This window comes from Chryseobacterium balustinum (assembly GCF_900168205.1).
Classification (GTDB): domain Bacteria; phylum Bacteroidota; class Bacteroidia; order Flavobacteriales; family Weeksellaceae; genus Chryseobacterium; species Chryseobacterium balustinum.
Window position 1 is genome coordinate 57,672 of record NZ_FUZE01000013.1, and the last position, 56,549, is coordinate 114,220.

Sequence of the window (56,549 nt, forward strand, 5' to 3'; positions counted from 1 at the left end):
TGTACAACCTGCAATCGTAACAATTACTGCATAATTTCCTGGAACAGTAGGTGTAAAAGATTGCGTAGTTACTCCAACCGGAGCATTTCCGCTATTACAATTAACCCACTGATAAGTTGCGCCTGTTTGTGCAGCAGTTAATGTAGACCCGGAAACAGTAACCGTACTGTTGATATTTACCGCTCCAAGCGTTGAAGAACCAACGATATAATTTGAAGCAGTTCCGTTTAGAGCAAAACTATTTAAAGTACCGGTATAAGAACCTACAGAACTGGCAATAGAAGTTACAGTACTATTATTTGAATTAACCGTTCCTTCATTTATTTTGAAATAAGCCTTTAGATTTGCAGGCGGCGTACAAAATTCATAATTTTTATTTGCCTGAATTTCTGCCAGTGTAAGAGCTTTATCCCAAACACGAACTTCATCTATACTTCCATTAAAAAAACCACCAAGACTTGGAACAATTCTTCTTCCAATAATCATATTGGTAAGCGCTACAGTATTTGTTGCCGTACTTATATTTCCCTCCGTATCTAAATTACCGTCTACATACAATTTATATTTATTGGTAGATAAGCTATTATCGTAGGTTACGGCAATGTGATGCCAGTTTCCATCATTAAGAGTAACTGTACCATTTACTCCACCTCCTTTGTTTTCAATTCTTAACTTATACAATCCATTCACACTATTAATCCTTACTGTAAATCTTCCTCCGTTTACATTATCAGATCCCCAAGTTGTCACCAGATTTTCTCCCGAAGTAGTTGTTGGCAATTTTATCCAAGCTTCTACAGTACGTGGTGCGTTTCCTAAAACGCCGGGATAAGTGGTTTGAATATAATCATCAGTTCCGTCAAAATTAAGAGCATTTTGCTGGGCATTCAATCCCGAAGCCGATCCTAATAAAACAGTAAATAATGTCGCAAATTTTAATTTGCTCGTAAGTAGATTTTTATACATATTGAAATAATTTTGTTTTGCTAAAGTACATTTCGTGGCAAAAGCAGAAAAGCAATCTCGTTGCAAAAACTATCAATCTCGTTGCAAATCTCTATTTCAATGGTATGTATTGGGTGTTTTACCAAAATACTCTTTAAAACATTTGGTAAAATAAGAAGGACTATTAAATCCGGTCATGTAAGCGACTTCAGAAATACTGTAATTTTGCTTTAATAATTCTGCAGCTTTCTTAAGTCTGTAAATTTTAATGATTTCCCCTGTCGGAATATTAAACATCATTTTCACTTTACGATGAAGGCTCGTTCTGCTCATCGATAATTCGGAAGCTAATTCGTCTACGCTAAAATTACTGTCATCTAAATTTTCGGCTAGGATTTCATAAATTTTATTGAGAAATTCTTTGTGCAGTTTATCTGTAGAGTCAGGTTGTTTGTTTTCGGGTACAATATTTGTTTCTGGTTGCAAAAGCTGTTTCTGAAAATATTCGTATTGCTTATTTTGTAAATTGAGCAGATTTTCTATTCTCAACCTCAACTCTTCTATACTGAAAGGTTTTACAACATAATCGTTGGCTCCAAGAGAAAGACCTTCAAGCTTACTTTCTGCATCGGCTTTTGCAGTGAGCATAATAATAGGAATGTGATTGATGTTGACATCAGATTTTAAAGCTTTACAAAACTCAAAACCATCCATTTCGCTCATTGCAACATCACTTACAATAAGATTCGGCATTTTCTCCAAAGTAATTTCTAATGCTTCATTTCCGTTTTCAGCGGTTAAAACATGATATGATTCGGCTAAATTCCCTGCAATAAACTGCGCTAACTCTTTGTGATCTTCCACAATAAGAATCGTCGCTCTTTCTCCTGACTTTTCTTGACGCACTGCCTTTTCAGTCCATTGATCTTTTTGAGACTCAAAAGGAAGCCAGACCGAAAATGCAGTTCCCGAAGGATTTTGGGTAGAGCTTTTCATATCGATAGTTCCATGATGCAAATCTACCAGTTCTTTAACCAGTGAAAGACCCAAACCATTTCCCTGAAGCTGATTCTGATTGGAGCCTTTAAAATATCTTTCAAAAATTTCCGACTGCTCATTTTCTGGAATTCCTGCCCCGGAATCAATAACCTGAATCGATAAACTATTGATCTCTTTATCTACTTTCACCGTAACTGTATCGCCACTTTCACAAAATTTAATGGAATTCGAAATTAAATTATATAAAATCCGGTCTAAAGTATTGATTGAAAATAAAAACTCGGCTTTATCCGGAGATTCTAAACTGAGAGCAATTTTCTTTTCTGAAGCAGTTTCTAAAAAGGCATTCAGAATATTTGAAATAACAGGAACTACATCTCCCCACACAAAATGAGGCTTCAAAACTCCTGCTTCAAGCTTTGCCACATCGATCAACTGATCTGTAAGTTGTATGAGACTGTTTGTATTTTTCTTTATCGTCCCAAATAATATTTCTTTCTCGTGCTGAGATTCTACAGACTTTAGCTGTTCTGCAGGACCTACAATAAGAGACAACGGCGTTCGGAATTCATGAGCAATATTGGCGAAAAATTTTGTTTTTATTTTATCGAGCCTGCGTAATTCCTGAGCTTCTTTTTGCTTTAGCTTGATCGAGTTTTTAATGATTTCCTGATTAATTTTAAATCTTACAAACCAAAAAACACCACCAATTAACACCATCAGATATAACGTTATTGCCCACCACGTTTTCCACCAAGGTGGCGTCACTTTTATGGTTAAAGATTTGATGAGGTTGCTCCAGTTTCCGGTTGTATTGGTTGCATTGACCTGAAAAACATAATTTCCGGGCGGAAGTTTTGTAAAAATGGCTTCAGTATTATTCGCTGCAAAAATCCATTCATCCTGATAACCTTTTAAACGATAACGATATTGAATTTGCTGCGGCTCATTGTATTGAAGTGCGGCAAAGCTTATAGAAACCGTATTTTCAAAATAATCTACAGAAAGCTCTTTAATTTGGTTTACAGGATTAAGATTTCTTTCAGCAAGATCTACTTGTTCATTATTAAGAGCAATCCTCGTAATAGCAGTTGGAGGTGAGAAATTATCATTTTTAATATCTTCCGGATTGAAAACCACCCCGCTTTTCACACCACCAAATGCCATTTTTCCGTCGGGAAGCATTAATTGATGAAACCTGTTGAACTCAATATTTTCCAAACCGTGAGAACGTGTAAAAATTCTTAGTTTATAAGTTGTTGGATTAAATTTTAAAAGCCCTTTATTGGTTCCCATCCAAAGATTCCCCAATTTATCAGGAAGAATTGAATAGATTACATTATCGGGGAAACCTTCTTTTCCGGAAAAGATTTTAACCTTATTATTTTTTTTATTGCATTGAATCAGGCCATCATTACTTCCAATCCATAAAACATCATCATTTTTCGGGTCAGGAACGAGAGAAATTAAATGATTAACAGGAAAAGCTTTTGTATTGTTTTTAATATTATCGATTTTTCTTGTGTCAAGATTTACTTTAATAATCCCGTGAGATTCTGTTGTAGCCCAAAGTATTTTGGTTTTACGGTCAAAATTAATGTCAGTTGGCTTTATATTAGAATTAAAATTAATGAATGAAAACAACAATTTCCATTTTGCCTGCTGAAACAGATAAATATTGTTCAGCTCATCAATCACAATCGGTGATTCATTATAAAGGCTGATTCCTTTTATCGGAGCAAAAGATCCGTCTTTTATTTTTGGTAATTCAGGCAAACGGAAGATTTTCTTCTGCAGATGATCATAATAAGAAACAACACGATTTAGGGCGATCCAGTTTTTATTTTGAGCTGTTACAGATCTTAGAAAATAGGAAGCCGGTAAAATACCGTTCAACTCTTGCCAATTAAAAAAATTGTTGAGGGTAATGCCATAATAATTCTTCAACAGGTCTGCGGCAAAATCTTTTTCAAAATGAAAAGATTTAAAATTGAGCTTTGGATCTACCGTATAAATTCCTTCGGCATCTCCGCCAATCCACATTAAACCAGAATTATCAATAAGAAAAGCTTGCGGTGTCCTGTTTTTTTCAAAATTGAGAACAGTAGTTTTTCTAAAGCCTAAAACCGTATCGTAGTTATAAATAACATTGTCTGCAACAAAATATTCTTTACCCTGAAAATCTGTACTGAGCAATTTAATATTATAAATAGAAGAAAATGGCAGCTTTTCGTTTCTGAAAGTTTTTTTCACGGGATCAAAAAAATAGAACTGCTCTCTATCTGCCCACATTAATTCCCCATTTTTTCTCTGGTGAAACAATGCTGCTTCAATATTATTTTGCTGCAGCTTATTTGCAAACATAGTATAAGGAATAGCATTGTTTGTAAAGCTGTTTGTTTTTTTATCAAAAATCTTGAGGCTTTTCTGGGTTAATACCCAAATATTTTTGTTTTTGTCTTCAAGAATATTATAAATAATCTCATTAGAATTAAAATTCAGATTTCTGCGGCTCAAAGTTTTTCTCTGAATATCAAAACTAAAGAGTTCATTTTTCATGGTTTTAAACCACAAATATCCGTCTTGTGTTACCAACCAGGATTTCCGATGAATATCAATATTATTTTTTTCTAAGAATGCTTTATTAATAATATGACTTATTTTTCCGGAATTTATATCCAAATAATCGATTCCTGCAGATTCGTATTTTATCCAAAGTCCATTTTCTTTGCCTTTTCTTAAATAATCTACTGTATTTGAAGCTAAAGAATTTCTGTCGTTGAAATGATGTTGAAAAGTTGTAAAGTTTCTTCCGTCGTATCGCGAAAGCCCGTTTCGGGTTCCAATCCATACAAAACCTTCATCATCCTGTTCTAAGGCAGAAACGAATGATTGCGGAAGACCCTCATCTACAGATAAGTGTCTTATATTTTGAGAAAAAAATATCTGTAAACCAAAAAGAGAAAAAAATAAAAAGAAATTATGTTTAAGCATATAAACTATTCACTATTTAAATTCGCAATATACTTATTAAAACAATGATTTTTTCATAAAAAAAATCAAATGTTAATTCACATCTGCTAATCAAGGTTTTTTCCGCCGAATTTTGGTATTCATTTTGAAGTAGATTTTTACCCTTAATATAATCATTATGACTAAAAACATTTTGGCAGCTTCGTTTGTTGCAGTATTGACCTTAACAGCTTGTAAAAAAGAAAACACCACATCAGAATCTTCTTTAGGTTCAGATTCTATGGTAAGCTCTCCGAAAGATTCTACCAATCAACCAGCCAGCGATTCATTGGTAAATAATCAAACAGAATCGAATCCTGAAATTATCAAAACCACTCTTTCCGATAAAGATGGAAAAAAATTAGATGTAACATTTAACAATACAAAAAACACGGCTACTCTACTATTTAATGGAGAAACGATAGAACTTGAAGGTCAAAAAACGGCATCCGGAATTTGGTATAAAAATGACCATTACGAATTACGAGGCAAAGGAAATGAAAACGAACTTCACAAAGACGGAAAGCTAATTTTTAAAAGTGAAAAATAAACAAGTTATGAGTGTCGGTACAAAAACCGGCATTTGTTTTTATAACTTTGCTTTTATATTTATTTTATGAGATTAATTACCTACAACGTCAACGGCATCAGAGCTGCTTTTACGAAAGATTTTTTAGGATGGCTGAAAACTGCCGATCCGGATATTATCTGCATTCAGGAAAGTAAAGCAGGAAACGATCAGATTGATACAGAAAGTCTTGAAAAAGCAGGATATCACAGTTATTGGCATTCTGCACAGAGAAAAGGATACAGCGGAGTCGGAATTGCATCTAAAACAAAACCCAATCATGTAGAATATGGTTGCGGAATTGAAAGCTATGATAACGAAGGAAGAATCATCCGTGCAGATTTTGATGGATTTTCAGTAATTTCTGTCTATGTTCCTTCTGCTTCAAATATCGAAAGACTGGAATTTAAGATGCAGTTTTGCCATGACTTTTTAGAGTATATTAAAAATTTAAAGAAAGAAATTCCGAATTTGATTATTTCCGGAGATTTTAATATCTGTCATCAGGCGATTGACATTCATAATCCTATAGGTTTGAAAAACACTTCCGGCTTTTTGCCAATGGAAAGAGAATGGATGACCAACTTCATCGAAGAATGTGAATTGATAGACAGTTTCAGGCTCTTTAATAACGAACCAGACAATTATACCTGGTGGAGCTACCGACAAAATGCAAGAGCCAATAATAAAGGTTGGAGGTTAGATTATAACTTTGCTTCTTATTCTTTAAAAGATAAACTCAGTAGAGCCGTTATTTTAAAGGAAGCCGTGCATTCTGATCATTGTCCTACCTTAATCGAGTTTAACCTCTAAAAACATAAAAGCCAGCTAAAATTTAGCTGGCTTTCTAATTTAAATCATAAATTAATCGACAATTTCATATTGTACCGGAATAACACCATGATCGGTATTTCCGATTTCATCGAACGCAGCTTTAGACATATCTAATGCTCTAGCTGAATGGAAAGGACCTCTATCATTAATCGATACAATTACTTCTTTACCATTGTTCAAATTGGTAACCCTAACTACAGTACCAAAAGGAAGCGTTCTGTGCGCTGCGGTAAGTTTTGAATTATCAAAAATTGCTCCGCTTGCAGTTTTTCTACCGTTAAATTTATCGTGGTAGTACGATGCATAACTTGTTTTCTTCGCATCTACAGCATTATTCGTAAATGAATAAATACCTAGTGTTGAAATCATCATTATGATTACGAGAATGAATCTTTTCATCATGTTGAACTTTTATTTGTTTGACGGGGCAAAACTATAGCTAAACATGATCACTGCCTATTTTAATGGTTAACAAGTATTAAATAAAACTTAACTAAAACTTAAAAAAGACTGTCATTTACTATGAATAACGCAATCGAAGCATGGTGTTAAATAATGTTAAAAAAAACAAGTAAACAATAATTTAATTAACTAATCGCAACATAAGATTATTTTTTAAAGAATACAACACCCTATTAAACAGTATTTTAATTAAATAAATCAGCTTAAAAAATCACCCGCTTGATGAACATTTTATTAATTCCCTGAAATTGAATTCTTTAATTTTTATTCAATATTAATTGAAATTCAGTCAATTGATTTAGGGCACACGCATCAATTAAAAAAGAAAAAAATAAAGACTTTAAGATAAAAAAGAACTTGTTTTGAACCATCTGAAATATTGAACTCATCTGGAGCTCAAATTACAGATATCAACATTACTCGCTATATAATTGTTTAATAAAATGAAAATTCTAAGCGTAAATGTTGTTAATGGGCAAGTAGGTGTACGAAAACATAAAAGCCAGCTAAAATTTAGCTGGCTTTCTAATTTAAATCATAAATTAATCGACAATTTCATATTCCACCGGAATGGTACCGTTATTGGTATTTCCGATTTCATCGAACGCGGCTTTAGACATATCTAATGCTCTTGACGAATGGAAAGGTCCTCTATCATTAATCGATACGATTACTTCTTTGCCATTGTTCAGATTGGTAACCCTAATTTCGGTTCCAAAAGGAAGCGTTCTGTGTGCTGCGGTAAGTTTTGAATTATCAAAAACCTCTCCGCTTGCAGTTTTTCTACCGTTAAATTTATCGTGGTAGTACGATGCATAACTTGTTTTCTTCGCATCTACAGCATTATTCGTAAATGAATAAATACCTAGTGTTGAAATCATCATTATGATTACGAGAATGAATCTTTTCATCATTTTGAACTTTTACTTGTTTGACGAGGCAAAACTATACTTAAACTTATTACCTGCCTATTTTAAAAGTTAACAAACGTTAAATAAAACTTAATTAAATCCCAATTAAAACTGTAAGTCCCTATTAATAGGGCTCTTAAACAACTACGTTAAAAAGTGTTAAAAAAACAACCTAAATGTTAACATAATTAACTAATCGTCACATAATTGAGTACACCTACAAAACACAAACAATTAAAAATCAACAACTTAAATAAAATTCAAAACTTTTGAAAATCGTTGTAACTAATTAAAAAAACAGTCTACTTATTAGTAAATCATAAAACGCTATGGAAAAATTAAAAAACAACAAAATCCTGTTTATTCTAGTTTTAACGGTGATTTTAATTGGAATATTTTCTGCAGGAAAAGAATTCGGGCAGTATCTTTTTCAAAAATTTAACTAAAAAGTAAATTGACATTTTAACTAAAATAAAAAAACCAATGACGAATCATTGGTTTTTACTTTTATATTTTAGCTTAAACTAGCTCTCCGTATAAATCAAATTCTTCTGCTGAAGTAATTTTTACATTCGCAAAATCTCCAATTGAAATATAAGTATCTTCTGCAGAAACCAAAACGGTATTGTCTACATCCGGAGAATCGTATTCTGTACGACCTACGAAATAGTTTCCTTCTTTTCTGTCGAAAACACATTTATAAACTTCACCGATTCTCTTTTGGTTTTTATCCCACGAAATCTGCGACTGCAATTCCATGATCTCTTCTACTCTAGCCTCTTTTACTTCTTGTGGAATATCATCTTCTAAAACGTAAGCTCCGGTATTTTCTTCATGTGAATAAGTGAAGCATCCTAATCTGTCGAATTTCTGCTCTCTTACCCATTCTTTAAGCTCTTGGAATCTTTCTTCCGTTTCACCAGGATAACCGACTATTAAAGTAGTTCTGATTGCCATATCCGGCACTTTTTCTCTGAACTTATCTAATAAAGCATTTGTTTTTTCGTGAGTTGTACCTCGCTTCATCGATTTCAACAAATCTGAATTGATATGCTGAAGCGGAATATCTATATAGTTACAAACTTTTGGTTCTTCACGGATGATATCTAAAACATCTTCCGGGAAACCGCTTGGAAACGCATAATGAAGGCGAATCCACTCGATTCCTTCTACTTTTACCAATTCTTTTAATAATTCTCCTAAAGCTCTTTTTTTATAAATATCTAAACCGTAATACGTCAAATCCTGAGCAATCAAAATCAGTTCTTTTACTCCTACTTTCGCTAACTTCTGAGCTTCTTTCACTAATTTCTCAATCGGTGTAGAAACGTGGCCTCCTCTCATCAAAGGAATCGCACAGAACGAACAAGGTCTGTCGCAACCTTCAGAAATTTTAAGGTAAGCGTAATGTTTTGGTGTAGTTATTAATCTTTCACCAACCAATTCATGTTTATAGTCTGCTCCCAAATGTTTCAATAAAATAGGAAGATCTCTCGTTCCAAAATATTGGTCAACATCAGGAATTTCTTTTATCAGATCTGGTTTATATCTTTCGGAAAGACATCCGGTAACGAAAACCTTCTCAACTTCCCCTCTATTTTTCGCCTCAACGAAATCTAAAATAGTGTTAATGGATTCTTCTTTTGCATTATCGATAAAACCACAAGTGTTTATTACAACGATATCTCCTTTATCTTCGTGCACAACTTCTTTTCCGTTGGCTTTCAGCTGGCTCATCAACACTTCAGAATCGTACACGTTTTTGGAGCATCCTAACGTGACGATATTTATCTTTTTCTTACCTACAGATTTTGTGCGCATTTTATATTGAATAATAAGTAATTAGTAATCAGTTATTTTTGTGGGTGCAAATTTAAGAATAAAAAAAAGAACCGATGATTCGGCTCTCTATTTATATTGATTATAAACAATGCTTATTTAAATTAACATTAATAAGCTTGTTCATCCCCTTTTACTATGTTGTATAGAGTTAAAAATATGATTTTCATGTCTAAAAAGAAAGACCAGTTTTGGATATACCAAACATCTTTTTCTATTCTTCGTTCCATATCTCTATGAGAAAATATCTCACCTCTCGCCCCCATTACTTGTGCCCAACCTGTAATACCGGGCTTTACAATATGCCGTGTCATGTATTTTTTAGTAATTTTTGAATACACTTCTGTTTGAGAAAGCATATGAGGTCTAGGTCCTACAATCGACATATCGCCAAGGAAAACATTTATAAATTGAGGCAATTCATCAATGCTTGTTTTTCGTATAAAAGCTCCAAACTTGGTTACTCTTGCATCATTCTTTTTTGCAGTCTGAATATCGGCACTTCCATTACTCTTCATACTTCTAAACTTAATGCAATTGAATGGCTCATTATTAAGACCAGATCTTTTTTGCATAAAAAAAACAGATTCGTTACTTTCTATTTTTACAATTAGTGCAATAATTGGTATTAACCAAGATAATAAGAATACCATTACAAAAAAGGAGAATCCAATATCAAATATTCTTTTTAATAGTTGTTTTTTAGGGTTTGAAAGTGGCTCTCTTATAAGTTTAAGAAATGGAATTTCATGGATTATATCGAAATAATTAGGTCCTAAATTGGCATATTTGAAATCGGGAACCATATAGATTCTAATCATTTTATGTTCGGCAATTTCAACAATTTGTTTATAAAGCTCGACATCAATATCATTGTCACAGAAAATGATGCTATTTATTTTGGTAGTTTCTAAATCATGAAAGAGTTTTTCAATTCTCCCAAGATATTTATTTTTTGTTTCCGTACTTACAAGAGTATAAGTTCCTCTAATTCTCAGTGCTCTTCTCAAATCATTATTGGATAGCAATGTAACAGATAATTTATTCTCACCAACTAATACCGTATTAAAAGAATAAAGCTTTCTCCCTAATTTAACTCTATTCTTTTTTCTATATAAAAAAAGTAGAAATCTAGTAAAGGGCATAAAAAAACCAAGTAATAAAAAATATAAGATAATATTTTTGTAATTTATTTTTACAGAAAATACAAGAAGTAAGAAAACGACAGAAGTGAGAATTAATAACGAAAAAGATTTAGCCAAAGCATTAAAATGCAGCGATGACTCTTTAATTTTCAAGCTTTTGTAAGGTTGGGTAATTATGGTTATAACAAACCAAGATATATTGAGAAGAAGAAGCTGAGCCCTATATTCCTGAGCAAAATCTTTTTGATTAAATTCAAAGAAATACAGTTTCCCAAAAATAAACAGGCAATTGATAATGATATAATCTATTATCAAAAATATTCTAGGCAGATGTTTAAAAAAATAAACTAACATACAATCTTTACAACCATTTGTGATAGTACTTATATTTAAAAATTAATAAAATTAAGTACTTATATTTTCAGCTTTTAATAAGTTTCTAATATATTAAAAATTTTTCAAAGCAAATGTTGGTAAGACTTGATCTTTATCAGATAAAATAATATCTTCTAAAGGGAGTTTCCAATCGATATTAAGATCAGAATCATTCCAAAGAACTCCCCCTTCTGATGCTTTATCATAAAAATTATCACATTTATAAGAAAAAATTGCATTATCACTTAATACCGAAAAGCCATGCCCAAAACCTCTTGGAACATAAAGTTGCAATTTGTTTTCGTCCGTTAGCTCAATAGAAAACCACTTCCCAAAAGTAGGTGAATCTTCACGCAAATCTACCGCAACATCTAAAACTTTCCCTTCTAAACAAGACACCAATTTTGCCTGTGCTTTATCGCCTTTCTGCAAATGTAACCCTCTGAGAACGCCATAACTGGATTTTGAAATATTATCCTGAACAAAATGACCGTTCATTCCTGTTAATTCATTAAATTTTTGTTCGTTGAATTTTTCGTAAAAATAGCCTCTGTCGTCTTCAAAAACAGTGGGTTCTATAATGTAGCAGTCTTTAAGAGTGGTAGATTTAATTTTCATAAGTGCTATTTTCTATTTATTTTTTTTAAAGCTAAAAACATACTCTAAATATTAAATAATATTATTTTCTATATATGATTGAAATTTCGTTTTAAAAACATCTTTTCTGAATTTTTCGGCATTTTGTCTAATCTTTAAAGGATTAAATTGATTTTCTATAGTTTCAAAATGCATTATTGCATTTTTTAAAGAATTAACTGTTTGCTCATTAAAGAAAATCCCAGTTTCACCATTTATCACGGTCTCTAGAGCTCCTCCTTTTCCTAATGCTATCACTGGTGTACCAGCTGCCTGAGCTTCTAATGGTACAATTCCAAAATCTTCTTCAGCTGCAAAAACAAACGCTTTTGCTCTTTGTATATAATCTTTTAAAACTTCAAAAGGTTGATATCCAAGCATAATAACATTCTTACTTGCATTTTTTTTTATCCTTTCATATTCTGGACCAGTTCCTATTACAATTAATTTTTTATCGGGAAGTTGAGAAAAAGTTTCTACAATTAAATCAATCTTTTTATATGGTACCAATCTTGAACAAGTAACATAAAAATTTTCTTTATCTGTCTGTACGTCAAAATTCTCAACATCTATTGGTGGGTATATAGTAACCGAATCTCTATTGTATATCTTTAGAATTCTCTTATTAATAAATTGGGAATTACTGATAAAATAATCAACTCTATTGAGAGAAGCTATATCCCATAATCTTAATTTATGTAAAAAATATTTTGCAATAAAACCCTTAAAACTTTTATCTAGTTTTGCCTCTTTTAAATATTGATAATGTAAATCCCACGCATATCTAACAGGTGAATGACAGTAACAAAAATGTTTTTGTTGAGAATGAGTTAACACACCTTTAGCAACACAATAAGATGAACTAATAATCAAATCATAAGAAGACAAATTAAATGTTTCTATTGCAAGACTGAATAAAGGCAAGTAATATCTATACTTTTTTTTTGCAAAAGGTAATTTTTGAATGAATGACGTTGTGACTTTATTTTTGGAAATATTCATTTTCTTCAAAATCTCATCATCACAAACAAGAGTAAAGATATCTGCTTCAGGGTATAGCGCATTTAGTTGCATAAAAACTTTCTCTGCCCCTCCCATTTCCGTAAGCCAATCTTGTACAAGTGCTATTTTCATTGAAAATTAAATAATTTGTATTTATTATGAATCTTTTTAATTTTTAACTACGATAATCTATCGAGTTATCCATAAATTTCTCGTTCGTATCTAATGTTACACTCGTTGAAAAACCAGAACCTACTTCTATCAATTTTTTTGGCTTTAAATACCTAATCATACAATATAAAAATATTGCATCTGAGTAAGTATAGACTTTATTTTCATAATAATATCTAAAACCAGTTGTTTTTTTATCAGGAAATGGCAATTCTTTGTAAAATCTTTCAAATAAATCCAATAATTGCAATTGCTCATTAGAGTTCAAATCAACCCCAGGGATTGTTTTTGGTAAAGGAGCGTTAAAATTGAATTTGTTTATTTCATCTTTTGAAGGAATTGGCGAATAAAAGCTACCAGATGCAAAAGGATTTTCACTGTTGTGTTGGTATTTTTCAACCAAATAATGAGGCATCGCATTTTTTACTAATTCTCGAAAAATTCCCATATTTTTCAGTGTTTAATTTCTTTTTTTAGAACGAATGCGAATATAGAGATATTTCTTGAATATATATAAAATTTAAACTCATAAAATGGTATATTTATAAATAATTCAGGCCTATCATTTCAATAATTACAGAGTTATTTTTGAATTGACAGATAGTATATTGTTTTAGGGTTCATTGATGGCATTACAATTTCTGTTGTATTTCTGCTTAATATAATTTTTTGATTTTTATTAAAAATCAAATTTTCCATAGGTGCTTCACCAGTACTTGGAATCTCATAAATTTTCAAATCCAGATGTTTGTTTTTTCCGAAAATAACTTTTAAATTTTTAAGATCAACTTTTGTGTTTATTACTTTATTACCGCTATTATTGGTTATTATAACATATCCACCGTTTTCATCATAAGAGGCAAATATGGCAAATTGATCGTAATTATTCGTTTCTTTTACCCTATTTTTTAAACTTTGATTATAAATTTTATAAGCCCAATATATGGATCTGGGATTCCCGTTTTTATCTAGCAATCCATTCATAGAATTATTACAATTAAAAACACCATCGCTTTCTGCCCAACAACTTTTGCAAGTGCCATCTATACCATTATTTTCAAAATATTTAAAATTTTGTAAAACTTCTGATGCCGAAAACATAACATATTGGTTAAGTATTTCTGTCAAAATAATTTTTTTAACACCTACTTTTGGATATTTTGGAAGAATTGTTGTTCTTAATTTTTTTACATCTTTAGTGAAATCTTTTAGGTATTCCTTATCACGAAACTCATGCCAGCTCAACACATCTACCCTTACGCTATTTGAGTTACAAAAATTAAGAAAATCTTCCATTTCTTTTTCGTTATAATTATCAAGAGATGGCCCCGTAATCATTGCTTTATCTCCGCCGGGAAGAGATCTTATGATATCATGTCCTTTTTTAAATATCTCATAAAATTCTTTTTTGTCAAAATCGCCAAACCCTGCTTGGTGAAAAGGCTCATTCCAAATATCATAAATTACTGTATTTTTGAATTTCTGATATTCTGCAGTTATTATGGCTTTGAATTTATCTCCTTCTAATGGATGTGGCCATAATTTATTATTTTTTTTCCCAGGATAGCCATACAAATCAGAGATTACCAAGATAGGAGTTATCCCAAAACTCCTTAGATATGGTATGTCCTCTGGAGATTTGTGAGACCAGCCAATACCAATACGCCAATATTTTGGTCTAAGTTCTTTTATGTTTTTTTCAAGAAGTCTAATATTATCGTAATGTAAAAACCCAGACATAGAGTTTACATTTCCAATTTTTTGGCTAAAATCAACTTCTACTTTTACCGAGTCTTTGATTCTTTGACTTTTGACAAAAACAAACGTAAAAAAAAAGACAATAAACAAAAAAAGTTTTTTATTCAAATGTGCTAAAATCATTTTTTTTAAATTTAATTAAATTAGGCATTTAGTATTTAAATATTTTCATCCAAAAATTCTAAATTATTTACAGGAAGAAATCCATCAAAAGACTATTTTTTCATAATCAAGTGATTTAATGTCTTGATTTGCCGTAGGTATAAAAAAATCTTAAAACCGAAATCCCAAAAAATGACAAAAGAATTGAAATTGTTGTTTTTTTTCGAGCATTAAAATCTTTTAAAACTTTTAATCTATATTTTTTTATCATATTAAAAATCGTATTTTCATAATCACTATTTTTTTTTGTTTCAAATAAGAGATGAAACAGAAAATTTAAAATACGGCAATCAATAGCTTTTGAAAATTCAAGATTTTGTAGTTTATAAATTTCCAATTCTTCAATGATCTTCAAGAGGCTTTCATATTTTTTTTTGCTAAAAGGAGATCCTTCTATACTATCATCCCTTAAGAGATAATTATAATTTTCTTTATTAATAAATGCTATTTTCTTACTTTTTGATATTAATTTGTAAGTTGTTGCCAAATCTTCATAAAATAAGTTTTTTGGAAAAATAACATCCTCAAATAATTCTTTTTTAAATAATTTAGATGTTGCATTGGTATCAAAATCAGCCTGATAAAACATCGTTTTTAAAGCCTCTTCTCTTGTATAAACATTTTCTTTAGTTATTGTATTGTTTTTTTTTATTTCATTTCTTTGTTTGAAATAAAGAAACGGTGAAACCGTCATGTCTACGTCGTGTTTTTGGGCTAAATTTAAAAGTGTACTAATATAGTCTTCTTCAATAAAATCATCACTGTCAACAAATGTAATATATTCTCCTAATGCCAAATCTATTGCTACGTTTCTGGCATCAGACAATCCACCATTTAATTTATGTATTACTATAATTCTTTTGTCATTTTTAGCGTACTCATCGCAGATTTTTCCGCTGGAGTCCGGAGATCCATCATCTACTAAAATAATTTCCAAATACGGATAGTCTTGATTGATTACGCTATCCAAACATTTTTCTAAATATTGTTCGACTTTATAAACCGGTATAATAACCGTTATTAGAGGGTTTTTCATAAATTTAGAATGTTTTTAGGTAATTATTTTATGTTTTCAAATGCCTCTATAAAACGATTAGCGGAACTTGCCCAGCTTTTTTCTCCTGAAAAATATAATTTTTCAATATTCTGAGACATTGTTTCTAATAAATCACTGTTATTATACAATTCTAGTATGGCATTCCTGATTGCTTCTGAATTTTTGGGTTCAATGATAATCCCAGTCAATTGATCTTTAACCATTTCTGGCAATCCCCCGACATTGGTTGCAATGACAGGTTTTTTGAAAGCATAGGCAGACATCACCACCCCACTTTGTGTCGCATCAATATATGGGCAAACGACTACAGAAGATTTGAAAATAAGATTGGCAAGATTTTCTGGAATTATAAATTCATTAATAATTTTAATTTCAGGATACTTTTTATACGGTTCTATATCAAAATCAAAATCACCACTACCTGCGATTGTCAGAGTAATATCTGTATATTTTTTGGTTAAAAGAATACCTACAAAAGCATCCAGCAAAAATTTGATTCCTTTATATGGAGATATCCGACCAAAAAACAAAATGTTAAAATTTCCAGATTCAACAGATTCATTCGTTTTGAAATAATTCAGAAAATCGTACACACTCAGAAAAGACGTATGGATGTCTTTTGGATTATAGTTATAATACGATATAAATTCATTTTTTTGATTTTCATTTAAAAGCATTTTTTGTTGAATCAAGCTAAAATGTATTTTTCTCAAAACTCTGTCTACGAACAAATTTTCTCCAGAATGCAAAAAAGGATCATGTACTACCAACAACATTTTTTTTCTAAAGGCTAATGTAGAAACAAAATAAGTCAGCATACAGTTATCGATGATGATAACATCTGGTTTGATTTTTTTTAGATATTGATGGATTTGGTAAGATATATAGAGTTTTTTGATAACATTGGAGTTCCGAGTTCCTTTGATTACAAACGTTTTATCAAGATCAATCAAATCCTGGAAACGTTCTAGTTGATCGACTTCTGTTCCTTTGGAGATGGTCTTGTTTAATTTGTTTTTATCAAGATAATTAAATATTTCGTATAATGCTTCCGTAAAAAAATAAACATCATTATTTTGTTTCAGTGCATTTATAAGAGATACATTGGCATCTAAAGCAAAGATAGATAAGAAAGCAATTCTCATGTTAATTATTTTTTTTTAGGGTTAAAAAATTTGTCATAATTCTTATTAAAATTGAAATACGCTTTGGTAATAGTTGGCTTATCCCACAAAATGTTTTCGTAATTCCTTAATATATTATTATTTAAATATATCATTTTGTAAATCCCAAAAAACAATAACACTACCGTAAACACAACCTTTAGCTCCTGTTTTAGCATTTCATACAGATAAGGATATAATATCCAATAGGAGAAAACAAACAAGGTTGTGATTCTGTCTATAAAAACAGAATATTCTGACAAAAAGAAATAGCTGACGGCGTAAAGAAAAAATGAATTATAAAAGATATTAAGTGTATTTTCGTCCTTTATCTTTTCACCAATTTTTTTATAGAATTGATATAAAATGATAAAAGTGAATACCTTTTCTAGATAACCAACAGAAATACTATAACTACTGTTGTATAACTTATTGTTAGAATAGCCTTCTGCCATTAAAGAGTATACACCACCAAAAAAATCTCCTACAGCGATTACAATGGGGCTTATGTATTTGATCTGTCCCAAAAACAGTAAATTTCCTAATAAAAATGTGCCCCAAACAAAAGGCATTGGAATTTTTTTATGCAAAAAGAAATACATTGGGAAAAAGAAAATGGCTGATGAGTGAAATAAAATCCCAATTCCATTACATATAAAAAATTTTGTAGCATTTCTTTCTTTGATGAATTGAAGAGAATAGATAAAAAGAAATATAGCCTTGGAGTTTCGTAACAAATTGATTTCTATAATTAATCCAGAAAAAATTAAGTACATAATAAAACCTAAAACATACTGAGGAGAATATTTCTTGAAAAAATAATTAAGAAAAAGAACGTTTACAAATGAAGAGAAAATCTGCAGTGTTAAATAATCTTCATTGATACTTTTTAACAGGACTAAAATCACTTTAAAACCTGGTTCAATTTTCAATAAAATATCTTCATGGATGCCAGAGAAAAATTTTGCAATTCCGTTGGTATCATCGATGGTTGGGGCCATTTCATAAAGTGGATAATATACTGTAAAATCTGTATCCAAATAGCCTCTAAACCCAAAGAAAACAAAAAAGATTAGCATACATACGTATCTGACCATCTTGATATCTCCTTCTTTCTTTCTTATTTTATTTTCCCAAAGAAAAAGAACAAAAAATATCAAGAAAAGGATAATATATGGATAAGAATACGTTGTACTAAAAGTCGGCTGCATAAATTATTATATATTTTTGATTTATTTTTTTTATGAAATCAACAAAATAAATATTTCTTTCAAATTGATTTTGAGTATCCAATAGATTCGTTTATAAATTATCCGTACGCAGGCTTACTGTTCATATACAAATCCAATCCCTCTTTATAAGATTTCAAAGCGAGGTGCCATTGATTTTTTGGATATCTAAAGTATAATATGATCAAAATATACAAAAAATTATATAGCACAACATATCGTGCGTAAAAAAAGCTATAATTCTTTAATGAAAAATAGACCAAATTCCGCCATAGAAATTTCACAGAAAAATCACTCATCTTGCCTGTAGAAGTAGATTCGTTATGATGAATGAGCGACTCATAGATATACCAAAGTTTTTTATTTTTCCGGATAGCCCTGTGAACAAAGTCTGTGTCATCATAATAGACAAAATAGTTCTCATCCATCAATCCCACAGTATCAAAAATTTCTTTTTTGATCAGCATAAAACAAGTGGGAGAATAGGTCACATCACGGTCTTTATCAAACTGTCCTTTATCTTCTTCCTGTCCATATTGTATTGTGAGACCGTTGCGTTTTTTATAACCGCCACCAGCGCACCATATTTTGTTGGTCCCATAAAAATAGATTTTGGGAACCACCATATCTGCGTTATGTTGATCCATACCTATCAAAAGCTTTTCGATAGAGTCATCTTCCAAAGCTATATCATTATTGGATAACAAAACGAAATCGCATTGATCTTCAATAGCTCTTCTGATTCCAATATTATTTCCTTTGGCAACACCATAATTGGCATCATTTGCAATAATTACAGTTTCAAACTGATATTCCAAAGCTAATTTCTGGCTTAATTCCAAAGAATTATCAGGTGACAAATTATCCACGACATACAATGTAAAGTTCTTGTATGTCTGATTATTCAAAGTCCTAAAAAATTCTTCGAGAACAGTTTCACTATTGTATAAAACGGTTACTACGCCTATTTTTCTACTCATTTGTACAAGCCTTTGTTTTTCATTTCCTCAATCGATAATTCATACTTATCTTCTGGTATTTCTTGCTCATTAACCCAACTTGTAAATGCCCGAATACCTTTTTCAAAACTCCATTTTGGCTCAAAACCTAATTCAGATTTTATTTTTGAAATATCTGCAAAATTATGTCTTATATCTCCCAATCTATAATTACCAGAGATTTGTATCGGAATCTCTTTATTATAAAATTTTGATAAAGTGTTTGCTACAGTTATTACATCTATTGCAACACCAGTCCCAACATTATAAACCTGACCATTAGCTTCATCTTTTTCTAATCCTAAAATTGTAGCCTCAGCAATATCATCTATAAAGACAAAATCTCTTGTTTCTTTACCATCTTCAAAAATATTAATAGAATTTCCGTTTTTGATTCTGGTCGAAAAAATGGATAAAATGCCAGTGTATGGATTGGACAAGGATTGTCCCGGTCCATATACATTTTGATATCTGTAACCTACCGCTGCAATCCCTAAAGATTTGCAAACCGTCAAGACCATTTGCTCTTGATTTTGTTTGGTAATTCCGTAAACTGATGTAGGATGAATTTTGCTATCTTCTGTTGTTGAAAGTATTTCGACAGTATTATAACATATCGGACATTTGCACTGGAAATCACCTTTTGCCATATCTTCATCCAATCTCTCTGTTGGATAAACTATTCCATGTTCAATACATTTATATTTTCCTTCTCCATAAATAGCTCTTGAGACAGCAACAACAATTTTTTTAATTTTATGAGGATTGTTTGCAAGTAAATCCAGCATTATTGCCGTCCCACCAATATTGACATCAATATATTTTTGAATTTCATACATAGATTGTCCGGTTCCTGTTTCAGCGGCTAGATGTATAATTGCGTCTTGTTCATCAATAGCTTCAGCCCATTTTTCTTTGGATGTTACAGAGCCATTAATAAAATTAACTTTATTGATGATGCTTCTGTAAAGTGGTGAAGTGATTTCTGGATTGTCTCCATGAATTTGTGGTGACAGATTATCCAAAACGGTAACATTCAGTCCTTTATCAATAAGTTTCAAGGCGATATTTGAGCCTATAAAACCTGCGCCACCAGTAATCAATATATTTTTCATCTAGACACTGTCTTTGTTTTGACAAAAGTAATTTCAATACAGTCACCTCGTTTGAATAAATTGCTTAATCGAGCTATTTGATGGAAGATAATTCTATTATATTTGTTAAAAAACCAGCCATCATCACTTTTTTTCTTATTTTTTAAATTAAGCAAAATCTGAATACCGCTAACAAAACTGGAATAATTAGCATTGTAGATGATTTTTTCCATTTTGAATCCATATTGTTCGCATAATTGGATAAGATTGTCTGGGCTATATGAAAATGGATGGAAAGGAACCCCCAGATAATACCAATTTTTCCCAAACAAACGAAATGTCCAACTTTTTGTGTTTGGTACGCCAATAAAAAGCCTCCCATTTTCTTTTAAAATTCTATTGATTTCTTCTAACAATTCGCGGGGTTCTGTAATGTGTTCAAAAGAATGATTACTTCTTATATAATCAAAAAAATCCGATTGGTAATTTGCTTCAAACAAGGTGCCTTTCGATACTTTTAGACCCAGCTTTTCGCCGATTATGCAGGCTGATTCTCGAATTTCCGTTCCATACGCTTCGGCACCTTGCTTGTGTAGGACATAAAGTTGTTCGCAATCTCCTACACCCAAATCAAGCACTTTCTTCCCAGCAAAAGATAATTTCAAATCTTTTGCTTTTGCTCCTATTAAAAGATCCTTCAAAAAATTTGGTTGACTTTTTTTTATAATATCATTTGCTGTTTGCATGCTTGTATCATAATAATCTTCTGGATATAGTGCAAATAATTCGCTATCTTCAATCATCGGATTCAGAAAAAGTAATTTACATTTTGTGCAAGAATAAACATCGTAATTTTTTTCTGTGTGCCCATAATGTTTATCGTATGTATTTGTATAAAAAGCAATACGATTGTCATCACATACAGGGCAGTTTTTTCTAATTTCTTTCATATTCGTTAATTTTTTTTATATAGAACTTGTCTAAGATAAAATACAATTCATTTTTTTAACCAAAAAGGCACAAAAGTTATTTGAGTTTTATAGGTTTCTCTTTAACGTTTAAAGAGAAACTGCTTTTTTTAACTTTAAAACGTCAATTATTTTTTTAAATCTTTTGTGGCTTTTGTGCTTATAAATTTACTTTCAACATGTTCATTATTTATATTTTCTCCCAATTTTTTGTGTCTGAATTGTACTTTTTAACAATTTTCGCTGGCGCACCAACGATGACACAGTAATCGTCAAAATATCCGGACACTATACTATTAGCTCCTATTGTACAATGTTTTCCAATTTTTGTTCCTTGCATAATAACAACATTATTATAAATTTTACATCCTTCTCCTATATAAACAGGTTTAGTTGTTATATTTTGTCGTTCTATTGGCAAATGAATATCATCATAAGGATGATGAATATCCGTTATGGTTACATTAGCCGCAATTGCAGTATTTTCACCAATTTCTATAGATTCTGCACAAGTCAAATGTATATTTTGTTGAATCGTTACACCATCATTAAGAATAATCTTCGGATCAAATTTTTTATCTTCATAATGTTGTACGCCTTCTATTCTTGCATTATTTCCTATAGAAACTCTGTCACCCAAAATAATTGATTCTGGAGTAATCTTTAACGGGTTTATTATAACACAATATTTTCCAATTTTTTTAAATAAAAACCGATACCAAAAAACAGCCTTAAGTCTATGCCACTTACCGGTAAAAATCAACATCAAATTATATATTAATATCATAGTTTTACTTTTTATGAAAATGACAATAATCTTCTATATTCAAAAATAATTGTGCATTTTCATCAATCCAATCAATATTTTTATCCCACCATTTGGATTCATTCAAAATATCTATCTGTTCGTCTTTAAATCTCTTTCTGATAAATTTTGCAGGAATACCACCCATTATCGAATAAGGCTCAACATCTGCTGTTACAACTGCATTTGCAGCGATAATAGCTCCATCTCCAATTTTTACTCCATCCGCAATCACTGCATTGGCACAAAGCCAAACATCGTTACCTATCACAACATTTCTTGTTGGATTATGCTGATCTTTGGTTTGAAAATTTTTGAGACAACATTCTGGATTAGAATATATTGCAGGATGAGTACTAACAAAAGTATGTGTCGGATGTTTTCCTGGTGCTGTTCTGACATTGGGACCTATTGAACAAAACTTGCCCATAATTGTTTCATTAATAACTGAACCATCAGATATATATGAAAAATCGCCTATAGAAGAATTTATCATTAGAACATTACTCCCAGTCCAATTATATTTCCCGAAAGTAGTATTGAATAATTTTGACATGTACCCAACGCGAAGATATTTATACTTAGACTGATATTTTATTTTAGTCACTATCCAATTAAGATATTCTCGAAATGGACTTTGTAAATATGATCTATCAAACATATTTTTTACTTTTTATGGATGAAATTGTTTCTTTAACGTTTTCATTCTTTAAAATGAAAGGTAAATATAGAAAAAGTGTAGATAAGCTAATGGCTATTTTAATAATTTTATTGTCAATAGGTACGAATTGATAAAATAAAATATTAAAAATAATAATTCCCAAACCAACTAATATTAACTTAAATTCTTCTTTTTGAAAAACGTCGAGTATACTAATTTTCAGTGTTTTATTATAATTGAAAATCAGAACCAAAGAACCGCCTGTAAGAGCAATAGCCCATGCAATAATAATTCCATATCCACCTGCATAAAATCCTAAAATTATCCCAATTACAATATTTGCAAACGCCATTCCTATATGTACTAATACTAATATATTTAATCTACCTTGCCCCATCGAACTGAAATAAGCCGGACCACACATCACATTAAAAAAAGTTGCTACGGAGAGAATTAATACAGAAAAAATAAAATCAAAATTAAAATTACCAAGCCATAATAAAGAAATTAAAGGTGCAGCTATAATTAATGATGTTGATAATGGTAAATTAAATAAAAGCAAAACACGATTCATTTTTATATAAAAAGCTTGCATGAAAGAAGCTTCTTCTAATTTTGCTTTTTCTGCAACAACAGGAACCACAACCTGATTTGCATTGGTTAACAAAGCTCTGAACTGGCTCACTACTTTGTTTGCCATCTCATAATGTCCAAGAAATGCGAGCCCTCCATATTTACCTAGTAGCAACTTTGTTGCAGGTTCATAGAGCATTTGGCATACGGAAACCAATTGGAATTTATACCCATAATTGAATAGTTCTTTGAAAGATTGTGTACTCCATTTCCAATGACGGATTTTATTATTTGGATTAATTTTTATAGTAAAGATCATGGCTGCTAAAAAAATAAAACCCGATTGTAAAAGTTGTGCAATAGCAACACCTTTTAGCTGGTATAACGGCGTTAATAAAATAGCCCCTACATACATTACAATACCAGAAATAATATATATAAAGTTTCTGATGTAATTTTTCTGATGGCCTTCTAATACAGACGTAAACACACCTCCTATTGCATTAATACACAAAGAGCCTAATGAATATGGGAGTATTACTAATGCAATATCCAAAAATTTTTTATCAATTACATATCCTAAGAAAAATTGTGCTCCGGAAAGGATAACTAAACTAAGAAATATAAATAAAATGGACATCGATAAAATAGAAGTAAAAATGAGTTTGCCTAGTTTACTTTTATCATCTTCTAGTATATATTCAGCAACAAATTTTACTAATCCTGAAGTTAGCCCCATATTAGCCAAGTTAGCAATCGAAGAAAATGATAATATTAGCGACCAAATTCCTAATTGCTCTACTCCAATTGTAGTTAGCAGATATTTGTACAGAAAAAAATACAACAGAGCTGTAAAGACAACCTGAACGACCGCCGAAACTGCATTAATTGTGAGTTTTTTTGAAGAAAAATTCATAACATCATTTGTTAAATACTAGAAAATCTTATATTATTTCTAACTAAATAATATAAGATTTTTAAAAATATTTTTGCCACCATTTTTTCTCTTCAGCATTATAGCCATATCCAAACTTATTTCCGTACCCGAAATTAGATTCTTTCACACCGTTGAGAACAATTCCCACATTTTTAAGTTTATTATCTTGTATGGTATGATTTAAAAACTCTATATAGCTTTTTTCGGTAACTTCAGATCTTGTAACATACACGATGGCATCACACTTATCTGCAATAAGGAAAGAATCTGTAACCAATAAAAGAGGAGCCGTATCCAATACAATATATTTGTATTTATTTTGCTCTTTAATCATTGCTAATAAATCATCTAACTTACCATTTTGCAACAAATCTGTAGGATTGGGAGGTATAGCTCCTGAATAGATAAAGTCGCAATTTTCATTATAACCGCTTGGATTAATTATTTCTTTAAGGCTAGTTATATCTCCACTTAAAAACTCTGCCAAACCTTTCGCAGACTTCATTGAAGGGTTATAACGTTGCAACTGTGGATTTCTGACATCTGCACCTATAACCAACACTTTATCTCGAGAAGATGCTAGAATAATTGATAAATTGGTGGAAATAAATGTTTTTCCTTCTCCTTTTACCGAAGAAGTAATCATGATAGTTTGAGCTTCTTCTTTCTTTGGCAACAAAAATTTCAAATTCGTAACGAATATCCTGAATGCTTCCGCCATAGGAGAAACATCGTTAAAAGATACAAGTACGCTTTCATTATTCTTCAGCCTAGGAATTTCAGAAATAACTGGCAGTTTTGTAAGGTTTAAAATATCTCCTCTTTTAATAATGGTACTTTGCAGAAGACCTTTTAAATAAATAAATCCAAAAGGAATAACTAAACCTGCTAAAAGAAATCCTCCCAAAATAACCATCTTTCTAGGAGCAACTGGTTTTTTAAATACAAATGCCCTGTCTATTACTCTCGCTTTTTCTGCGGTAATTTCCATACTTATTGCCGCCTCTTCCCTTTTCTGTAAAAGCAGTAAATACAGACTTTCTTTTATCTGCTGCTGTCTTTCGATACTTCTGAACAATTTTTCCTGAGTAGGTATTTTGCCAATCACATTTTCTGAACCACCCAATTGGGTTTCTACTTTTCTTCTTGCCAATTCTAAAGAAGTCACATTTTTTTGTAAAGATTCCGACAATGAAGACTTCATCTCTGTAATCTGTTTATTGGCTTCTTTCACCAACGGGTTGTCTGGTGTGGCACTTTCCAGATACTTATTTCTTTGCAAAACAAGTGCGTTATATTCCTGAATTGCTTTCCCCGCAGCATCACTTTCTAAGCCAATATTAAGAGGTAAAACATCTCCATTTCCTTTTTTATTAAGAGAACTCTGAAGAATTTTATGCAGCTCCAACTGAGTTCCTATCTCCAATATCTGAGCTTTGCTTTGTTCTTTCAACTGAAGATTAATTCTAGCTTCCGAAGGTAAATCAACAATATTATTGCTAGATTTAAATCCAGCTTTTTGAGTTTCTACATCTCCTAATTCTTTCGAGATCAATGTAATTCTTCTATCAATAAAATCTTTAGTTCTTTTAGACTCAATATTTTTATCATTAATAGCATAATCATTATATTGTCTTACTAAACCATTAAGAAATTCTTTTCCTTTTTCTTTATTTTCAAAATCTACAGAAAGACTAATAATAGTACCATCTTTATCTAATAAATCTACCACCAAAGCTTTTTGAAAATCATCAACTGTACTTTCAAAATCGTTATAATTAAAAAATAGTTCCGACATTTCTACTTTTTTAGGAGCTTTAAAAGTCGGGTTTTTACTAATCATTATCATCGCAAAAGGAAGACTTGTGGTTTTATTAAAAGATGTTTTTATATCTTTTTTCCACTCTTCAGATGATAATATAACTTCATCACCTTTGGTTTTTATAAAAATTGGTTTTTTAGGTAAATCTTCATCCTTTTTTTCTTGAATTACATGAATTACATAAGGACTTGTAGAACCATAAAGTTCCAGATTACTAATTGTTTGTTTTGTGTATAAAGGAGTTTGAAAATTAAAATCTTTTAAAACGTCTTCCACAATGCTTTTGGCTTGAAAAACACCTACTTCATTTTCAATACTGTTGGTTCCCATTCCGCCGATACCACCTAAACTTTGAAGAATACCCATATCTCCTGCTGCTGCAGACATTTTTTTAGCATCTTTAATTAAAACCGAAGTTTGAGCTTTATAAATTGGGGCTTTAGATTTTATATAAAAAAATGCCAATATTCCCATAAGAAAAACCATTCCTACGAAATATTTCCAATTATTTAAATACGGACTAATGAGTTCTTTAATATTAATTTCTTTTCTGTTTTTGTTATCCATTTTGTTGGATTATATTTGAGAATTAGGATTATTTTCTTTAAAATTTAAACGTTGCAAATATATCTATATTTTATAAATTCACAGTAGTGATTATTTTATTTTATGTGATTTCGCACATTTTCATTTATAAAATTTATCATTATATCTACTATCATCATCTTAAAGCCAAAAAGTTTTAAGTAAAATATACATATCATTTTTAAAAGAAAGCTGATGATAATACTCGAGATTCATTTTCACTTTTTCCGGAAAAAGAACTTCGTCGTTGTATTGTAGCGGATCTTTCTGTTGATTTAAAATTTCATCTTCGTTTCTATATTTAATTCCTGCTTCACTCGTTAATCCGGGTTTTAGGCTAAGGATTAATCGATTTTCATTTTTTAGCTGATCATAATACCCTGAAATATCCGGCCTGGGTCCTACTAGAGACATATCGCCTTTAAGAATATTAAATAACTGAGGTAATTCATCAAGCTTTGTTTTCCTCATCCATTGTCCAAAATTAGATTTCGTATGCCTTTTACTATGATAGGTCCTGAACTTATAAATGACGAAAACATCACCGAACCTACCTACTCTATCTTGTTTAAAAATACCTGGAAACCCTGTATCTAAAGATGCTAAAATTACTAGAATAAAGAAAATAGGCAGCAAAACAATAATTGCTACGAAACTTAATCCGTAGTCCATTAAAGCTTTCCACCATGGATATTTTTTCATCAAATCATAAACTGATTGGTAAATATAAGGAAAGATTCTGACTCTCAGTTTCGGGATTTAATTTTTATATAGCATATTAATAATAAAAAAAACAGCTTACTTCATGTAAAGCAAGCTGTTGTAATAGTATATTAACTTTAATTAAAATAAATTATTACCTACTCGGTTTGTAATTTCATCAAGTAAAGACTATTTTTTTTAATAATATTTGTTTAATTAATAATTATATAAATACGAAAACTCTTCCATCCATTCACACTGTTCAATTAGCATATCTTTATAGCTTTTAACTTCGTACTTCAGCAGTTCTGATTTTTGTAAAGATTTATCAACATTTTTTCCTTCGTATGGTAAAATAGTTATTTTATTTTTATTCCAAATATCTTTAAATAAATTAACCAAATCAAATTTATTTATCGGAGTACCATTGGTAAGATGCACCAATCCTGGTAATGGGTTTTCTATAACATATTGGATTGCCTTTGCCAGTTCTAAAGTCGTCACACCACTCCAATACGCCGTTGTATATCCATTAATTTCATCAGATTGATTCATAAACCAATGAAACAGACCAATCCCGTTTTTAAGTTCCGGTCCTATTATAGAAGTACGTATGGTAAGATCTTTACCATTGATAATTTCTCCCAAAGCTTTAGACTGAGCATAAAATCCTTCACCATCTTTAAAATCGTTCTCAGCATAATTTCCTTTTCTACCGCTGAAAACACAATCTGTACTAATATGTATAATCTGAGTTTGAGATTCTCTTGTTATTTCTTCTAAAAAATGAGGGAAATAGCTATTAAACCAAATTGCTTTAGACGGATTATCTTCTGCATCTTTATTCAAAATTCCGATACAATTAATTACAGCATCAAAATTATGATATGTTATAATCTCTTTTAATTTGTCTGTATCTGAAACATCCAGAGATATTTCCTGATTATTTTCTGCAATATTTCTTGCGATACCAAATACTTTATAATCTGTATTTTTATTAAGATAATTGTAAATGACATGCCCCGCCATTCCTTTAATCCCTATAACGAGTATTTTTTTCATCTCTTATTCCATATTACTTTATCTACAATAGCAGAATAACTTTGAATTGCTTTAATAACACGATCAGAAGTATTTGTTACCTCATACTCAAACGGCAATTTAATCTCAGAATCAAATAATCCTTTTGAAATTTCAATAGCATTGAGCATTTGATCTTTAGAAATTCCTCCAAGAACAATTGTTCCTGCATCAATGGCTTCCGGCCTTTCTGTACTTGTTCTTATACTTACTGCAGGAAATCCCATCATAGCAGATTCTTCACTTATCGTTCCGCTGTCAGACAAAACAATAAAAGATTTGCTCTGTAATTTTACATAATCGAAAAAGCCTAAAGGAGCTACATTCTGAATGAGCGGATGAAACTTAATATTATTTTTTTCTATCCTGTTTTTTGTACGGGGATGGGTAGAAAATATAATGGGCATTTGGTATTTTTCAGCTACGGCATTGATTGAGTCTACCAATATTTCAAAGTGATTATCCAAATCAATATTCTCTTCTCTATGAGCGCTTACAACTATAAAATTATTTTCTTTTAAAGATAAACGTTCCACAACATCACTCTGCTGTATTTTGTTTTGGTATTTATCTAAAACTTCCTTCAATGGAGAACCTGTAACAAAAACATGATCTTTACGAAAACCTTCACTCAAAAGATAACGTCGGCTGTTTTCTGTATAGGTAAGATTGATATCACTTATATGATCAGAAATCTTTCTATTGATTTCTTCAGGAACATTTTGGTCAAAACATCGGTTTCCAGCTTCCATATGAAAAATTGGAATTTTAAGTCTTTTTGCAGCAATTGTACTCAATACACTGTTTGTATCTCCTAAAACCAATAATGCATCAGGCTTTTCTTTTAATAAAATTTCATATGACTTTGAGATTACGTTTCCTATGGTCTCACCCAAATGTTCTCCTGCAACATTGAGAAAGTAATCTGGTTTGCGCAATTCTAGATCTTCAAAAAAGATTTCATTTAGCTCATAATCATAATTTTGACCAGTGTGTATTAATATGTGCTCAAAATATTGATCACATTTTTTTATACATTCTGTTAATCGTATAATTTCTGGTCTTGTACCTAATATCGTAACTACTTTTAGTTTTTTCATTTTATTTCTGTTTCCATTTTTGGGAATCAAATTTATAATCGTCTTTTATTTCGTTTAAGTGATAATCGGAAAAAGCAACAAGTTTAGAGTTTATTTCAAGTGCTTGTATGGACGAGGCAAAACCAGCATCAATAAACAATGAATCCATAGATTTACTTTTTAATATAAAACTTTGAGATTCTAAACTTTCGGAAGGATTTTCAAAATCGTCAATCTTAACTATTCTTATTTCGAATGCGCCATTAACAACAACAAACCACCTTTTTTCGATTTGATGTCCCTGCCAAGCACGACAAATTCCTGTATCTATATTTTCTATAACGTACATTCTTTTAACAAGATTAAGATCTAATGTATTATTAAAAGAAACACGCCCTCGTTCGTCTTCAGAAAAACTACCTTTTAAAAATTCCATACTTATTATTGAAATAAATCTAACTTTTTCAATAGTATCTTTACTCCTTCCACATCTTCTCTTTTTGTATTGTGGGAATTATAATCTTCTATTGTAGTTTCAATTTGATTACCTTCTGAAAAGTACTTAGCATAATTTAAATCGCGGTTATCTGATGGAATTCTATAAAAATCGCCCATATCTTCGGCATTCATCATTTCTTCACGAGTACACAGTGTCTCATATAGTTTTTCACCATGTCTTGTGCCTATAATTTTGATTTTGTTATCCGCATTTTTTAATTCTAAAACAGCTTTCGCCAAATCACCTATTGTGGCAGCGGGCGCCTTATTAACGAATAAATCTCCTGGATTGCCATGTTCAAATGCAAACAATACCAATTCTACTGCTTCATCCAATGACATCAGAAAACGAGTCATGTTAGGATCAGTAATCGTGATATCTTCATTTTTTTCAATCTGATTTAAAAATAAAGGAATCACAGACCCTCTTGATGCCATTACATTTCCGTAACGGGTTAAACAAACTACGGTGTTTTTTAGATTTCGAGCTTCTGCAACTGCCACTTTTTCCATCATTGCTTTGGAAATCCCCATTGCGTTGATAGGATAAGCGGCTTTATCTGTAGAGAGACAAATAACTTTCTGTACTCCGTTTGAAGATGCAGCACGAATAACATTCTGTGTTCCTTCCACATTTGTTTTTACAGCCTGCATAGGAAAAAATTCACATGAAGGGACCTGTTTTAAAGCTGCTGCATGAAAAACATAATCTACATCTTTCATCGCATAATCTACGCTGTTATAATCTCGCACATCTCCAATAAAATATTTTATCTTATCATTTTTATAGAAATTACGCATGTCATCCTGCTTTTTTTCATCACGTGAAAAAATTCGGATTTCTTTAAAATGGTCTGTTTGTAAAAAGCGATTAAGCACAGCGGTTCCAAATGACCCGGTTCCGCCAGTAATCAAAAGTATTTTATTTTGAATTTTCATTAACAATAGAAATTTATCTTAACTTTTACAAGTCATTTAATACATATTATTTTATTTTCTAAAACAATATGTAAATATAGAAAATAGGTTTAAACTTTGGAAATGAAAAGAAGATAGAGCTTTGAAAAACCTCACTCATAAATATTTTTATTTGGTTTCAGACTTTATCGAGTAAACTGAAAACAATTAATAAAGCTAGGTAAAATCAATTACATTTCTCAAAAGCAACAAAGATAAAAATTCCCTTTAACTTAGAATTAAAGGGAATTATATTTATTTCGAAAATACTTCTTTTATTTTTATGGCAATGCGGGCTCTGTCTTCATCTGTTAAATTAGACCCCGAAGGCAAACACAACCCATCATCAAATAATTTCTCTGCTACATTAGTTCCATAATAGGGAGCATCTGCAAAAACGGGTTGTAAATGCATTGGCTTCCACAGTGGTCTTGATTCTATATTGTCTTCAAGAAAAGCCAATCTCAAATCTTCACGATTTTTTCCTGTTATGTTTTCATCAATTACAATGGCAGACAACCAATGGTTGGAGTAATACTCTTCATTAGGTTCAGAGAAAACCTCTATGCCATCAATATCTTTAAAAGCATCAACATAAAAATCGTGCATTTTTCTGCGTGCTTCTACTCTATTATTTAAAACTTCCATTTGTCCACGCCCAATTCCTGCAACAATATTACTCATACGGTAATTATACCCAATATGTGAGTGTTGATAATGAGGAGCATTATCTCTAGCCTGTGTTGATAAAAACACAGCTTTATCTTTATCTTTCTGAGTATGGCAAACCAATGCCCCGCCACCGGAAGTGGTAATTATTTTGTTTCCGTTAAAAGACAAAATCCCGAAACGGCCGAATGTTCCGCAAGCTTTTCCTTTATAAGTAGAACCTAATGCTTCTGCAGCATCTTCAATGACAGGAATTTCATATTTTTCAGCAATGGCAGTAATTTCTTCCATTTTTGCAGGCATTCCGTATAAATGAACGACAATAATTGCTTTAGGTTTCTTCCCTTTTGAGATTCTATCCTGAATAGCTTCTTCCAAAGCAATGGGACACATATTCCAGGTATCTTTCTCTGAGTCTATAAAAACCGGGGTTGCACCACAATACGCAATTGGATTTGCCGAAGCAGAAAACGTCATTGACTGACAGATCACCTCATCATCATACTTTACTCCACACTCAATTAAAGCCAAATGTAACGCTGCTGTACCCGCAGAAAGAACGGCTACTTTAACATCATTATTTAAAAAACTTTCTAAGTCTTTTTCAAAACCATCTACATTTGGTCCCAATGGAGCTACCCAATTGGCATCAAAGGCTTCGTTAACATATTTTTGTTCGTTACCTCCCATGTGTGGAGAAGAAAGCCATATTTTACTTTGCATGATATTTCGTTTTTATTGCCCCCAAATTTAATTCTAATTCCGTAAACAACTGTTAAGTTCTCCTTTAAAATTTTTAATTGTTATTATTAATTGTTTGTGGTATTTGACTCTGCTGAATTTTTGGGTTTCGCTTGGAAAAGAAATATAATTACTTCAATTAGTTTAGTGCTTGATGTTTTTTTAACCACAAAAGATTCAAAAGATCTTGCTAAGTTTAAGTTATTCAAAAGTTTGCAAAACGATCGATAACTCAGTTTTTCTACATATATCTTATATGCTTCACAATATCATCTGTTTGTTGTGTAAATACATCTGTACTAGTTGCAAACTTATCTGTACACTTTGCAAAGCCGTCTGTATGCTGCACAAATGCATCTGTCATAATCGCAAAGCCATCTGTCTGTCGTGTAAATAGAGCTTGTCTCAGTCACAAACTTATCTGTACACTTTGCAAAGTCGTCTATCTGCTGTACAAATGTATCTGTCATAACCGCAAAACCGTCTGTCTGTTGTGCAAATAGAACTGTCTAAGCTACAGACTTATTTGTTTACATCGCAAAGTTATTTTTAGGATTTAAATTCTCAATTCTCCTATCAACTTATCAACTGTTTAACTAGCAATTTCGGAATAGTCTATAAATACACTCTTAGAAGAAGAAAGACCAATTTCATTGCCACATCCGGTCATTTAGCTTTATTCGTCTAAAACAAAAACCCCGGCTGAAGCCGAGGAGAGATTATACTATTGGATACTTAGGATATCTTTCAGATTATATTTAAGTTTTATATTATACTTGTTCAGGAGGAAGTTCATTTTCGTGACGGATGCCAAGATCAGAAATTTTTCTTGATATTTTGAATTTTCCGTAGAATGAAAGATCCAGTATATCATATTTTTTCATCAGCCTGTCAATTTTTGCAATGCATTGTTTCAGCTTTTTAAACTCCTCATCAAGTTCCCGTGTGGCATTTTGTGTTGTATCTATGCTGAGTCCGGCATCATACGCTTTGGCGTCAAAATTTGTGATAGCATTCTGCCATTCCTGCATTTCTACAGTGGTTACATAATCAGGGTTAAGGTTTACCTCATTACCTGCCACCAGTCTGTACAGCTTATCGCAATAGATCTTTGCCTCTATTCCACTCAGGCGTTGTATTTTAGACTTACTTGCGGTAAGCTGTTTAGCCAGGGGACTGTCTTTGCCGTCAAAAAAATCTGCTGCGGTATTGGCATAAGCTACAGTAAGGTTAATCATCCGTGCTTTAGCATTTGTTTTGAGGGAGGTATTTGCTGTAGTATCGATGTTCTGAATTCCCGCTATCCCATCAATGTTTCCAATGAGTGTATTCAGCTCTGCCACTCTGGCGGTAAGAGGATTATTTTCTGCGTATGCTGTCTGCTCAACAGAAAAAAGCTGTTTCAAGGTTTTGGCCATTTCTAGCCGATTGGTTTGTTTTGTCGTCATTGTGTTTTTATTTAAATTCAATCAAATATATGCATTTTTCACATACAAGCAATGATAAAACCAACAAAAACACAATAATCTCAAAACAATATTACATTATGTTAAAAACAAAAATTTAAGGAAAACTGCTAAAAATATTAACATCACTTTATCTTACACCCGATTCAATTAAAGCTAATGAAGTACTATTACTTTTACTTCATTATTTAAAAAAGAGTTTAAAATCTTTTGAAACCGACTGCATAGAATTTTCAAATTGCTACTAATTAGCATTAAAAGTTCATGATCTATACAGAGGGAAAAAAGATGTATTAGTTTTATCTTTGGACAATTCATTATAAACCTTTTGATTCACTATAAATTTCCATACTGAAAATTTTTTGAAATTTTTTGAAAAAGCAGATTTAAATCTAAAAAGTGAATCATCATCCTGGCCACCTACACCACCTCCTAAATGTAAATTTTCTGCAGATGTTGCATTCCCCAATAAACGAGCCTCATCTAAAATTAATTTCATAGGAGTTTCTCGAATAAATTCTTCTGTTGTTCCCGCTAAATGATATTGCATTATCTTATCTGTCAATGTAAAAATTGCACCTGCAATTACCTTATCTTCTTTTATCGCTACTAACAATTTAGAATTGAAATAATCATTATGTAAAAATTCGAAAAAATATTCTTTAGAGAAATAATAATTAGGAGTAGCCTCCACTCTGTCCATAGTTTCGTAATAAATTGCTATAAACTGTTGAATCTCTTCTTGAGTATTTGCCTCTTTCACTATGATCTCTTTTCTTCTTAACTGATTTAATTCAGATTTTAAAGATTTACGATACTCTTTACGTTGTTCTTCTGCCGACAAATTTAAGTTGATAGATACGGTTTTATTTAAATCTACTACTTCTCCTAATCCTCCAATAATGCTTTTTTGCTCGATGAGTGGATGTAGCCTAGAGAAAACTGAAACTATTTTTTGTTCGTTACAAAAATTAACAAAACTCGTTTTAAAAAAGTCTAATAATTCCGATGGCTCATAATCTTGATCAAAACTATAAACCGGACCTGCATAACCATATACAGAAGTAATATCAAAGAACTCTGTATCATCTATTGGTCTTATAACTATCGGTAAAGCTATAAAGTTTTCATCGTCTGAAAACACTAATAGTTTTGAAGTGAAAGTGTTATCAATTTGATGAAAATAGGCGGTTTGATGAAAATCAAAAATGGCAGATTTCTTAATTAATTCTTTCCATTTTAAAGAGTTATTTTCTATTATTTCAAATGTAAGCATCCTAATTTATCTATTATTTGTGAAATTGTACCTTTCATCCTTATGGAGCAATCTACTACTGGATATTGAATAGATTCATCTCTTGCCATCTCTTTATAGACAAAAGTTTTTATAGAGGGATATTCTAATGCTAATTTATTATGGACAATAATATAAAAATCATTAATAATAGTTGCTACTTTTTCTTTATTGTAGAATAAACTATTAAAGTTATTATCATCTGTAGCTATTTCAAAATGTGGGTTAAGATCTCTATCGATACGAGGGTTATTTATGAAATACCAAATATCTTTACTCACCTCTGATAAACCTAATTTTTCATACCATTTTTTTGCACCAGAATTCGACTGTAAAACATCAAGTTCTAAAAATATCATACCTTCATCCATAACAAAAGGATATCGTAGAACTGTGTTTAAAACCTCAGTACCTATACCTCTTCCACGAATTTTTTCTCCTATAAAAATATTATTCAAGAACAACGACTCATTATATTTCTTAAAATGCAAAAACCCATTTATTTCATTATCTGTAAAAACGCCAAAAATATACTGGTTTTTATCCAATAATACAGTTTTCAAATAATGTGGAAAATTTTCATCAAAATAGATTAGTTTGTCTTGAAGTACTGTATTCATAAAGATTTCTTTGTGCATCTCCACCAATCTATTTAGTTGACTAAAATCAACCAATCTTCTAATTGTGTTTTCTTTCTTCATCTAAATCTTTCATTATTGATCTTGGGTCAACTACTATATCTTCTGATTTAAAAACTTTCTTAAATGTTAATAAAATAATTTTAAGATCAAATTTTAAAGAAACTTTTTGAACATATTCTAAATCATAAAGCAAACGATCATCCCATCCTAATGTATTTCTTCCTTTCAATTGCGCCCATCCAGTAATACCCGGACTTAATGAGTGTCTCTCTTTTTCCCTTTCAGTATAATATGGTAAATATTTTTCCAATAAAGGTCGAGGTCCAATCAGAGACATTTCTCCTTTTAATACATTAATCAACTGGGGGAGTTCGTCTAATGATGTTTTTCTTACAAAAGCACCTATTGGGGTTAATCTTTCGGCGTCAGATAAAAGATCTCCATGAGCGTCTTTTTTGTCATTCATCGTTTTGAACTTTATGATACTGAAAATCTTTTCGTTTTTTCCAGGACGACGCTGGAAGAAAAACGGCTTGCCTTGGTTAGCAAAGTATAAACCTATGGTTACGATGATAAAAACAGGACTTAATATCAGCAAGGCAAATAATGCGACTGTAAAATCAAAAAAACGTTTGATAATTTTTTTATACATTTTTCATTTTTTTAATTACTTTTAAATAATTTTCCGTAGCTTTTTCTAATGAATACTTTTCTTTTGCGAGCTTCAAAGCCATTTCTCCTTGCTCATCTATTAATGACTGATCTTTTGTATACTTTACAAAATCATTTGCAGATTTCTCATTAATTTCTAATGGTAAAACATATCCTATGTTTCTCTCTCGAATTGTTTCTGCCTGCCACCCTTCATGGTTTATTAAAATGGGTTTATTTGCTCCTAAAGTATCAAAAAATTTATTGGCAGAATTCACCCATAGTTCGGGGATATCTATCACGAAAGAAGAACCCATAGAAACAGCATTATACCAGAGTGGTAGCTCGTTTTTTGTGATAGGATTTAAAATAAAAACATTTCTATTTAGAAGATCTCTTTCCTTGGCTGAATTAATAATATTTTCTTTTTCTGCTCCTGAACCTATTAAAATGTAAACCAACTTCTCATCTAGCTTTAAAGTTTCCTCAGCCAATTCGATAAACTTAATCAACCCATTAACTTTACCAAATGTACCAGCATATAAAACTGAAAACCTTGGAACAAAGCCTATAACCTCCTTTAAGTTTACTACATCACTCTTATTTTGGAAACGACTTATTTCTGAAATATTTTCAATTATAATATCTGTTTTATTCTTAAATTGGGGATATCTTGTTACAATTGAATGCTGCATACCCACTGAAAGTGGTACTATTGCGGAAGCATTTTTATAAATTGTTTTTTCCAACATATATAGCAATTTTTGCATCCATTTATTTTTAACAGCGCCTATAGCTATTACTGCTTCCGGCCAGACATCACGAACTTCGAAAATAAATGGCGTTTTATTAATCCATTTTTTCATTAAAGCGGGTATGCCAATAGTCAATGGTGTTGAAGTTGCTAATAATATATCACCTTTTAATTTCAAAAGACGAAAGGACGAAAAAAAAAGGAATTTTACAAACACTAATAATCTTTGAAAATATGATAAATGATTACCGTAAGGCAAGTAAATATAATTGACTGTGATACCTTCTCGTTCAATCACGGTCCAACGTTTATCTGTTTTATATTTTATTTCTGAGGTAGATGTAATAACTGTTACTTCTATATTTTCACTAATAAAAGATTTGGCTAAATCATAAGATCTTGTACCGCCATTTGAATCAGGAAAAGTAAAATACTGGTGTAAATAAATTAACTTCATTTTACTTCTCCTATTTTTTTTGCAGGAACTCCGCCATAAATACTTTTCTCATCTCTCATTGGTTTATTTAATACTGCTCCGGCAGCTAATATAGATTGTTTTGGAAGAATTGCTCCACCTATTACAGAGCAATTTCCTGCAACCCAAGAACCATCTTCTATCCTAACCTCATTCGCAACACCTTTTCCATAACGAAAAGAACCATTTTGAAAAATATGATTACCGGAAGAAATTATACAATTTGGTCCTATAATTACCTCTTCCCCAATTTTAATCTTTGTCCCAATTATCACATTATTATGTGCAATATAGACATTATTACCCACCTCTAGACCACTAAGAGATGTGATAGTAACTGTTGAAGCAACTTGAAAATTTTTACCACATTTCTTCATCATTAGAGAATACAAAAATCCTCTTAGCCCCATAAAAAATGGATGATTAGGCAAAAAATATGTTACAGTTTTCACAAACCATGAATACAGTATTGATGCTTTAAGCTTCATAAAATATACTTTTTATAAAATTTTTAATTGTAAAATCTTTAATTTTTTCAAAACCCTTTTTTCTGACAAAATTATATTTATCATTATCATAAATAATGGATATAATTTTATTTTTAAAATCTTCTACATCATTGAAGTTTGCAAAAATTATTTCTTCATTATCTACAAATGTTTTGGGTAAACTTCCTACTGGTGTGCTGATAATGAGCAATCCGTTTGCCATTGCTTCAAGAATTACTCTTGGAGAACCCTCAGAAAGACTTCCAAACAAAAAGATATCACCTTCTCGAAACAAATTATTAATAACCAATCTATCATCTATATGTCCTAAAAAGTCAATGTTTCTAAAATTGTTTTCGTTACAAATTGATTTTAATTTAGTATCAAACTCTCCACCACCTATAACAGTCAGTTTTATATTTGGAATTTTTCTTTGTACCATCCCAAATGCTTTTATAATTGTTTCAACACCTTTTGCTGTTCTTAAATAGCCTAAATAAATAAACCTTGCTTCGGTTGGATTTATATTTTTTTCTTTAAAGTAAAAATCATTATCAGTTAATGTAGAAGAAACTAAAGCAGTCGCTTGTATATTTTTTTTTGCTAATTTTTCAGCTATATGGTGTCCATTTGTAAATACTTTTGCCTCTTTACAGGCCCAAGTGTAGAAAGAATTCTCTAATTTAAATCCATTTATAAGAATTGTTTTCTTAATCCAGCTGAAATTAGGATTTTTTTCAGCCGCATCTATAGGATCCCCTACATAATGAATGATTCTTTTACTAGATTTTCCGTAGACTTTTTGTAGCCAGCCAAAAGGAACGGGATATCGGGCATAATAGGTATCAATATTTTTTAAATTTCTATAAGCTTTTAGATATGAGAAAAAATATTTTAAAGAACTTATGTATCCTCCACTTGTAAATGGTAGTGGATAAACAGATACATTTTTTAGATGTGATATAGCGTGACCATCTATTTTATCGGAATAATCTAAAACTTTCACAGGGGACAACAGTATAATATTATCATAATAATTTATGATTTCATTTAGGTAAATCCAATGGGTATTGGGTATATAATGTTCATTACCTAACCTTTGTAAAGTCCACGCGTGTAATAGTATTGTTCCTTTCTTTTTACTTTCCATACAGCGAATTAGTTTTTATTTAGTATTTCCATATTTCCCCGAAGTGCATCCCATTGTTTTTGATTGAAATAATCTGCACCTCGTTTTGATTTATGAAAGATTTGAATATCTGAAATATTAATACTAATTTTAAATTTAGGCTTTTTAAATTCCTTTACAGCTATTGCTGTATAGTAAGTACTTAAATTATTGATGTCAATTTGGCCTCGAATATTATAATTATTCGCACAATCATATATGCCTAAAATTGCAATGCCATACTTTCCTCCGATGATTTTTGGATTATTAATCTTGATATTTACTTTTTTATCATTTACTCCAGGTAGTTTGGCTAAAGATATGACGATTCCATAAATAGGATTATAGAAACATATTGGACTTTCAATCAGTATATTGTCTAATACATCCTCATTACTATTTGCCTCTATGTCTATACCAGCTTTCGGACTTTGACCATTTGAATTTGCTACTAAGGGTTTTATCAGTTTTACGCCATCCGCAGAAGTGATAGATAAGGCATTTCTTCTGTTGTGATCAAGATACGCATTATGAATTTCAATATTTTTACTAGGTACTCCATTTCTTCCTCCGATATATATACCATCGCCCCACATTTCTTTTACAATCGGGTTTATTATTTTTATGTTTTTTGATGAAATAATTCTGATTCCCATCCCCCATTGACCTTTTGAGTTCGAATGCTCGAATCTTTCACCTACTAAATAAGAATTATATATTTTTACATTTTCTATATGATCAACAATCAAAACTGCAAAGTGCGATTTATTATTGGGATTGGATTTCAAAACACAGTCCGTTTGAAATATCAAAATTTGGTTGGAATTTAATTTTAAACCATTCTCATTTATTTGAATTTCTTCATTAGGCAAAACAACAACATTATGCTTATTAAGAATTTCTTGAATGAATTCAGTCGGATTTTTTTGATTTTTAACAGATTTTATGTAAACTGCCTTTTTGATATATACATCTATTTCTTCTTTATATTTATTTTTATCAGCATTCGAATGCAGGTACTTATTTGATATAGGATAATATCTAAACTCTTTATACAAAAGCGATTGTTGTGCACATACTATACTTATACAACTGATTAAAATTATAAAAGCTATTCTATTTTTCATTTCTAATTTTTAATGAATTGCTTTTATTTAAACTTCCGTTTATGCAAGCTAAAAAATACCACATAATTAAATATAACAATACGCCTCCTGTTTTGCTCATAATGAAAACCATAGAAAAGAAAATTATGAGATAAATGATATTCTTTTCTCTCTTATACTGTTTGATATTCTTTATTAAGAGCACTGCTAAGAAGTACATAAAAATAATTAGTGCAAATAATCCTCCCGTTACCGCTAAATAAATAAACAAGTTGTGTGTATCTATAATTTTACCTTGTCTAATATTTATTTCTACTTTGTAGCCAATCTCACCAACCCCAAATGGATTATTTACAAATATATCATAAGCACTTTCCCAAATGTCACTTCTACCGCTTGTAATATTTGCGTCCAAAAACCTATTATATAACGCACTATTTAGAAATATATTAAATACAAAAGTTGAGATTATTAAAGCTGAGAATATTACAAATCTTTTTACTCTTTTTGAAATATTCTTTAAAAGTAAAATATAAATAACAACCGATAAGATACAAAGAATAAATGATCCCTTTGAGCCTGAGGCTAACAATAAGTTAAACATAAAAGGTATTGGAACAGCCAATAAAAATCTAAAAAACTTTGGTAGCCTAAGACCATTTTCGATTACCCCCATTACCAAAAACAAGATACCTAAACTGGTTCTAACACTTAATGAATTAGGATTTTCTCCTAGAAAAAATAATCTATCATTTCTAATATCAAAAGAGCTTGCACCCAAAATATTAAATGCAAATAGAATACTCAAAATTCCCATACCAATTCCGAAACTAATCAATGAAGTAGTAATTAGTTTTGGATAGATTGAAAAAAAAGTAGATAAAAAAACAAAAAAAATAATTGCTGTTAAAAACTTAAAATTAAGTGCTGATTCACCTTGAATATGATAATCAAATATGCTCCCTAATATTAAGAATAATAAAAAAATTAAAAATAAAGGAAACGCATTTTTAATTTTTTTACTAATTATATACCAATTTTTCGAAGAAGATAAAACATGGATAAAAATCACTCCAATCAGTAATTCTTTTAGAAAGGGTAAATATTTTTCGGAAAATAAACCCAATGCTAATAGTATGGATAGCGATATAATTAAAATTTTAGGCATTGAGTTTTACTTATTAATCTTCAAATACTCGAGGAACTTTATCAATATCAGTCTTGACAATTTTGCCTGGATTACCAGCCACAATTGAATTAGGAGGTACATCTTTTGTAACGACTGTGTTTGCAGCTACTATGGAATTATTCCCAATTCTTACTCCTTTGTTAATTCTTGCATATTGGCCAATCCAAACGTTTTCCCCAATGATAATAGGTTTAGAATCTGAGTATTTCCATTTTCTAAAGTCAGAACCTACCTTACTTTTTTGCATAATGATCCTGTCGTAAGGATTGACTGGATGGTTATTATTGTCAACAATTGTTACATTATTTGATATTACAGTTCCTTGCTTTATCGTAATTGACTCTACAGCACCAACAAACGAATTATATCCAATCTGCGTGTTTGCTTCAAATATTATTTTACCACCATTTTGACTTATTAATCTTGCGTGCATTAATACATTAGCTCCGATCATTATATCATTTCGAGTACTCCCATTTGATATACTCATTTGAGAAGTTTTGTTAAAATCAACATCTTTATCAAGTAAAGCCTTCTTACTAAACTTTAAATGTAATCTTTTTTTATAAAGTCGGTGAATCAATGTATAAATCATTTTCTTTTTATTTTAGAAATCAAACTGTTATAAATTCCTTTTAATATCTTTTTTTCTTCATGATTAAAAATAAAATAAAAATAAAGGACTGAGTATAAACTTACAAAAATGAAAGTATTAACTATTAAATTTAAATTTTGATTATCAATAAAAATGTAATTTTTAATAATCATTAAAATAGATAAAATTACTATATATAAGATACAGGGATAAATGATGGATGACGTGTAAAATTCTTTAATGTTTAAACCAACTTTTTTACCTGCGAAATGTACAGTTGTAATAAGAGTTAAAAATTGAGCTATAACCAAAACAATAAATATGGAAATTGGTGGTAATTCTAAATAATAAAGAAGATACCCAATGGGCAATATAGCAACCAATAATATAGATATAACTATCTGATACCATTTGATGTTTCCTTCAGCATATAATGCTCTAGTAATACCCGGATATAGCTGCATTATTAAAAACGCAACTATTATAACTCTACAAAATTCAACACTATATTCTGGAGCTTTATTTAACCAAATATCTAAGATTAAAGGGGTAAATACTAATACAGGAATTGCGATAACGCTTGATAAATAGAAAGTCATTTTGGAAGAAAAAATAGAAATAAAAAGCATTTTTTCATCATTTCCTTCCCCCTTTGCTTTAACAATCATTGGCGTAAATACAGTAGTTAAAGTTCCGGCAAAAGTAATTACTAAAGCATTAACTTGATTTGCTATACCGTATGCCGCATTTAATAGGACACCAAAAAAAACATTTAAAATAAGTGCAATACCTTGATTCCTAACTATCATAGTTAGGGAACCTAGTGTATTCCAGCCAGCAAAAGCAAACATTTCCTTAAACAAATATTTGTCTATATTTCCTTTTAGTTTTATACGGCATTCTGGATATCTCCAAACACACCATACATAGTTTATTAATCCACCCATCCCAATTGCGAAAAGCATCAATATCGTATAAGTAAGCAATAAATCTGAAGTAGTATATAAAAGATATATCGCTGCACATAATTTTAATAGGGAAACAATTGTTTCTGAAATAGAAAAAAACCATAGCTCCTCTCTTGCATTAAGGGCAGCATTATATGGAATTACAACGATGGTAATAAATGATGAAATAATCATCACACTAAAAACTTTTTTTGCCACCCCCACCATCTCAGGTTTAATATTTAAAAAACCATTAAAAAAAAGTGGCTGAATTGCAAATAAAATTATCGCAATAATAATTCCTAAAAGTAGATGAACTAGAAAGCTAATTTTAAAAACATTTGCCAACTTTACATCATCTTTTTGTCCCATAGCAATAGATAAGAATCGCTGTGAAGAAACCATCAAAGCACCATTGAAAAATGCCAACATCGTTATTATTCCCGCTATTAAATTATAGAGACCATAAGAATCAATACCTAACTCTTTTAAAACGATTCTTGTGGAAACAAGAGTTACAAATGCATTTACAATAATCTTTATATACAAAGATCCTGTATTGAACAATACTTTATCTGATTGTCTCATAAAATATTTTACAGCTTTCCATCAACTTCAATTACAACTCCTTTAACGTCATAAATGATAGCATTTTCTTTTTTCAATTTTCTAAAATCCAATTCTTTGAATTCATTATGCGCAACACCTAACACTATTGAATCAAATTTCTTTTCCGGAATTTCAGAAAAACTTTCAATTCCATATTCATGCATAACTTCCTTTGGGTTGGCCCATGGATCGTAAATGGTAACAGTTACTGAATATTCTTTCAAAGCTGAAACTACATCTACAATTTTTGTATTACGAACATCAGGACAATTTTCTTTGAATGTAACACCTAACATTAATACTTCTGCACCATTTACATTGATTCCTCTCTTAATCATACATTTTATAACCTGTGCTGCAACATATTCACCCATTGAATCGTTAAGCCTTCTTCCTGCTAAGATAATTTCAGGATGATACCCGTGTTCTTGTGCTTTCTGCGCCAAATAATAAGGATCGACACCAATACAGTGACCACCTACCAATCCTGGTTTGAAAGGAAGGAAATTCCATTTGGTACCTGCCGCTTCTAGTACAGCATGGGTATCAATCTCTAATAAGTTGAATATTTTTGCCAATTCGTTAACAAAAGCGATATTGATGTCACGCTGAGAATTTTCTATCACTTTTGCAGCTTCTGCCACTTTAATAGTGGGAGCCAAGTGAGTACCTGCAACAATTACAGATCTGTATAAATTATCAACAATTTTTCCAATTTCTGGTGTAGACCCTGAAGTCACTTTTAAGATCTTTTCTACAGTATGCTCTTTATCACCCGGATTAATTCTTTCAGGTGAATAGCCTGCAAAGAAATCTACATTAAACTTTAATCCCGATATTTTCTCTAAAACAGGAATACATTCTTCTTCGGTAGCACCAGGATAAACTGTAGATTCGTAGATTACAATATCACCTTTAGATAATACTTTGGCTACAGTTTCACTTGCCTTGTAAAGAGGTGTAAGATCTGGACGGTTGTTTTTATCAACAGGGGTCGGTACTGTTACTATATAAATATTGGCTTCTCTGATATCATCTAAATTTGCTGAACAATACAAACCGCTTGTAGCAAAAACAAATGGGTTTTCTTTCACTAAAACAGCTTGTAAGATCTCATCTTCTACCTCCAAAGTATTGTCTGTACCTTGATTGAGTTCATCTATACGCTTTTGATTGATATCAAATCCTACGACAGGATATTGTGTTGCAAACAAACGTGCTAAAGGCAAACCTACATATCCTAAACCGATAATAGCAATTTGATGTTTCGAATTATTCATTTTTTAGAGTTTTTGTTATTAGTTTAAACAACTTTTTTTCATGGATTTATTTAAGGTTTTCCCAATACCATTTTACAGCCTCACCAAGACCAAGATCTATAGTATGTGTAGGCTTATAATTTAATAATGACTGCGCTTTTTCTATAGATGCCAAAGAGTGTGGTATATCTCCTATTCTGTTGGGTCCATAGGTAATATTAATATCTGTAATTTTTTTATCAAAATTACTTAGATGCTTTTTGAGATGTGTTACGAGATCATTTAAAGTTGTACGATCTCCCACTGCTGTATTATACACTGTGTTAATGGCATCTGGATTATCAGTCAGCATCGCCAGTTCGTTCATCTGAATGACGTTATCTATATAGGTGAAGTCTCTTGAATAATCACCAGTACCGTTAATAGTAGGCGACTCGTGGTTCATCAGTTGTTTTACAAACAAAGGTATCACAGCAGCATAAGCACCATTGGGGTCTTGACGACGCCCAAACACATTGAAATATCTTAAACCAATGCATTCAATACCGTACGTTCGGCTAAAAACATCTGCATATAACTCGTTAACATACTTTGTAATAGCATAGGGTGATAAAGGTTTTCCTATAACATCTTCAACCTTTGGTAAAGATTCAGAATCTCCATAAGTAGATGAAGATGCTGCATATACAAATCGTTTAACCTTTGCATCTCTTACCGCGATCAGCATATTTAAAAAACCAGACACATTCACATCATTGCTGGTTGTGGGATCTTTAATAGAACGGGGAACAGACCCTAATGCTGCTTGATGCAATACATAATCTACCCCTTCTACAGCTTTTTGGCAAGTTGGAAAATCGCGAATATCACCTTCGATAAGTTGATAATTTGGATCTTGAAGAAATACTTCTATATTATGACGATGTCCAGTCGCAAAATTGTCTAAACAAACAACATTATAGCCTTTATTTAAAAAATATTCTGTAAGATTTGAACCTATAAATCCAGCTCCTCCAGTAATTAAAATTTTGTTCATTATTATGATTTAAATATTTTTTTCCACCAAGACTCATTAGAATCAGCATTATAACCATAGCCATATTTGTAACCATAGCCATAACCACTGTTCATTTTGCTTACATCATTTAATACCACCCCTACATTTTTAATTTTCTTATCTTTTACTTGTTTATTGATGAAGCTAATTAATTCTTTTTCGGTATAACCAGAGCGGGTAACATAGAGTGTGAGATCTGCCACGTCAGCAATTAAGAATGAATCTGTGACCAACATCAAAGGCGCACTATCCAATATAATATAATCATAGATTGGTTTTAAGCTTTCTACAAGTTCTTGATATCTTCCATTAGATAATAATTCTGTAGGGTTTGGAGTAATAACCCCTGAATAGATCACATCACAATACGGATTGAATGAAGTAGGGTGAATAACTTCTGAAACATTAATTTGCTCATCATACATAAATTCTGAAAGACCGATCAGCCCTTTTCTGCTTTCGTTATATCTCTGTAGTTGAGGATTTCTAATATCTGAACCAATAATAAGTACCTTTTTTCTAGGTGTTGCCAATGTTAAAGCTAAATTAACCGAAGTAAATGTTTTCCCCTCACCTTTAACTGTAGAAGTAACAAGAACCACATTTCCTTTTTTATTCTTTGGCAACATGAAATTAATATTGGTAATTAAAATTCTGAACGCTTCTGCCAAAGGAGACAAATCATTTAATTGCACAACTTCAGGATCACCTTTTTGCACTGACGGAAGCTCACCAATTACAGGCGCTCCATCGAGCAATTTTTCCAAATCAAGCTTTGCTTTAATTTTATTGTTGAATAACTCTAATAAGTAAATAACTGCAAAAGGAATGAGCAACCCAATAATTAATGATGCCAGATAAATGATCATTTTTTTAGGAGAAACAGGTTTAGGATCAGTTAATGCATCATCAACGATCCTTGCTTTCGGTGCTGCAATTGCTAAAGATATTGCAGCTTCTTCACGTTTTTGCAATAATAATAAATACAACTGTTCTTTTATATTCTGCTGTCTTTCAATACTCCTGAACATTTTTTCCTGAACCGGAATTTTAGAAATTTTCCCTGACAATCTGTTTTGTTCACCCAAAATAGTATTTTTTGCAATCTGCAATCCTGATCTGTTTTTCTGCAGACTCTGAACGATAGAACTTCGCATGCTGGTAATCTGATTGGTAATATCCTGCACTACAGGGTTGGCATTCGTAGAATTTTCAAGCAACCTGTTTCGTTCAATCACCAACTGATTAAACGCTTCTATACTTGCGGCAATACTTTGATCTGAAAGTCCTACGTTCAACGGTAAAACCTGATAAGTGCCATGTCTGTTGACAGATGTCAGTAAACTATTGATCAATTCAAGCTGAGTTTCATTTTCTAGCTGTAGCTGACGATTACCCATCTCTGTCTTTAATGAAAGTTCCGCTTCTGTCTGAATATCGGCAATATTATTTTTAACTTTAAAGTCTTCTTTCTGCGATTCTACATTCCCAAGTTCTCTGCTGATCAACGACACTCTTTCATCAATAAAAGAAGCCGTTTTTTGCGCTTCTGAATTTTTATCCAAATTAGCTTCGCGGTTGTAATTAACCGCCAAGCGATTCAAAATATTTTCTGCTTTCTCAGGAACAGGGTCAGAAATAGTAATATTCAGTACAGTAGCCTCTAACTGAGCTAAACTTACCTTAAGCTTGCTTAGATAATATCTTGCCCTATTCATACCCGACATAAACTGCAGGATGTACATATTTTTTTGATCGGAATTTCCTTTGAATTTGGGGTTTTTCTGGAACATTACCACCCCAAAAGGCATGGTCACCGCAGTGTTAAACTGTGCCTGTATCTCTTTTTTAAGATCTTCAGATCTAATGATGATCTTGTTCCCTTCAATTTGAGCAGTAACCTCATTTTTAGGATATTTTGCCTTCTTTTTTTCACTGATAATACGTACCAGAAAAGGAGAAGACTCCTGATAGAGCTCTGTTTCTTTTATACTTCCCTTAGAATAAACACCGGTTTCCAATGCCAACTCTTTCACCACAGAAAGCATCAGCTTTTTTGATTTTAGGATCTCAATTTCGTTATCTACAGAATTGGTTCCCATACCACCGATGCCGCCCAATTCAGAGATCACTGACATTTCAGGCTGTGAAGAGGCTGATTTTTTTACTTCCTTAATTAATAAAGTAGACTCTGTACTGTATACGGGAATACTGTATCTTAAAAAAAACCATGCAGCAATAACCGCTACAATTACTCCTATAATAAACCAATACCAACGATGAATATAAGGTTTTATGATCTCTCTGATATTGAACGTTTCTTCCTGAAACTCTTCTTGTGTTTGGTTGTAATCCACTATAAAAAATTCTTATATTAGTTTTTTGTAAGTGCTAAAACTCCAATAACCAAAGAAGCAATAACCGATGCAACCGAAATATACAGACCTGTATTAGGATCTACTCTAGCCGCTTTTTCTCGGTTAGCATTCGGCTGTACATAGATCATATCATTCTGCTTTAAATAATAATAAGGTGAATTGATAAACTGCGCACTGGTCAAATCAATTCTATGATGAGTAATCTGTCCGTCTACAGTTCTAATAATCAGAACATTTTTACGGATACCATAAGTGGTTAGGTCACCGGCTAATCCTAAAGCAGCCAACACTGTAGTATTTCCGTCAGGAACTACATAGACTCCCGGTCTGGCAACTTCACCCATTACCGACACTTTGAAGTTGATCAATCTTGCATCAATAACGGGATTCTTTACGTATTCACCGACAAGATTCGTTAATTTTAATCTAAAACTCTCGATATTTTCATCTTTAGTGTTTACTTTACCGATTTGAGGAAAAACGATATTATAATCAGTATCTACAATATAAGTTTGGCCGACAACTGGGCCTGGTTGCTGAGTAACGTTAGAGCTTGGAGCTGAGTAACGAACAACTTCAGAACTTGACGAATAGCTCTGGTTAAATGGCTTAACAACATCCAGATCTTTTGCCGTTACGGAAATAATCAACTGATCGCCGGGTTGTAATGTCGTACGGCTGTTTTTAATTGAATTATCTAAGGTAATATTTTCAATGTCTTGCATGTAATTAATATCCTGTCTCGGTGTACAAGAAAATAAGGCAAGACCTAAAGCACTATATACAAAATATTTTTTAAAATTCATTTTCGGTAATTTTTTCACAAAAATAGGATTATTATTTTTTAAATAAAACTTGTTGAGGATTATATTGGGAATTAGCTGTTAATTATGTTTAACAACAGCTATGTTTTTCATATTAAATTTGACGCATCTGTAAGATTCTTATTGTCGAGCACTTCGAATTCTGAATTGTTACTAATAAATTCCGGCACAATGTCTTTCAGAAGCTGTACAACGTGCAACTTGTCTCTTTTTACCGCTGCAGTGATCACTTGTTTACATAAAAATTCAATTTCGTCAAAACCAATCAAAGGATCTTTAGAAATCATAATTTTTTCATGATGCGTAGGAACTGTCGTCGCATTATTGCTCAGTAGCTCTTCGTACAATTTCTCACCTGGCCTTAAACCTATAAATTTTATCTCAATATCTACCTCTGGTCTAAACCCAGATAATTTAATCATTCTTTTGGCTAAATCTAAAATCTTAACAGGTTCTCCCATATCAAAAACGTAGATTTCACCTCCGGCACCCATCGTTCCTGCCTGAAGAACCAATTCGCAAGCCTCAGGAATTGTCATGAAATATCTTATAATATCAGGATGGGTAATGGTAATAGGACCACCCTTTTCAATCTGTTTTCTAAAATGAGGGATCACCGAACCGTTGGAACCTAATACATTTCCAAAACGGGTAGTAATGAATTTTGTTGTATTGCCTTCTAAATTTTGTAAAGACTGTACAAAAAGCTCAGCTGTTCTCTTCGAAGCCCCCATTACATTGGTAGGATTTACTGCTTTGTCTGTAGAAACCATTACAAAACGGTTTACTTTATATTTTTTTGAAAGCAAAGCCACATTCTTAGTCCCCAATACATTTACAAAAATAGCTTCATGTGGGTTTTCTTCTATCAAAGGAACATGTTTGTAAGCAGCGGCATGATAAACCATTGAAAACTGATAAACTTCAAATATTTTTTCCAGTCTGTAAGAATTAGAAATATCTGCCAAGACAAATTTGAATTTCTGCCCAGGGTATCTTTCAAGCAATTCGAGTTCCAGTTCGTATAAGGGAGATTCTGCCTGATCAAGCACAACAATGAGTGAAGGATTAAACTGAGCGACTTGGCGTACAATTTCACTACCAATAGAACCCGCCCCCCGGTAACTAAAATATTCTTATTAAAATGTCTTTTTGTAACATCCTTATTTTCAATCTTTATAGGTCTACGATTTAGTAGATCTTCAATTTGAAGCTGACGAATTCCCCCTACCAAGTCAGAATCACGCATTTTACTCAATGTAGGGGCTTTTAAAACTTTCAGCCCGTGATCTAGCGCCAATGTCATCCATTCTTCGAGCTCTTGCTTTGACATAATTTCTTTGATGATCAAGAGCGCATCAAACTGTTTAATTAGATTTTTATTTTTAAAAAAATAATCACTATTATAAATTTTATTTCCCAGCAGAACCGCCTTGTTTGAATCTGATCGTTTGGTGACAAAACCCTCTAAGCGATAAGGATAATTGGGATTATGAAGTATTGCTCTTGCCAAAGAAACTGAGGCATCACTTACCCCCACTACTGCCACTCTGGTGTTTGACGAAGCCCCTTTAATATCAATTAAAATATTAAAAAACTGTTTGATGAGCATTCTAAAGAAGAACATCAGTGAAACAGAAATAAAAAAGTAAAGAAATAAAGTGGGATACAAATAAAACGATCTCCCTAATAATTTATCTATACAAAAATTGATAGACATTAGTGTTATCAAAGTACTTCCTGAAGACAAAAGAATCTTAAACAAATCAAAAAAAGTAGAATGCCTTACAATACCTGCATATGTTCTAAAAACAAACATAAACAATAAGTTAACCCCGATAAGTAATATTCTTTTTTCTAAACTTTGATTAGGAAAATTGACCCGTACCTGTAGCCAATCTAAAAACATATACGACAGAAATATTGAAAAAAACACAATAGAAATATCAATAAGAATGACAATCCACCTTGGTATATATCTTAGATCTGTAAGTTTAACAATATTGTCCCCATTATACAGTGCAGTAAAAGCATCAGTAAGCTTTTTCATTCAGCATTTTGATATTTCGGTTATTCGGCAAAGGTAATGATATTATTTTTATAAAAAAATCAACATAATATTTATTTACTTAGGAACTATTAAAAAAAAGAGAAAAACAATACTATATATAAATGAATTAAATAATTATGTTAACAAACCAATACCTCAAAACATTTTTAAAGAAAATCATTTGAAGGTCTTAAAACAAGTCTAATAAGTAAGATAGTAAGCCTTACTTTCATCTAATCTGCAAGATTATCGGTTTTTAGGAGAAAATAAACAATACAATATATCATTAATTTAATGATATATTACAGCTTATGTTAATTTTCTATAACCTGCAAAATAAATTCATATTCAAAGCCTCTACTTAAAAGATATTTAATCGTTTTTGCTTTTTTTTGATACTCCTTCACCCCTTTCAATTTCGACTCGTAGTTTTCGTATATCTTATTGATTGTATTCAAATAATCACTTTCGTCAATTTCATCGAAACAACTGGAAATTAGTTTTTCAGTAATGCCTTTTTGTTTTAAATGCATCTTAATCTTCGTTCTGCCCCAACTTTTTATATAAAACTTTCCACGAATATAACTTCTTGTAAATCTTTCTTCGTTCAGATAATTTTCTTTCATCAAAAACAAAAGAATTTCTTCTTTCGCTTCGGGGATCAAAACAAACTCCCGCATTTTTTGCTCAACCTCAGCATGACAACGATCCTGATACACACAATAATTGGCCAGTTTCTGTTTTATTTCTTCAAAGGTGAAAAGTTTTTTTTCGGGCTGCATAGTTTAGTTGATAGTTGATAGTTGATAGTTGATAGTTGATAGTTGATAGTTGATAGTTGATAGTTGATAGTTGATAGTTGATAGTTGATAGTTCAAAATTACAATTTGCAAAAAAGAGGTGCAAAATATTTGCACCTCTTTTTATTTTTATATTGAAAAGCCAAAAGCAAATTGCTATCAGCTAAAAGCAATTCTTAATAATTGAATAAAGCCTTACCTTCCATTAATTGGTTTACTTTCTTTCTAGTGTCAGCGATTACTTCTTCATTTTTAATATTGTCTACCACTTCAGAAATTAATTCTGCAATAGTATTCATATCATTTTCTTTAAGACCTCTAGTTGTGATCGCTGCAGTTCCTAATCTGATACCAGAAGTAGTGAACGGAGATTTATCATCAAACGGTACCATGTTTTTATTACAAGTAATATCCGCTTTAACCAAAGCTTTTTCAGTTTCTTTTCCGTTGACACCTTTATTTCTAAGGTCAACCAACATCAAGTGATTGTCTGTTCCTCCACTTACAATATCAAAACCTAAATCTACCATTGCTTTTGATAAAGCCTGGGCATTAGATTTAACTTGTTTTGCATAAGTCAAAAACTGATCATCAAGCGCTTCACCAAAAGCAATTGCTTTACCAGCGATTACATGCTCCAATGGTCCACCCTGAATTCCAGGGAAAACAGCTCCGTCAAGCACCTGACTCATCTGCTTGATTTCTCCTTTTGGAGTTTTGTGTCCGTACGTATTTTCAAAATCTTTTCCCATCATAATCATTCCTCCTCTTGGACCTCTTAAGGTCTTGTGAGTCGTCGTGGTAACAACATGACAGTGTTCGAATGGAGAATTTAATAATCCTTTTGCAACCAAACCTGCAGGATGTGCAATATCTGCCCAAAGTGTCGCTCCGATCTCGTCTGCAACCTCTCTGAATTTTGCATAATCTAAATCTCTTGAATACGCCGAGAAACCAGCAATTAACATTTTTGGTCTTTCTCTCAACGCTACTTCTCTCATTTGGTCATAATCAATCAAACCAGTTTCCTGCTGTACTCCGTAAGAAACTACGTCATACTGAATTCCTGAAAAGTTAACTGCAGAACCATGAGTAAGGTGACCTCCCATAGAAAGATCCATTCCCATGATTTTATCTCCAGGTTTCAACACTGCCAAATAAATTGCTGCATTTGCCTGAGAACCAGAATGCGGCTGAACATTTACATAATCAACCCCGAAAAGCTGTTTTGCTCTGTCGATTGCCAATGTTTCAACCTCATCTACTACTTCACAACCTCCGTAATATCTTTTTCCCGGATATCCTTCTGCATATTTATTCGTCAATACACTTCCCATTGCTTTCATTACATTTTCAGAAACAAAGTTTTCTGAAGCAATAAGCTCTAATCCGTGGGATTGTCTTTCTCTTTCTTTTTCGATAAGGTCAAAAATAATGTCCATTTATTCTTAGATTTTTAGATTTTGAACCCCAAAAATACGGAATTTAGTATAGATTTAAGTATTTACTACAATGATTTTTACACTTAAGTCTTTACTTTTTCAATTTAATTTTAATAGAATTTTCTCTTTAACCACAAACTGGCTCTTACCAATAAAATCAACACCGGAACTTCTACCAAAGGACCTATAACGCCTACGAAAGCTTGTGCAGAATGAATTCCAAAGACAGAAATGGCAACCGCAATCGCCAATTCAAAATTATTTCCTGTAGCAGTAAATGATATTGAAGCATTTTTATCATAAGAAACATTCAACCATTTATTAATGAAGAAACTTACTAAAAACATCAATACAAAATAGATAACAAGAGGAATTGCTACTTTCAAAACATCCATCGGAAGTTCTACAATTTTATCACCTTTTAAGCTAAACATCAATACAATGGTGAATAATAAAGCATACAATGTAATCGGAGAAATCTTTGGTACAAATTTCCGGTTGTACCATTCTACACCTTTTAATTTCACTAAAAAGTAACGTGTTAGAAATCCTGCTAAAAAAGGAATCCCAAGATAAATTAAAACACTTTGCGTTACATCTTTCATGGGTACAGAAACATTAAAACTTCCCAATCCTAATTTTTGTGGTAAAACATTGATGAACAACCATACAAAAAAGCTGTAAGAAAAAATTTGAAACACACTGTTCAAAGCGACCAAAAGTGCAGCATATTCCCGGTTTCCTTTCGCTAAATCATTCCAGACGATTACCATTGCAATGCATCTTGCTAAGCCAATCAAGATTAATCCAATCATATAATCCGGTTCATTTTTTAGAAAAATAATGGCTAGAATAAACATTAGAATCGGGCCAATAATCCAATTGAGCAGCAATGAAAGTGATAATACTTTTTTATCTTTAAATGCTATTGGCAATAGAGAATAATCTACTTTTGCAAGCGGCGGGTACATCATCAAAATTAAACCGATTGCTAACGGAATATTGGTACTTCCTACCGAAAGCGAATTGGTAACAGATGAAATATTAGGAAATAAAAAGCCTAAACCTACTCCGATTGCCATTGCAAGAAAAATCCACAGAGTAAGATAACGGTCGAGAAACTTGAGTTTGGGTTGCATTCAATTATTTTTTAATTAAAGAAAAAACATACAGACATTCCATCGCAATTTGATTGCTTCTTTCAGTATATTTTTCGTCCTGAAGAATAGAATTATCGTAAGATTTTGGATCAAAATAAGTCGTCCCAATTCTTAAATCACACCCCGGAATAAACGGACAGTTTTCGTCTGCATCTCCACACGTCATTACTGCCACAAAATTTTCTTTAGGCAAAGTTTCATTGTCAATGGTTTTTGAAAAACAAAGATTCGATTTATTCTCTCCAAAAACGACTTCGTATTTAGGATTGAGAGCTTCGTCTAATTTTTTCACTTCAAATCCTGAAGAAATCAATGCATTGATAGCATTTTGATTGAAAGATGTTGTTTGTGTTCCTGCAGAAAAAGTATGGATATTGAAACCATAAACATCGGCAGCCACTTTTGCCCAAACCTGTCCCAAATGACTTCTGCGGGAATTATGTGTGCAAACATACACCAGGTTGATTTCTTTGCCTGAATGTAATTTCTCCTGAATATGGCTGGCTAATTTTTCCAAAAGAACTTTTCTTTCAGCATTAATTTCTTTAAAATTTTTACTGATGATTTTGCAACGGTCTTTAATTTGTTGATTCATTTCGAATTTAAATTATATTGTTATGCCACGAATACACGAATCATTCTAATACATTCGTGCATCCGTGCCTAAAAAAATTAACAACATCCACTTCCAGGTTCACAAGAATTACCTGAATTTGAAGTTAATTCTATTAGGTTTTTCTGTTGTTTTTCTGAAGGAATTCCGCAAGCATCCTGAGCTAAACAAGCTGTCGTTTTGTTCACTAAAACAAAGTTTTTCCCATTGAATTCTAAATCATATTTTCCGATGGTTTGAGATTGATATTCTACTTCAATTTCTAAATCTTCAATACCCAATTTTTCTTCGGAAAGATTGATGATATGTAAAAGTTTTGCAGGTTTAAGACGATGCTCAAAATCATCGGCATCCCATAGTTGGAAGTTTACTGCTTTTTCTGTTCGAATCACTCCGCCACAGTCGATAAAGTTTTTGGTAATTTGCCCTACTTCCGTTACGTGAAAATGTTCGGGGACAAAAGTTCCGTTTTCCAGTTGAAATTCTACATTTTCTAATGATGGTAAAATTTCTTTAATCTTTGAAAGTTTCATATGATTTATATTTAATTAATTTTAAATTGTAATATTGCTATATAACGATGATTGTGAATAAAAAAATGCCTTTAACAGCATGATTCTGATTGAATATCCTGAGTGAAAAATAATCCCAATTCATCTTGAACTGTTTTCCAGACTTTCTCATCAATACAATAGCAAACCGATTTTCCTTCGATAGAGCCTTTGATGATTCCTATATTTTTCAGTTCTTTTAAATGTTGTGAAATTGTAGCTTGTGCTAAACCTAACTCTTCTACCAAATCATTACAGATACACGCTTTCTGATTGATAATATGCTGTAAAATTGCAATTCTTGCCGGATGCCCCAAAACTTTGAAGAGCGTTGCCAATCTGTTTTGCTTTTCGCTAAAAATCTCAGTCTTTGTAAGTCCCATTTCCTTATTTTAATATTGCAATATTACGATAATAAATTTATTACTGAAAATAAATTTTAATTTTTATCTTTAGAATCATCAAAATTGATAAAAAGTTAATATCAAAATTTAGTTATAGAACTTGTTTAAACTTATTTAGAAAAAGAGTTTCCAGAAAATTAGCAATTTAGAGTTGCAAAAAAAAAGAACTAAAATCTGGAACTCATAAGCAA

General features: G+C 31.5%; 50 protein-coding genes and 1 pseudogene (1 of these 51 only partly in view). 2 read left to right on the forward strand and 49 right to left on the reverse strand.

The window, feature by feature from the left end; all coding sequences use genetic code 11:
- Together B5X64_RS14385 and B5X64_RS14390 are read right to left on the reverse strand one after the other, a co-directional pair.
- Positions 1 to 966, reverse strand: partial view of a LamG-like jellyroll fold domain-containing protein gene (locus B5X64_RS14385; RefSeq protein ID WP_123920706.1) — the 5' portion only. The gene continues 282 nt to the left of window position 1, outside the view; only the first 966 of its 1,248 coding nucleotides appear in the window; it begins with the start codon at positions 964 to 966; its stop codon lies off the left edge, out of view.
- 96 nt (positions 967 to 1,062) lie between these two features.
- Positions 1,063 to 4,938 carry a hybrid sensor histidine kinase/response regulator transcription factor gene (locus B5X64_RS14390; protein WP_079465916.1) on the reverse strand — a complete coding sequence of 1,292 codons (3,876 nt, stop codon included), beginning with the start codon at positions 4,936 to 4,938 and terminating at the stop codon, positions 1,063 to 1,065.
- 157 nt (positions 4,939 to 5,095) lie between these two features.
- Here B5X64_RS14390 and B5X64_RS14395 point away from each other — a divergent pair, with 157 nt between their 5' ends.
- Together B5X64_RS14395 and B5X64_RS14400 are read left to right on the forward strand one after the other, a co-directional pair.
- Positions 5,096 to 5,506, forward strand: a complete 411-nt coding sequence (locus tag B5X64_RS14395; RefSeq protein ID WP_079465917.1) for an MliC family protein — start codon at positions 5,096 to 5,098, stop codon at positions 5,504 to 5,506.
- A gap of 66 nt (positions 5,507 to 5,572) precedes the next feature.
- On the forward strand, positions 5,573 to 6,337 hold the full coding sequence (locus B5X64_RS14400) for an exodeoxyribonuclease III (protein ID WP_079465918.1): 765 nt from the start codon (positions 5,573 to 5,575) through the stop codon (positions 6,335 to 6,337).
- Between the two features lie 51 nt (positions 6,338 to 6,388).
- Here the strand turns inward: B5X64_RS14400 and B5X64_RS14405 are convergent, their stop codons facing one another.
- The 47 genes and pseudogenes from B5X64_RS14405 to B5X64_RS14630 all read right to left on the reverse strand — a co-directional run bounded on the left by B5X64_RS14405 (position 6,389) and on the right by B5X64_RS14630 (position 56,337).
- Positions 6,389 to 6,760 (reverse strand): septal ring lytic transglycosylase RlpA family protein, encoded by a 372-nt coding sequence (locus B5X64_RS14405; protein WP_079465919.1) that lies wholly within the window; start codon positions 6,758 to 6,760, stop codon positions 6,389 to 6,391.
- Between the two features lie 602 nt (positions 6,761 to 7,362).
- On the reverse strand, positions 7,363 to 7,734 hold the full coding sequence (locus B5X64_RS14410) for a septal ring lytic transglycosylase RlpA family protein (RefSeq protein WP_079465920.1): 372 nt from the start codon (positions 7,732 to 7,734) through the stop codon (positions 7,363 to 7,365).
- A gap of 516 nt (positions 7,735 to 8,250) precedes the next feature.
- Positions 8,251 to 9,552, reverse strand: coding sequence for a 30S ribosomal protein S12 methylthiotransferase RimO (gene rimO, locus B5X64_RS14415; protein ID WP_079465921.1), 1,302 nt, complete (start codon positions 9,550 to 9,552; stop codon positions 8,251 to 8,253).
- A gap of 128 nt (positions 9,553 to 9,680) precedes the next feature.
- Positions 9,681 to 11,069 carry an exopolysaccharide biosynthesis polyprenyl glycosylphosphotransferase gene (locus tag B5X64_RS14420; RefSeq protein WP_079465922.1) on the reverse strand — a complete coding sequence of 463 codons (1,389 nt, stop codon included), beginning with the start codon at positions 11,067 to 11,069 and terminating at the stop codon, positions 9,681 to 9,683.
- A gap of 93 nt (positions 11,070 to 11,162) precedes the next feature.
- On the reverse strand, positions 11,163 to 11,708 hold the full coding sequence (rfbC, locus tag B5X64_RS14425; RefSeq protein ID WP_079465923.1) for a dTDP-4-dehydrorhamnose 3,5-epimerase: 546 nt from the start codon (positions 11,706 to 11,708) through the stop codon (positions 11,163 to 11,165).
- A gap of 51 nt (positions 11,709 to 11,759) precedes the next feature.
- Positions 11,760 to 12,860, reverse strand: coding sequence for a glycosyltransferase family 4 protein (locus tag B5X64_RS14430; protein WP_079465924.1), 1,101 nt, complete (start codon positions 12,858 to 12,860; stop codon positions 11,760 to 11,762).
- 43 nt (positions 12,861 to 12,903) lie between these two features.
- Positions 12,904 to 13,347, reverse strand: coding sequence for a hypothetical protein (locus B5X64_RS14435; RefSeq protein ID WP_079465925.1), 444 nt, complete (start codon positions 13,345 to 13,347; stop codon positions 12,904 to 12,906).
- Positions 13,348 to 13,481: 134 nt separating this feature from the next.
- Positions 13,482 to 14,780, reverse strand: coding sequence for a GH39 family glycosyl hydrolase (locus tag B5X64_RS14440; protein ID WP_079465926.1), 1,299 nt, complete (start codon positions 14,778 to 14,780; stop codon positions 13,482 to 13,484).
- Positions 14,781 to 14,895: 115 nt separating this feature from the next.
- Positions 14,896 to 15,855, reverse strand: coding sequence for a glycosyltransferase family 2 protein (locus B5X64_RS14445; RefSeq protein ID WP_079465927.1), 960 nt, complete (start codon positions 15,853 to 15,855; stop codon positions 14,896 to 14,898).
- A gap of 23 nt (positions 15,856 to 15,878) precedes the next feature.
- A complete protein-coding gene (locus B5X64_RS14450) occupies positions 15,879 to 17,021 on the reverse strand; it encodes a glycosyltransferase family 4 protein (protein ID WP_079465928.1) in 1,143 nt (380 codons plus the stop codon).
- Positions 17,022 to 17,026: 5 nt separating this feature from the next.
- Positions 17,027 to 18,250, reverse strand: a complete 1,224-nt coding sequence (locus tag B5X64_RS14455) for an EpsG family protein (RefSeq protein ID WP_079465929.1) — start codon at positions 18,248 to 18,250, stop codon at positions 17,027 to 17,029.
- Between the two features lie 98 nt (positions 18,251 to 18,348).
- The gene (locus B5X64_RS14460) at positions 18,349 to 19,248 is read right to left on the reverse strand and encodes a glycosyltransferase family 2 protein (protein ID WP_079465930.1); all 900 of its coding nucleotides are present in this window, start codon (positions 19,246 to 19,248) and stop codon (positions 18,349 to 18,351) included.
- Positions 19,245 to 20,381, reverse strand: coding sequence for an NAD-dependent epimerase/dehydratase family protein (locus B5X64_RS14465; protein ID WP_079465931.1), 1,137 nt, complete (start codon positions 20,379 to 20,381; stop codon positions 19,245 to 19,247). Before B5X64_RS14465 ends, B5X64_RS14460 begins: the two co-directional genes overlap by 4 nt.
- On the reverse strand, positions 20,378 to 21,310 hold the full coding sequence (locus tag B5X64_RS14470; RefSeq protein ID WP_079465932.1) for a class I SAM-dependent methyltransferase: 933 nt from the start codon (positions 21,308 to 21,310) through the stop codon (positions 20,378 to 20,380). Before B5X64_RS14470 ends, B5X64_RS14465 begins: the two co-directional genes overlap by 4 nt.
- Before the next feature lie 208 nt (positions 21,311 to 21,518).
- Positions 21,519 to 22,115, reverse strand: coding sequence for an acyltransferase (locus B5X64_RS14475; protein WP_079465933.1), 597 nt, complete (start codon positions 22,113 to 22,115; stop codon positions 21,519 to 21,521).
- A gap of 4 nt (positions 22,116 to 22,119) precedes the next feature.
- On the reverse strand, positions 22,120 to 22,794 hold the full coding sequence (locus B5X64_RS14480) for a CatB-related O-acetyltransferase (protein ID WP_079465934.1): 675 nt from the start codon (positions 22,792 to 22,794) through the stop codon (positions 22,120 to 22,122).
- A complete protein-coding gene (locus B5X64_RS14485) occupies positions 22,787 to 24,283 on the reverse strand; it encodes a lipopolysaccharide biosynthesis protein (RefSeq protein WP_079465935.1) in 1,497 nt (498 codons plus the stop codon). The genes B5X64_RS14480 and B5X64_RS14485 overlap by 8 nt, the downstream gene beginning before the upstream one ends.
- Positions 24,284 to 24,344: 61 nt before the next feature.
- Complete coding sequence (locus B5X64_RS14490) at positions 24,345 to 26,693, reverse strand: GumC family protein (RefSeq protein WP_079465936.1); 2,349 nt, start codon at positions 26,691 to 26,693, stop codon at positions 24,345 to 24,347.
- Between the two features lie 159 nt (positions 26,694 to 26,852).
- Complete coding sequence (locus B5X64_RS14495) at positions 26,853 to 27,413, reverse strand: sugar transferase (protein WP_079465937.1); 561 nt, start codon at positions 27,411 to 27,413, stop codon at positions 26,853 to 26,855.
- 216 nt (positions 27,414 to 27,629) lie between these two features.
- The gene (locus tag B5X64_RS14500; protein ID WP_079465938.1) at positions 27,630 to 28,475 is read right to left on the reverse strand and encodes a dTDP-4-dehydrorhamnose reductase family protein; all 846 of its coding nucleotides are present in this window, start codon (positions 28,473 to 28,475) and stop codon (positions 27,630 to 27,632) included.
- Complete coding sequence (gene wecB, locus B5X64_RS14505) at positions 28,472 to 29,593, reverse strand: non-hydrolyzing UDP-N-acetylglucosamine 2-epimerase (protein WP_079465939.1); 1,122 nt, start codon at positions 29,591 to 29,593, stop codon at positions 28,472 to 28,474. Before wecB ends, B5X64_RS14500 begins: the two co-directional genes overlap by 4 nt.
- 1 nt (position 29,594) lies before the next feature.
- Positions 29,595 to 30,008, reverse strand: coding sequence for a WxcM-like domain-containing protein (locus B5X64_RS14510; protein ID WP_079465940.1), 414 nt, complete (start codon positions 30,006 to 30,008; stop codon positions 29,595 to 29,597).
- Positions 30,009 to 30,013: 5 nt separating this feature from the next.
- The gene (locus tag B5X64_RS14515) at positions 30,014 to 31,009 is read right to left on the reverse strand and encodes a polysaccharide biosynthesis protein (RefSeq protein ID WP_079465941.1); all 996 of its coding nucleotides are present in this window, start codon (positions 31,007 to 31,009) and stop codon (positions 30,014 to 30,016) included.
- Between the two features lie 273 nt (positions 31,010 to 31,282).
- Positions 31,283 to 32,419, reverse strand: a complete 1,137-nt coding sequence (locus tag B5X64_RS14520; RefSeq protein WP_079465942.1) for an aminotransferase class I/II-fold pyridoxal phosphate-dependent enzyme — start codon at positions 32,417 to 32,419, stop codon at positions 31,283 to 31,285.
- A gap of 329 nt (positions 32,420 to 32,748) precedes the next feature.
- Entirely contained in the window at positions 32,749 to 32,907 is a 159-nt protein-coding gene (locus tag B5X64_RS22830; RefSeq protein ID WP_164463385.1) for a hypothetical protein, read from the reverse strand.
- A 300-nt stretch (positions 32,908 to 33,207) separates the two neighbouring features.
- Positions 33,208 to 33,885, reverse strand: coding sequence for a hypothetical protein (locus B5X64_RS14525; protein WP_079465943.1), 678 nt, complete (start codon positions 33,883 to 33,885; stop codon positions 33,208 to 33,210).
- Between the two features lie 280 nt (positions 33,886 to 34,165).
- Positions 34,166 to 35,179: a GNAT family N-acetyltransferase gene (locus B5X64_RS14530; RefSeq protein ID WP_079465944.1), complete on the reverse strand. Its 1,014-nt coding sequence runs from the start codon at positions 35,177 to 35,179 to the stop codon at positions 34,166 to 34,168.
- Positions 35,161 to 35,898, reverse strand: coding sequence for a GNAT family N-acetyltransferase (locus B5X64_RS14535; protein WP_079465945.1), 738 nt, complete (start codon positions 35,896 to 35,898; stop codon positions 35,161 to 35,163). Before B5X64_RS14535 ends, B5X64_RS14530 begins: the two co-directional genes overlap by 19 nt.
- A complete protein-coding gene (locus B5X64_RS14540; protein ID WP_079465946.1) occupies positions 35,876 to 36,490 on the reverse strand; it encodes a sugar transferase in 615 nt (204 codons plus the stop codon). The genes B5X64_RS14535 and B5X64_RS14540 overlap by 23 nt, the downstream gene beginning before the upstream one ends.
- Positions 36,483 to 37,700, reverse strand: a complete 1,218-nt coding sequence (locus B5X64_RS14545) for a glycosyltransferase family 4 protein (protein WP_079465947.1) — start codon at positions 37,698 to 37,700, stop codon at positions 36,483 to 36,485. The genes B5X64_RS14540 and B5X64_RS14545 overlap by 8 nt, the downstream gene beginning before the upstream one ends.
- Positions 37,697 to 38,206, reverse strand: a complete 510-nt coding sequence (locus B5X64_RS14550; RefSeq protein WP_079465948.1) for an acyltransferase — start codon at positions 38,204 to 38,206, stop codon at positions 37,697 to 37,699. The genes B5X64_RS14545 and B5X64_RS14550 overlap by 4 nt, the downstream gene beginning before the upstream one ends.
- The gene (locus tag B5X64_RS14555; RefSeq protein ID WP_079465949.1) at positions 38,196 to 39,356 is read right to left on the reverse strand and encodes a glycosyltransferase family 4 protein; all 1,161 of its coding nucleotides are present in this window, start codon (positions 39,354 to 39,356) and stop codon (positions 38,196 to 38,198) included. The genes B5X64_RS14550 and B5X64_RS14555 overlap by 11 nt, the downstream gene beginning before the upstream one ends.
- An 8-nt stretch (positions 39,357 to 39,364) precedes the next feature.
- Positions 39,365 to 40,501: a hypothetical protein gene (locus B5X64_RS14560; protein ID WP_079465950.1), complete on the reverse strand. Its 1,137-nt coding sequence runs from the start codon at positions 40,499 to 40,501 to the stop codon at positions 39,365 to 39,367.
- On the reverse strand, positions 40,491 to 41,648 hold the full coding sequence (locus tag B5X64_RS14565) for an O-antigen ligase family protein (RefSeq protein WP_079465951.1): 1,158 nt from the start codon (positions 41,646 to 41,648) through the stop codon (positions 40,491 to 40,493). Before B5X64_RS14565 ends, B5X64_RS14560 begins: the two co-directional genes overlap by 11 nt.
- Before the next feature lie 13 nt (positions 41,649 to 41,661).
- Positions 41,662 to 42,264, reverse strand: a complete 603-nt coding sequence (locus tag B5X64_RS14570; RefSeq protein WP_079465952.1) for an acyltransferase — start codon at positions 42,262 to 42,264, stop codon at positions 41,662 to 41,664.
- The gene (locus B5X64_RS14575; RefSeq protein WP_079465953.1) at positions 42,261 to 43,799 is read right to left on the reverse strand and encodes an MATE family efflux transporter; all 1,539 of its coding nucleotides are present in this window, start codon (positions 43,797 to 43,799) and stop codon (positions 42,261 to 42,263) included. The genes B5X64_RS14570 and B5X64_RS14575 overlap by 4 nt, the downstream gene beginning before the upstream one ends.
- Positions 43,800 to 43,807: 8 nt before the next feature.
- On the reverse strand, positions 43,808 to 45,100 hold the full coding sequence (locus tag B5X64_RS14580) for a nucleotide sugar dehydrogenase (protein ID WP_079465954.1): 1,293 nt from the start codon (positions 45,098 to 45,100) through the stop codon (positions 43,808 to 43,810).
- A 46-nt stretch (positions 45,101 to 45,146) separates the two neighbouring features.
- The gene (locus B5X64_RS14585) at positions 45,147 to 46,115 is read right to left on the reverse strand and encodes an SDR family oxidoreductase (protein WP_079465955.1); all 969 of its coding nucleotides are present in this window, start codon (positions 46,113 to 46,115) and stop codon (positions 45,147 to 45,149) included.
- A 2-nt stretch (positions 46,116 to 46,117) separates the two neighbouring features.
- Positions 46,118 to 48,493, reverse strand: coding sequence for a GumC family protein (locus B5X64_RS14590; RefSeq protein ID WP_079465956.1), 2,376 nt, complete (start codon positions 48,491 to 48,493; stop codon positions 46,118 to 46,120).
- A gap of 17 nt (positions 48,494 to 48,510) precedes the next feature.
- Positions 48,511 to 49,320, reverse strand: coding sequence for a polysaccharide biosynthesis/export family protein (locus tag B5X64_RS14595; protein ID WP_079465957.1), 810 nt, complete (start codon positions 49,318 to 49,320; stop codon positions 48,511 to 48,513).
- Positions 49,321 to 49,427: 107 nt separating this feature from the next.
- Positions 49,428 to 51,388: pseudogene (locus B5X64_RS14600) on the reverse strand (polysaccharide biosynthesis protein).
- 314 nt (positions 51,389 to 51,702) lie between these two features.
- Positions 51,703 to 52,170: a regulatory protein RecX gene (locus tag B5X64_RS14605; RefSeq protein ID WP_079465958.1), complete on the reverse strand. Its 468-nt coding sequence runs from the start codon at positions 52,168 to 52,170 to the stop codon at positions 51,703 to 51,705.
- A gap of 194 nt (positions 52,171 to 52,364) precedes the next feature.
- Positions 52,365 to 53,630, reverse strand: a complete 1,266-nt coding sequence (gene glyA / locus B5X64_RS14610; RefSeq protein ID WP_079465959.1) for a serine hydroxymethyltransferase — start codon at positions 53,628 to 53,630, stop codon at positions 52,365 to 52,367.
- Positions 53,631 to 53,740: 110 nt separating this feature from the next.
- Positions 53,741 to 54,769, reverse strand: coding sequence for an ACR3 family arsenite efflux transporter (arsB, locus tag B5X64_RS14615; protein ID WP_079465960.1), 1,029 nt, complete (start codon positions 54,767 to 54,769; stop codon positions 53,741 to 53,743).
- A 4-nt stretch (positions 54,770 to 54,773) separates the two neighbouring features.
- The gene (locus tag B5X64_RS14620; RefSeq protein ID WP_079465961.1) at positions 54,774 to 55,385 is read right to left on the reverse strand and encodes a low molecular weight phosphatase family protein; all 612 of its coding nucleotides are present in this window, start codon (positions 55,383 to 55,385) and stop codon (positions 54,774 to 54,776) included.
- A gap of 77 nt (positions 55,386 to 55,462) precedes the next feature.
- Positions 55,463 to 55,936 (reverse strand): DUF6428 family protein, encoded by a 474-nt coding sequence (locus B5X64_RS14625; RefSeq protein ID WP_079465962.1) that lies wholly within the window; start codon positions 55,934 to 55,936, stop codon positions 55,463 to 55,465.
- Between the two features lie 71 nt (positions 55,937 to 56,007).
- The gene (locus B5X64_RS14630; RefSeq protein ID WP_079465963.1) at positions 56,008 to 56,337 is read right to left on the reverse strand and encodes an ArsR/SmtB family transcription factor; all 330 of its coding nucleotides are present in this window, start codon (positions 56,335 to 56,337) and stop codon (positions 56,008 to 56,010) included.
- Positions 56,338 to 56,549 lie beyond the last annotated feature (212 nt).

Excerpts from the sequence above, each read along its gene's own strand:
- B5X64_RS14390 (WP_079465916.1), bottom strand. The coding sequence starts at position 4,938 with ATGCTTAAACATAATTTCTTTTTATTTTTTTCTCTTTTTGGTTTACAG.
- B5X64_RS14395 (WP_079465917.1), top strand. The coding sequence starts at position 5,096 with ATGACTAAAAACATTTTGGCAGCTTCGTTTGTTGCAGTATTGACCTTA.
- B5X64_RS14400 (WP_079465918.1), top strand. The coding sequence starts at position 5,573 with ATGAGATTAATTACCTACAACGTCAACGGCATCAGAGCTGCTTTTACG.
- B5X64_RS14405 (WP_079465919.1), bottom strand. The coding sequence starts at position 6,760 with ATGATGAAAAGATTCATTCTCGTAATCATAATGATGATTTCAACACTA.
- B5X64_RS14410 (WP_079465920.1), bottom strand. The coding sequence starts at position 7,734 with ATGATGAAAAGATTCATTCTCGTAATCATAATGATGATTTCAACACTA.
- rimO (WP_079465921.1), bottom strand. The coding sequence starts at position 9,552 with ATGCGCACAAAATCTGTAGGTAAGAAAAAGATAAATATCGTCACGTTA.
- B5X64_RS14420 (WP_079465922.1), bottom strand. The coding sequence starts at position 11,069 with ATGTTAGTTTATTTTTTTAAACATCTGCCTAGAATATTTTTGATAATA.
- rfbC (WP_079465923.1), bottom strand. The coding sequence starts at position 11,708 with ATGAAAATTAAATCTACCACTCTTAAAGACTGCTACATTATAGAACCC.
- B5X64_RS14430 (WP_079465924.1), bottom strand. The coding sequence starts at position 12,860 with ATGAAAATAGCACTTGTACAAGATTGGCTTACGGAAATGGGAGGGGCA.
- B5X64_RS14435 (WP_079465925.1), bottom strand. The coding sequence starts at position 13,347 with ATGGGAATTTTTCGAGAATTAGTAAAAAATGCGATGCCTCATTATTTG.
- B5X64_RS14440 (WP_079465926.1), bottom strand. The coding sequence starts at position 14,780 with ATGATTTTAGCACATTTGAATAAAAAACTTTTTTTGTTTATTGTCTTT.
- B5X64_RS14445 (WP_079465927.1), bottom strand. The coding sequence starts at position 15,855 with ATGAAAAACCCTCTAATAACGGTTATTATACCGGTTTATAAAGTCGAA.
- B5X64_RS14450 (WP_079465928.1), bottom strand. The coding sequence starts at position 17,021 with ATGAGAATTGCTTTCTTATCTATCTTTGCTTTAGATGCCAATGTATCT.
- B5X64_RS14455 (WP_079465929.1), bottom strand. The coding sequence starts at position 18,250 with ATGCAGCCGACTTTTAGTACAACGTATTCTTATCCATATATTATCCTT.
- B5X64_RS14460 (WP_079465930.1), bottom strand. The coding sequence starts at position 19,248 with ATGAGTAGAAAAATAGGCGTAGTAACCGTTTTATACAATAGTGAAACT.
- B5X64_RS14465 (WP_079465931.1), bottom strand. The coding sequence starts at position 20,381 with ATGAAAAATATATTGATTACTGGTGGCGCAGGTTTTATAGGCTCAAAT.
- B5X64_RS14470 (WP_079465932.1), bottom strand. The coding sequence starts at position 21,310 with ATGAAAGAAATTAGAAAAAACTGCCCTGTATGTGATGACAATCGTATT.
- B5X64_RS14475 (WP_079465933.1), bottom strand. The coding sequence starts at position 22,115 with ATGATATTAATATATAATTTGATGTTGATTTTTACCGGTAAGTGGCAT.
- B5X64_RS14480 (WP_079465934.1), bottom strand. The coding sequence starts at position 22,794 with ATGTTTGATAGATCATATTTACAAAGTCCATTTCGAGAATATCTTAAT.
- B5X64_RS14485 (WP_079465935.1), bottom strand. The coding sequence starts at position 24,283 with ATGAATTTTTCTTCAAAAAAACTCACAATTAATGCAGTTTCGGCGGTC.
- B5X64_RS14490 (WP_079465936.1), bottom strand. The coding sequence starts at position 26,693 with ATGGATAACAAAAACAGAAAAGAAATTAATATTAAAGAACTCATTAGT.
- B5X64_RS14495 (WP_079465937.1), bottom strand. The coding sequence starts at position 27,413 with ATGAAAAAATATCCATGGTGGAAAGCTTTAATGGACTACGGATTAAGT.
- B5X64_RS14500 (WP_079465938.1), bottom strand. The coding sequence starts at position 28,475 with ATGAAAAAAATACTCGTTATAGGGATTAAAGGAATGGCGGGGCATGTC.
- wecB (WP_079465939.1), bottom strand. The coding sequence starts at position 29,593 with ATGAAAAAACTAAAAGTAGTTACGATATTAGGTACAAGACCAGAAATT.
- B5X64_RS14510 (WP_079465940.1), bottom strand. The coding sequence starts at position 30,008 with ATGGAATTTTTAAAAGGTAGTTTTTCTGAAGACGAACGAGGGCGTGTT.
- B5X64_RS14515 (WP_079465941.1), bottom strand. The coding sequence starts at position 31,009 with ATGAAAATTCAAAATAAAATACTTTTGATTACTGGCGGAACCGGGTCA.
- B5X64_RS14520 (WP_079465942.1), bottom strand. The coding sequence starts at position 32,419 with ATGCAAAGTAAAATATGGCTTTCTTCTCCACACATGGGAGGTAACGAA.
- B5X64_RS22830 (WP_164463385.1), bottom strand. The coding sequence starts at position 32,907 with ATGACAGATACATTTGTACAGCAGATAGACGACTTTGCAAAGTGTACA.
- B5X64_RS14525 (WP_079465943.1), bottom strand. The coding sequence starts at position 33,885 with ATGACGACAAAACAAACCAATCGGCTAGAAATGGCCAAAACCTTGAAA.
- B5X64_RS14530 (WP_079465944.1), bottom strand. The coding sequence starts at position 35,179 with ATGCTTACATTTGAAATAATAGAAAATAACTCTTTAAAATGGAAAGAA.
- B5X64_RS14535 (WP_079465945.1), bottom strand. The coding sequence starts at position 35,898 with ATGAAGAAAGAAAACACAATTAGAAGATTGGTTGATTTTAGTCAACTA.
- B5X64_RS14540 (WP_079465946.1), bottom strand. The coding sequence starts at position 36,490 with ATGTATAAAAAAATTATCAAACGTTTTTTTGATTTTACAGTCGCATTA.
- B5X64_RS14545 (WP_079465947.1), bottom strand. The coding sequence starts at position 37,700 with ATGAAGTTAATTTATTTACACCAGTATTTTACTTTTCCTGATTCAAAT.
- B5X64_RS14550 (WP_079465948.1), bottom strand. The coding sequence starts at position 38,206 with ATGAAGCTTAAAGCATCAATACTGTATTCATGGTTTGTGAAAACTGTA.
- B5X64_RS14555 (WP_079465949.1), bottom strand. The coding sequence starts at position 39,356 with ATGGAAAGTAAAAAGAAAGGAACAATACTATTACACGCGTGGACTTTA.
- B5X64_RS14560 (WP_079465950.1), bottom strand. The coding sequence starts at position 40,501 with ATGAAAAATAGAATAGCTTTTATAATTTTAATCAGTTGTATAAGTATA.
- B5X64_RS14565 (WP_079465951.1), bottom strand. The coding sequence starts at position 41,648 with ATGCCTAAAATTTTAATTATATCGCTATCCATACTATTAGCATTGGGT.
- B5X64_RS14570 (WP_079465952.1), bottom strand. The coding sequence starts at position 42,264 with ATGATTTATACATTGATTCACCGACTTTATAAAAAAAGATTACATTTA.
- B5X64_RS14575 (WP_079465953.1), bottom strand. The coding sequence starts at position 43,799 with ATGAGACAATCAGATAAAGTATTGTTCAATACAGGATCTTTGTATATA.
- B5X64_RS14580 (WP_079465954.1), bottom strand. The coding sequence starts at position 45,100 with ATGAATAATTCGAAACATCAAATTGCTATTATCGGTTTAGGATATGTA.
- B5X64_RS14585 (WP_079465955.1), bottom strand. The coding sequence starts at position 46,115 with ATGAACAAAATTTTAATTACTGGAGGAGCTGGATTTATAGGTTCAAAT.
- B5X64_RS14595 (WP_079465957.1), bottom strand. The coding sequence starts at position 49,320 with ATGAATTTTAAAAAATATTTTGTATATAGTGCTTTAGGTCTTGCCTTA.
- B5X64_RS14605 (WP_079465958.1), bottom strand. The coding sequence starts at position 52,170 with ATGCAGCCCGAAAAAAAACTTTTCACCTTTGAAGAAATAAAACAGAAA.
- glyA (WP_079465959.1), bottom strand. The coding sequence starts at position 53,630 with ATGGACATTATTTTTGACCTTATCGAAAAAGAAAGAGAAAGACAATCC.
- arsB (WP_079465960.1), bottom strand. The coding sequence starts at position 54,769 with ATGCAACCCAAACTCAAGTTTCTCGACCGTTATCTTACTCTGTGGATT.
- B5X64_RS14620 (WP_079465961.1), bottom strand. The coding sequence starts at position 55,385 with ATGAATCAACAAATTAAAGACCGTTGCAAAATCATCAGTAAAAATTTT.
- B5X64_RS14625 (WP_079465962.1), bottom strand. The coding sequence starts at position 55,936 with ATGAAACTTTCAAAGATTAAAGAAATTTTACCATCATTAGAAAATGTA.
- B5X64_RS14630 (WP_079465963.1), bottom strand. The coding sequence starts at position 56,337 with ATGGGACTTACAAAGACTGAGATTTTTAGCGAAAAGCAAAACAGATTG.